Below are 45,066 nucleotides of genomic sequence, written 5' to 3'. Positions count from 1 at the left end.
CCGGTACGGGCGCCGCCGTGGGCGCCGGCGGGTCCCGGCGTCGGCAGGGACATCGGCGAGCGCGGGTGCGACGAGGGCATGGTGACCATCCTGCCGCCGGGGCCCCGCACGCCGCCTGCTGGCCGCCCGCTGGCCCCCCGCTGCCCGTCCGCCGCCCGACGGCCACCGCGGCCGCCCCTGCTCCCGCTCCCCAGCGTGAGCTACGGTCGCTCGCTGTGACCAGGGGGGCGGACGCGACCGGAGGAGCGCGGTGATCGAGGGCGCGGTGAGCGGGTCGGAGCTGACCATCACCGCCGCGGGTGACCTCGACCTCGCCGAGCGCGCGCAGTTCCCCCCGCTGGTGGCGCTGGCGGAGGCGGACGGCGTCGACCGCGTCGTCGTCGACCTGTGCGGCGTCGGCTTCGTCGACTCCTCGGGCGCCTCCTTCCTGGTGCAGCTGGCCGCCCGGGTGCGCCGCGCCGGCGGACGGGCGGTGCTGCGGGGCGCGGACGACGGGGTGCTGTACGTCCTGCGGGTGTGCGGCACCCTGGCCGCCTTCGACGTCGACGCGACCCACCGGTGCCCGCCCACCTCGGGCCGCGGGCCCTGGCGGGTGGACCGCGGATGACGGCTGTCTGCCCTCGGGGTGACGCTCCCGACACCCTCTGCCACGGGGGGCGGCTCACCCCGTATGGTCCGGGGGTCCGACGGCGTCCAGCAGCGGCGTCGGAGGAAGACCGCAGGCGGGGGCGGTGACTGCGCGTGGAGGGTGAGGTGCGGGTGGTAGGTGCAGGTCACGGGACCGACGGCGAGGAGCCCGGTTCCGTCCACGTCATCCTCGGGAGCCGCAAGACGCGCGTCGTCCTCACCGGTGAGGTCGACGCCGAGCTCGGGCAGGACCTGCTGGAGGCCTCGGCCGACGCGGAGTCCGCCGGTCGGCCCGTCGAGGTCGACGTGCGCAACGTGACGTTCATGGACTCCACCGGGGTCGCGTTCCTCGCGCGCCTCGCCTCGCGGAGCCCCTCGAAGCTGGTGCTGATCCGCCCGCCCGACCTCGTGCGCTTCCTGATCCAGGTCACGAGCATCAACCAGGTGCTGCGCGTGGTCGAGGAGGACCCGGGCATCGACCACACGCTGCCCGACGGCAGCGACGACGGCCCCCGCGGCGGGCCCGACCTCGTCGCCTGAGGCCAGCAGCACGACCGGTCCGACAGCAGGTCCGACAGCAGGTCCGACAGCAGGTCCGACAGCAGGTCCGACGCGAGAGGCCGGCACCCCCGCGGGGTGCCGGCCTCTCGTCCGTGCGGGGTCGCTCAGCCGTTGAGCGAGGTGCCCGCGGAGCGCAGGTGCTCGCAGGCCTCCTTGACGCGGGCGGCCATGCCGGCCTCCGCGATCTTGCCCAGGCGCGCGGGTCGTACTGCTTCTTGTTGCCGACCTCGCCGTCGATCTTCAGCACGCCGTCGTAGTTCTTCAGCATGTAGTCGACGACCGGACGCGTGTAGGCGTACTGGGTGTCGGTGTCGATGTTCATCTTGACGACGCCGAAGTCGACGGCCTGGCCGATCTCCTCGGCCGTGGAGCCGGAGCCGCCGTGGAAGACGAGCGCGAAGGGCTTGTCGCCGCCGCCGAACTCCTTCGAGACCGCGTCCTGGGCGGCCTTGAGGACCTCGGGCTTGAGCTTGACGTTGCCCGGCTTGTAGACGCCGTGCACGTTGCCGAAGGTCAGGGCGGTCAGGTAGTAGCCCTTCTCCCCGACGCCGAGGGCCTTCGCGGTGGCGATGGCGTCCTCGGGGGTGGAGTACAGCTGGTCGTTGATCTCGTTGGCGACGCCGTCCTCCTCGCCGCCGACCACGCCGACCTCGATCTCGAGGACCACCTTGGCGGCCGAGCAGCGCTCGAGCAGCTCGGTGGCGATGGAGAGGTTCTCGTCGAGCGGGACGGCCGAGCCGTCGAACATGTGCGACTGGAACAGCGGGTCGCGGCCGTTCTTGACGCGCTCCTCGCTGATGGCGAGCAGCGGGCGCACGTACTTGTCCAGCTTGTCGGCCGGGCAGTGGTCGGTGTGCAGGGCGATGTTGACGCCGTAGCCCTTGGCCACGTGGTGGGCGTACTCGGCCAGGGCCTCGGCGCCGCGCACCATGTCCTTGACGGTCGAGCCGGAGGCGTACTCGGCGCCACCGGTGGAGACCTGGATGATGCCGTCGCTGCCGGCCTCCGCGAAGCCCTGGATGGCCGCGGTGACGGTGGACGAGCTCGTGATGTTGATCGCCGGGTAGGCGAAGGAGCCGGCCTTGGCCTTCTCCAGCATCTCCGCGTAGACCTCGGGGGTCGCGATGGGCATGGGGGATCTCCTCGGTGTCGGATGCTTCAGCGCGATCCTCCCACCGCCGCGGGCCAGCGCTGACACCCCGGTCAGCCGGGCGGCGGCACCTGCCCGAACGCCCACCTCCGCAGCCAGGCGTGGACGGCGACGGCGCCGGCCGCCCCGGCGTTCAGCGACCGGGTCGAGCCGAACTGCCCGATCTCCACCAGCGCGTCGGCGGCGGCCAGCACCTGCGCCGACAGGCCCGGCCCCTCCGAGCCGACGACCAGCGCGCACCGGGCCGGCAGGTCCGCCGTCTCCAGCGGCACCGCGCCGGGGGCGTTGTCGAGGCCCACGAGGGCCAGGCCGCGCTCGCCCACCCAGGCCAGCAGCGCGGCGGCGTCGGCGTGGTGGTGCACCGGCAGGTACCGGTCGGTGGCCATGGCGCCGCGGCGGTTCCACCGGCGGTCGGCGACGACGTGGAAGCCGTCGGCGTTCGCGGCGTTGGCGGTGCGCGCCACCGAGCCGACGTTCATGTCGTGCTGGAAGCCCTCCACCACGACGTGCAGCTCGGTGCCGGGTCGCTCGCGGAGGCGGCGCTCGGCGAGGTCGGCGCGGATGGCCGCCTCGGTCCAGTACCGGTAGCGGTCGACCACGTTGCGGCGGTCGCCGGCGGCCAGCAGCTCGGGGTCGAGCCGGTCGTCGGCGGGCGCCGGCCCGCCCCGCTCGGCCTCCCACGGGCCGACGCCGACCACCCGCGCGCCGTCGTCGTCCACCGGGACACCCTGCCCGATGACGGGTCCGTGACGGCGGGGCGAGGGGTCGCTGGACGTCCACAGCAGGCGCACAGCGCGCTCCCCGGGACGGCGCCGGCGGGCCGCCGACAGTCGTCGCAAGTCGTCACCGCGGTGTGCGGGGCGCAGGACGGTGGGGAGTCGCGACATGGGCCGCAGGGGTCTGCGCACGTACGAGGGGCGCGTGCTGGCGAGGCAGGACGAGGACCTCGACGACCAGGGCGCCGGTTTCGACATCGGCACGCTGCTGGGCCGTCGGCGCCTGCTGCAGCTCGGCGGCGCCGGCGCGGCCGCGGGCCTGCTGGCGGCCTGCGGGAGCAGCGCCACCGCGACCACCTCCGCGGCGACCGCGACGGCGTCCGCGACGTCCTCGTCGGGCCTGGCCGAGATCCCCGACGAGACCGCCGGCCCCTACCCCGGTGACGGCTCCAACGGCCCGGACGCGCTGGAGGAGAGCGGCATCGTCAGGTCGGACATCCGGTCCAGCTTCGGCACCTCGACCACGACGGCCGAGGGCGTGCCCATGACCCTGCAGCTGAGCGTCTTCGACCTCGCGGACGGGGGCGCGGCCTACGAGGGCGCTGCCGTGTACGCGTGGCACTGCAACCGCGACGGCGAGTACTCGATGTACAGCGAGGGCATCACGCAGGAGAACTACCTGCGGGGCGTCCAGGTGGCCGACGCCGACGGCCTGGTCACCTTCACGAGCATCTGGCCGGCCTGCTACGACGGGCGCTGGCCGCACATCCACTTCGAGGTCTACCCCGACGTCGCCTCGATCACCGACTCCGCCAACGCGATCGCCACCTCCCAGGTGGCGATGCCGCAGGCGGCGTGCGAGGTCGTGTACGCCACCACGGGCTACGAGCAGTCGGTGACGAACCTGTCGAAGGTGTCGCTGGCCACCGACAACGTCTTCAGCGACGACCAGGGGGCCAGCCAGACCCCGACGGTCAGCGGTGACGCGACCAGCGGGTTCGTCGTCGCGCTCCCCGTGGGCGTCGACGCGACCACGCAGACGGCCACGGGCATGGGCGGGAGCGCACCCGCCGGCGGTGGCGGCACCCCTCCCGACGGCGGGACCCCTCCCAGCGGCGCGCCGGGAGCCGCCACGACGTCCTCGGCGACCTCCTGACGGCCGGAGGGGGCCGGGGCCGCCGGCCGGGTCGCCCGCTCGTCCACCCGGCCCCGGAGGGCCGCCGCCCGTAGTGTGGCCGTGTGATCGAGCGGGCGACCCCGACGGCGTGGCTGACCGACATGGACGGCGTCCTGGTGCACGAGGGGCACGCCATCCCCGGCGCCGCGGACTTCCTCGCGCGCCTGCAGCAGCTGGACCGCCCGTTCCTGGTGCTGACGAACAACTCGATCTACACCCCGCGCGACCTGCGCGCGCGGCTCCACGCCTCCGGTCTCGACGTCCCGGAGGAGGCCATCTGGACCTCGGCGCTGGCCACGGCGCAGTTCCTGGCCGAGCAGAACCCGGGCGGGTCGGCGTACGTCATCGGCGAGGCCGGCCTGACCACGGCGCTGCACGAGGCGGGCTACACGCTCACCGAGACCGCGCCCGACTACGTCGTCCTCGGCGAGACCCGCACCTACTCGTTCTCGGCCATCACCCGCGCGGTGCGCCTCATCGAGGCCGGGGCGCGCTTCATCGCCACGAACCCCGACGCCTCCGGCCCCTCCCTGGAGGGCAAGCTGCCGGCCACGGGCGCCGTCGCCGCGATGATCACCAAGATCACCGGGCGCGAGCCGTACTACGTGGGCAAGCCGAACCCGATGATGTTCCGCTCGGCTCTGAACACCATCGACGCGCACTCCGAGTCGACCGTGATGATCGGCGACCGGATGGACACCGACGTCGTGGCCGGCATCGAGGCGGGGCTCGAGACGATCCTCGTGCTCACCGGCTCGACGGCGCGGGCCGACGTCGAGAGGTACCCGTTCCGCCCCCACCGAATCCTGGACTCGATCGCCGACGTCGTCGACCTCGTCTGAGGCCGGGAGCGTGCCCGACCTCGCAGAGCTGTCGGCGGGGGCCCTCTACGCCCTGGTGTGGGGGCTGGTCTTCGTCGAGTCCGGGATCCTCATCGCGTTCTGGATGCCGGGCGACACCGTGCTGTTCACGGCGGGGCTCGTGGCGCAGGCCTCCCCCGGGGTCGACCTCGTGCTGCTGTCGGCGGGCACCGCGGTCGCGGCGACGGCGGGCAACGCCGTCGGGTACTGGACGGGGGCGCGCTACGGCCGGCCCTGGCTGGAGAAGCGGCCCCCCAAGGTGCTGCAGCACCTGGCGCGGGCCGAGCGGTTCTACGAGCGGTTCGGGCCGGTGGCCCTGGTGGTGGCGAGGTTCATCCCCTGGGCGCGCACCTTCGTGCCGGTGCTGGCCGGGGTCTCGCGGATGCGGTACTCGCAGTTCCTGCTCGCGACCGTGACGGGTGCGCTGGTGTGGGGCTCGGGGCTGATCGTGCTCGGCTACTACGCCGCCACCGTGCCGTGGCTCAAGACGGCGGCGTACGTCGTGGCCGGCACCGCCGTCGCGATGTCCGTGGTGGTGCCGGTGGTCGCCGCCGTGCGGCGCCGGCTCGCCGCCCGCGCGGGGGCGGACGGCGGTCCGGAGGCTTCGAGGAGCTCCCCTCAGAGCCCGAGCTCGGAGACCGAGTAGGCCGCCAGGTAGGGCAGGCCCTCGGCCTCGACGACCTCCTTGGCGCCGGTGGCGCGGTCGAGGATGACGGCGACCGCCACCACCTCGGCGCCGGCCTCGCGCAGCGCCTTCACCGCGGTGAGCACCGAGCCGCCGGTGGTGGAGGTGTCCTCCACCGCCACCACGCGGCGGCCCGCGACGTCGGGGCCCTCCACGCGGCGCTGCAGCCCGTGGGCCTTGGCCTCCTTGCGGACCACGAACGCGTCCAGCGGCTGGCCGCCGGACGCCGCGGACGCGTGCAGCAGGGAGCACGCGACCGGGTCGGCGCCCATCGTCAGGCCGCCGACGGCGTCCACGCCCTCGAGCCCGCCGGGCAGCCCGGCCTCGAGCAGGTCGAGCAGGACCTCGCCGACGAGCGGCGCGGCCTCGTGGTGCAGCGTCACCCGGCGCAGGTCGACGTAGTAGTCGGCCTCGGCGCCCGAGGACAGCGTCACGCGGCCGCGGACGACGGCGAGCTCGCCGACCAGCTCCAGCAGGCGGGCGCGGGCGTCGGGGGCCCCGGGGGTGCGGGGGCTGGTGGGCGAGGGGTCCGAGGCGGTGGTCACGGCCACCGAGGCTAGTGAGCAGCGGCGGGACGGGACCCACCAGCACCGCCCGGATGCCGTGACGAATCTCCTACAACGTGAGAAACTCCACAGGAGCACCTCGCTCCCCCCTCCTCCACGGCGCCTGCTGACCAGTGCCCGCTGCCTCCGCCTGCCCGCCCCCTCTCCGCCGCCTGCCTGACGCACGCACGAAGGACCATGACGACTGAGACCGTCGCGCCCGAGCGCGACTTCACCGCCCTGCCCCTCCGACGCCGCGCCTCCTGGGTCGTCCTCCTGGGCTCCCTCGCCGCCCTGGGCGCGTTCACGATCGACCTCTACCTCCCGGCCTTCCCCGAGCTGGAGACCGAGCTCGGCGCCTCGACCTCGGCGGTGCAGCTCACGCTGACCGGCACGATGGTCGGCGTCGCCCTCGGCATGCTGCTGGTGGGCCCGCTGTCCGACGCCGTCGGGCGCCGCAGGCCGCTGCTGGTGGGGCTCGGCGTGCACGTCGTCGCGTCCCTGCTCTGCGCGCTCGCCCCGACCATCGAGGTCCTCACCGCGCTGCGGGTCCTGCAGGGCCTGGGCACCTCCTCCGCCGCCGTCATCGCCCTGGCCGTGGTGCGCGACAAGTTCGACGGGCGCGGCGCCGCGCGCCTCCAGGCCCGCCTGATGGTGATCGTCGGCGTCTCGCCGCTGTTCGCGCCGTCGATCGGCGGGGTCCTGCTGGAGCTCTTCCACTGGCGCGGGCTGTTCGTGGCGCTGGCGCTGCTGTCCGGCGCCCTCGCCGTCGCCGTCGCCGTCCTGCTCCCCGAGACCGTCCCGGCCCACCACCGCCGCCGGTTCGCCCTGCGCCCGGCGCTGCGCGGGTACGCCGGGCTCCTGCGCGACCCGGCCCTGATCGGGCTGGTGCTCGTCGCCGGCCTGTCGATGTCGGCGATCTTCGGGTACGTCGCCCAGTCGTCGTTCGCGTTCCAGCAGCAGTACGGGCTGAGCGCCGCCGCGTTCGGCGTCGCCTTCGCCACCGGCGGCGCGATGCTCGTGGCGGGCACCCAGGTCAACGGCTCGCTGGTCCACCGGTTCTCCTCCCAGGGCCTCCTGGTCACCGGGCTGGTCTGCGGCGCCTCCAGCGGCGTGCTGCTGCTCCTGGCCGCGGTCACCGGGCTCGGCGGCATGCTGGGCCTGCTCGTCCCGCTGTGGATGACGATGTTCTGCGTCGGCCTCGTGATGCCCAACAACCCCGTGCTGGCCCTCGAGCGCCACGCCACGGCGGCGGGCGCCACCGCTGCGCTGCTCGGCGCCTCGCAGCACGGCGTGGCGGCGATGGCCGCGCCGCTGGGCGGGGCGATGCCGTTCCCGCCGGCCACCTCGATGGCCGTGATCATGAGCGGCGCGCTGCTCGCGGCGCTGCTGGTCTACGCGCTCTTCACGCGCCGCACCCTCGCCCGGCCGCCCGTGCTGCACGGCGAGGAGGCCCGCACCGCCGCGCTGCGCGAGGCCGAGCGGGCCCGGGCGGTGGAGGCCGAGGCCGAGCTGCTGGCCGCCGCCGGCACCGACGACCCGGAGGGCGCACCCCGCTCGACGGCGTCCGGGCCGGTGCCGAGCACCTGCTCCCACCCCTGAGCCCGCGAGCCCCTCGTCGTCGGCCCCCGGGCCGACGACGAGAGGCCGTCGGCGCCGTCCAGTAGCGTCGAGCACGTGCGGATCGCCACCTGGAACGTCAACTCCGTGCGCGCCCGGGTCGACCGGGCCGTGGCCTGGCTGCAGCGCAGCGACGTCGACGTGGTGGCGCTGCAGGAGACCAAGTGCAAGGACGCCCAGTTCCCCTACGAGGCGTTCCGCGAGGCGGGCTACGAGGTGGCCCACGCGGGCCTGAGCCAGTGGAACGGCGTCGCCGTCCTCTCGCGGGTGGGGCTGGAGGACGTCGAGGTCGGCTTCCCGGGGCAGCCGGGCTGGTCGTCGTCGGCGGAGGTCGAGCCGGCGCCCGAGGCCCGCGCGGTCGGCGCCACCTGCGGCGGCGTGTGGGTGTGGAGCCTCTACGTGCCCAACGGCCGCTCCCTGGAGGACCCGCACCTCACCTACAAGCTGGAGTGGCTCGCGGCGCTGCGCGAGCACGGCGCCGGCCTCCTCGCCGCCGACCCGGAGGCGCAGGTCGCCCTCTGCGGTGACTGGAACGTCGCCCCGACCGACGACGACGTGTGGGACGTCGCGGCGTTCGAGGGGTCCACCCACGTCTCGGCGCCCGAGCGGGCCGCGTTCGAGGCGGTGGTCGACGCGGGCTTCGCCGACGTCGTGCGGCCCCACGCCCCCGGCCCGGGCGTCTACACCTACTGGGACTACAAGCAGCTGCGCTTCCCGCGCCGCGAGGGCATGCGCATCGACTTCGCGCTGTGCTCACCGGCGCTGGCGCGCCGGGTCGAGGGCGCCTTCGTCGACCGCGAGGAGCGCAAGGGCAAGGGCGCCTCCGACCACGCGCCCGTCGTCGTCGACCTGCGCTGACGCGGCGCGGAGGCTCCCGTGGACGGTCGGTCGGTCCGTCGTCACCCCGCCGGGGGCCCTCGGCGCCCCGCTCGGGCCGTCGACCTCGCAGGGTCCCCGCGGCGCCTCGGCGGTGAACGCCCCGGGCGCCGCGGACAGCGCGGTCCGCTGGCGGGAGCGCTGGCGGCGGCCTCCGGGGAGGTCGCCGGGGAGGTCGCCGGGGAGGTCGCTGAGACCCCGGGACCCCGGCCCGGCGCGCGGGAGCCCGACGGCTGGGTGCTCGCCGACGACGGCGCCGCCCTGGCCGCCTGGGTGCACGAGCCGGCGCGACCGCCCCAGCCGCGGTGGCGCGACCGCGTCCGCGGCAGGACGCCCGCCCCGCCGACGGTCGTGCTCGTGCACGGGTGGACCCTCGCCGCCGTCGTCTGGGACCGGGTGCTGGGCGAGCTGGTCCAGCGCCGCCCGGACGTGCGGGTGGTCCGCTACGACCAGCGCGGCCACGGCTCCTCCGCCGCCCGCGGGCCGCTCTCGCCGCTCGGCCCCCGCGGCGGGTCGGTGGCCTCGATCCGGCGGCTCGGGGACGACCTCGCCTCCGTCGTCGACACCTGCGCCCCCGAGGGGCCGCTGGTGCTCGTCGGCCACTCGATGGGCGGGATGGCGCTGCTCTCCGCGAGCGCCCGGGCGCCGGGCCTGCTGGACGCCCGCACCCGCGGGCTCCTGCTGGTGAGCACGTCGGCCGGTGGGCTGTCGGCGGCGGGCCGCCCCCTCGCGCCGCTGATGTCCGCGCTGGCCCGGCTCCCCCAGGACCTGCTCGTGCCCCGCGCGCCGCGGCTGCTGGCGCAGCGGGCCAACTACGGCCCCGGGGTCGACCCGCGCCTGGTCGGCGACACGATGCGGGCGATGGGGCGGGTCTCGGGGCGGACGACGGGTGAGTGGTTCGCGGCGCTCATGGCGCACGACGAGAGCGCAGTGCTCCCGCACCTGGCGGCGTCGGGCGTGCCGGTGTCCGTGCTGGTGGGAGACCACGACCGCCTGACACCGCCCGCGCACGCCCGCGCCCTCGCCGAGGCGGTGCCGCAGGCGCGGCTGCGCGTGGTCGGGGGGACCGGCCACATGATGATCGTGGAGCGTCCTGACGCCGTGGCCGACGCCGTGTCGGCGCTGCTGGAGCAGCCGACCGGGGAGCGTCGCGCGCAGGTCGCCGCACCCTGAGCACCCGGGTGCTCCTGTCACCCGTCAGGGTGACAGGGACACCGCGCGGCCCGGTCGGAGGGTCATCGTGTCTCTCATGATCACTCCTCCGCCGCGCCCCCGGCCGGTCGCCCTCGCCGTCAGGCTCGTCGTCGCCGTGGCGTCGGTCGCCCTCCTCGAGGCCCTCCTCATCGTGCTCGACGCGGGTGGCGCTCGCTCCCGGGCGATCACGGCCACCGGCGCCGACCCGCAGCTCACCGAGACGCTCACCACGATCGCTGTCGTGGCCGGTGTCGTCGGCGCCCTCGTCGGGGCCGCCCTCTGGCTCGTCTTCGGCCTCCTGGCGGGGCGCGGCCACGGCTGGGCCCGCATCGTGGTCACCGCGTTCGCCGGCCTCGCCGCGTTCTCGAGCCTCACGTCCCTGACCGACGGCTCGCTCCTCGCCGTGACCGCCGCGCTGCGCCTGGTGCTGGCCGTCGCCGTCATCGTGCTGCTCTTCCGGCCCGAGTCCAACCGCTGGTACGCCCAGGTGAAGGCGGCCCGCCGGCCGGCAGCGGCCCCGGTGCCCACCGGGTGCCCGCCGGTCGCCTGACCCGCGCCGCGCGGCTCCCCGCCCGGGGGCCGCGCGTGCGACAGGCCCGGCCCGCGCCACCGACCAGACCCCGGAGGTCCCCCGTGTCCCAGCCGCCGACCGGCTGCGGCGACGACAGCTCGCTGCAGCACCCGCCCCCCACGGAGACCACGGCGGTGCTCGCCCTGGTCTTCGCCTTCGTCTTCGCGCCGCTCGGCATCGTCTTCGGCGTCATCGCGCGCCGGAGCGTCCGGCAGAACGGCACCCAGGGCCACGAGCTCGCCACGGCGGGCCTGTGGATCAGCGTCGTGATCACCGCGCTGGCGGTGGTGGCCTTCGTGGCACTGGTCGTGGTGCCGTTCGTGTCGCTGCTGCTCTTCGTGGCCGTGGCCGGGTCGACGGCGCCGTGACCCGCCGCGCGCACGCCCTCACCGCCGGGGCGGTCGCGGCGGCCGTCCTGGTCGGCGCGTCGCTGGCCGGCTGCGGCGGACCGCAGGCCGGGAGCGACCCCGCGCCCAGCACCACCGCCCCCGCGAGCTCGCCGTCCACCTCGACGTCCAGCCCTCCGGACGCCTCGCCGACCAGCGCGGGGACGACCGACGCGAGCGCCTGCGCCGGGTTCGGCGAGGCGGGCGTCGAGGAGCGCCTCACCGAGGTCCACGACGACGAGGCCGCCTCGCAGGCGCTCGTCGACGAGTACGCGGGCGCCCCCCGGTTCCAGGAGGGCCTGGAGCAGACCCTGGAGCTGCTGCGCTCCTCGGGCGGGGAGCTCGAGGGCGACTTCCTCGCGCAGGCCTGCGGCAGCTGACCGCGCACGCAGCCGGAGGGCCCGACCGCGGTGTGCGGTCGGGCCCTCCTCGTCGTGCGCCGGTCCGGCCTCAGGCCGGGGGCAGGGCCCTCGCGCCTCCGGCGCCGAGCTCCGGCGCCCCGACGCCGTCCGGGCGGTCCGGGCCGTCCGCGGCGCCCTCCGGCGTCCCCGAGGCGCGCCCGTCGACGTGCTCGCCGGGCTCGAGGCGGCGCACCACGAGGGCGCTGCGGCCCGCGGTCCCGCCGATGGGCTCCGCGGAGCGGTCGACGAGCACGGCGTCGCCGTCCTGCACGCGGCCGGCCAGCAGCTCCTTGGCCAGGGCGTCGCCGATCTCCCGCTGCACGAGGCGGCGCAGGGGCCGCGCGCCGTAGGCCGGGTCCCACCCCTCCAGGGAGAGGAAGTCGCGCGCGGCGGGCGTGACGTGCAGCACCAGGCGGCGGTCGGCCAGGCGCCGCGCGAGCGCGTCGACGTGGAGGTCGACGATCCGCGCCAGCTGCTCGGGGCTGAGCGCCTCGAAGAGCACCACCTCGTCGAGGCGGTTGAGGAACTCCGGCTTGAACGCGGCGCGCACCGCGGCCATGACGCCCTCGCGCTGGACGTCGCGCGACAGGCCCGGGTCGACGAGGAACTGGCTGCCCAGGTTCGAGGTCAGCACCAGGATCGTGCTGCGGAAGTCCACGGTGCGGCCCTGTCCGTCGGTCAGGCGGCCGTCGTCGAGGACCTGCAGGAGGACGTCGAAGACCTCCGGGTGGGCCTTCTCGACCTCGTCGAGCAGCACCACGCTGTAGGGGCGGCGCCGCACGGCCTCGGTGAGCTGGCCGCCCGACTCGTAGCCGACGTACCCGGGGGGCGCGCCGACCAGGCGGGCCACCGAGTGCTTCTCGCCGTACTCCGACATGTCGATGCGGACCATGGCCCGCTCGTCGTCGAAGAGGAAGTCGGCCAGGGCCTTGGCCAGCTCGGTCTTGCCGACGCCGGTCGGGCCGAGGAACAGGAACGAGCCGGTCGGCCGGTCGGGGTCGGAGATGCCGGCGCGGGCGCGGCGCACCGCGTCGGAGACGGCGCCCACGGCCTCGGACTGCCCGACGAGGCGCTCGCCGAGCACCTCCTCCATGCGCAGCAGCTTGGCGGTCTCGCCCTCCAGGAGGCGGCCCACCGGGATGCCCGTCCACGCGGCGACGACGGCGGCGATGTCGTCGGGGCCGACCCTCTCGCCCACCAGGGGCTCGCTGGCGCCGCCGCGGTCCTCGGCGGCCTGGGCCTCGGCGAGCTCGCGCTCCAGCGAGGGGATCTCCTCGTACTGGATGCGGGAGGCGGCGGCGTAGTCGACGTCGCGGTAGGCCCGCTCGAAGCGGGAGCGCGCGTCGTCGAGCTGCTGCTTCAGCTCGCCGACGCGGTTCAGGCCGGCCTTCTGCGCCTCCCAGCGGGCGGTGAGGGTGGCCAGCTGCTCGGTGCGGTCGGCCAGGTCGGCGCGCAGCCGCTCCAGCCTGTCGAGCGAGGCCGGGTCGGACTCGGCCGCCAGCGCCATCTCCTCCATGCGGAGGCGGTCGGTGGAGCGGCGCAGCGCGTCGATCTCCTCCGGGGAGGAGTCGATCTCCATGCGCAGGCGGGAGGCGGCCTCGTCGACGAGGTCGATGGCCTTGTCGGGCAGCTGGCGGCCGGTGATGTACCGGTCCGACAGCGTGGCGGCGGCCACCAGCGCGGCGTCGGTGATCTCGACGCCGTGGTGGGCCTCGTAGCGCTCGTTCAGGCCGCGCAGGATGGCCACGGTGTCGGGCACGCTCGGCTCGCCCACGAAGACCTGCTGGAAGCGCCGCTCGAGGGCGGCGTCCTTCTCGATCCGCTCGCGGTACTCCGACAGCGTGGTGGCGCCCACCAGCCGCAGCTCGCCGCGGGCGAGCATCGGCTTGAGCATGTTGCCGGCGTCGAGGCCGCCCTCGCCGCCGGAGGCACCGGCGCCGACGACGGTGTGGAGCTCGTCGATGAAGGTGATGACCTCGCCGTCGGAGCCGCGGATCTCGTCGAGGACGGACTTCAGCCGCTCCTCGAACTCACCGCGGTACTTGGCACCGGCGAGCATGGCGCCGAGGTCGAGGCTGATGAGGCGGCGCCCGCGCAGCGACTCCGGGACGTCGCCGTCGACGATGCGCTGGGCGAGGCCCTCGACCACGGCGGTCTTGCCGACGCCGGGCTCGCCGATGAGCACGGGGTTGTTCTTGGTGCGGCGGGCGAGCACCTGCACCACGCGGCGGATCTCGGCGTCGCGGCCGATGACCGGGTCGATCTTGCCGTCGCGGGCGCGGGCGGTGAGGTCGACGCCGTACTGCTCGAGGGCCTTGAACGTGCCCTCGGGGTCGGCGCTGGTGACCTGGGCGCCGCCGCGGACGCCGGGCAGCGCCTCGATGAGCGCGTCACGGGTGGCACCGGCGCGCGAGAGCAGCGGGGCGACCGACTCGGGGCCCTCGGTGCTGGCCAGGCCGACGAGCAGGTGGTCGGCGGAGACGAAGGAGTCTCCGTGGGCCTCGCTGGCGGTGCGCGCGGCGGTCAGCGCCTGCAGCGCGGGCCGGGAGAGCTGGGGCGTGGCGACGGTGGCGCCGGACGCCGAGGGCAGGGCGGTGAGCTGGGTGCGCAGCTGCTCCCGCACGCGGGTGACCGCGTCGGGCGAGGTGGCGGCGGCCAGCAGGGCGGCGGCGACGCCGTCCTGCTCCAGCAGGGCGAGGGCCAGGTGGGCCGGCAGCACGTGCGCGTGACCGGCCTCGACGGCGCGCGACGCGGCGCTCGCCAGGGCCTCCTGGCTCTTGGTGGTGAGCTTCAGCTCCAAGCGGGACCTCCGGGGGTGGTGCGGAACGGGTTGAGCCTATGAGACTCAACCTCGACCGCACCACCCCTGTTCCCGTCAGGAGGTGGGACCGAAGCTGCTCTCGACGTCGGCGACCTCGAGCTCGGCCGTGGCTGCGATCAGGTCGAGCAGCTCGGTGTCGACGCCGGGGGCGTACTCCTCGAAGCGCGGCGGCGCGACGGTGATCGGCTCGCCGTCGGTGGGCGCCTGGGCGGGCACCGACAGGTCGGTGCCGTCGTTGGACGGCGAGGGGCCGCGCAGGATCTTGCTGGCCTCGCTGAGCCCGGTGAGGTCGAAGGTGTAGTTGACGCTCTGCAGGCCCTTGTCGACCAGCGCCTTCACCTCGGGGAACCGCTCGGCGTTCGTCTTGGGGATCGGCAGGGTCTTCTTCCAGTCGACCCCGAGCGTCTCCAGCGCCTTCGCGTACGCGTTCTCGTGGGCCTGGTCGCGGACGATCAGGTAGGCGATGGTCGAGCGGGCCGTGGCGTTGTCCGTCATCTCGTAGATGCGGCTCTTCTGCAGGCGCCCCGTCGACTCGAGCATGAGGTTGTACAGCAGGTCGAGCACGAGGTTGCCCGAGTTGTAGACGTAGCTGCCGCTCCACGGGTTGCCCGCGGAGTCGACGGGCAGCGCCCCCTGGGCCCCCACGAGGTAGTGGTGGATGTTGCCCTCGGTCAGCGCGCTGGCCAGGGGCGTCGCCCCGCCGGCGCCGGGGACGTCGAGGTCGTCGGACTGCTTGCCCTGGTAGCGGGGCGAGCCGTCGGTGAGGCGGGCGATCGTCGTCCCGATCAGCTCGACGTGGCTGATCTCCTCGGTGCCGATGCCCTGCATCAGGTCCTTGTAGGGCTTCGCGCGCGGGTCGCCGCGGAAGTTCATCGACTGGAACAGGTACTGCATCATCGTGCGCATCTCGCCGAACTGGCCGCCGAGGCCCTCCTGGAGGGCGTTCGCGGCCGCGGGGTCCGGCTCGTCCTGGGCGATCTCGTGGATGAGCTGCTGGACGTGGAGGTACACGGGTTCTCCCCTGCGGTGGAGCGCTGCCGGCACGTGGTCTCGACCGGCGGTGGTCACCTCCTACCCGCGACCACCGCCGGTACGCGCTCACGAGCCGGTCCGTGCGACCGGCCCTCAGGCCGCCCCGGACGGCGGGAGCGCCCGGACCGAGGTGACCGCCTGGCCCACGTCGAGGCTGGCGAGCTCGGCCGCCGCCCACCCGGAGGCCCAGCCCGCCCGGTCGAGGGTGCGGGGACCCCGCCGGCTCACCAGCTGCGGGAAGGCCTGCGCCACGGCGTCGTCGACGGCCGCCGAGCGCGCCGCGAGCACCGGCAGCAGCCGACCGCCGTCGTCGAGGTCTCCCGCGGCGGCCGCGGCGGTGGCGGCCTCGTCGAGGCGCTGCCCGATGCGCCGCGCGAACGACTCCAGGTAGGCGCGGCGGAACTCGGGGCGCCGGGTCGAGGCCCCCGGGCGCGCGTCGGCGCCCGCCGCGGTCATGCCGCGCACGGCCTGCGTGAGCAGGGACGCGAAGAGCACCTCGACGGCGGCGAGGTCCGCGCTGAAGCCCACGACCGTGGAGCAGCCCAGGTGGCGGGTCCAGACGGCGCTGCACCGGTTGGCGCGCGCCACCGCCGCCAGCAGGGCCGCCTTCTGCCCCTCGTAGGGCGCGTCGACGCCGATGCGGACCCCGCCCGGCGCCGCCTCCCCGCCCGACGTCCCGGCGGCGAGCGCGGCCTCCAGGCTGTGGCGGCTGATGAGGCTCTGCGCCGCGGCGGTGAAGGTCTCGGCCTCAGCGGGGAACGCCGTCGACTCCGCCTTCGCCAGCAGCAGGCGCACCTTCTCCAGCACCCTTCGGTCAGCCGCTCCGGCCGCCGCGGACGCCACCCCGCCACCGCTGCCGACGACGGGCATCGCCTCCTGGCGGTCCAGCGCCAGGACCAGGGCCAGCGCCTCGGCGGACACCTCCGCCCACGCCGGCACCCGGCCGTAGCGGCCCCATCCCGACGAGCGCTGGCCCGCACCCGCCTCGGACAGGAACCCGCTCGTCCCCTCGCGGACCTCGACGTCGTGAGCGGCCGCCTGCTGCTGCCACCGCGGGGACAGGTCGACCTGGGGACGGCGGGCGAGGGAGGCGCCCACCGCCAGCCGCAGCAGCGGCGCGGTGGCACCACCGGGGCGGCGGCGCGCCCACCGGAGGACGTCGGCGGGCTCCCACCCGTCGCCCCACAGGCGCTCGAGCGACTCCAGGACCCGCGCGGCCACGAGCGGCACCAGCTCGGTCTCCGGAGCAGCGGCGAGCACCGCCGTCGCGCCCGCCACCGAGCCCCGCCGGAGCTCGTCGAGCGCGACGGCCAGGGCAGCCTCCGCGGTGAGCTCGCCCACCTCGTCGTCGGCCCCGTCGTCGAGGTCGTCGTCGGCCCCGTCGTCGAGGTGCTCGTCCGGGTCGTCGTCCCAGTACCCGCTGCCCGACGGGTCGCCGTACCAGGCACCCTCGCGCTCGTCGCGCTCGACGTCGCCGTCCCTCCGCTCGTCACCGGCCCAGCCGTCGAGCCCCACCGACCGGCCGCCGTACGTGCAGCCGGGCCGCCCGCACGGGCACCCCCGACCCCACGGCCCCTGCCTCACGGTCCCCATCGCGCCACCTCTCCCGCGGGCCGCGCGGCCCGCACACCACCGAGGGTGGACGCGTCCGAGGACGCCGCAGGCGGGTGCCGCGGGCCCTGTGGACGGGGCCGGCGCGACACCCGCCTGTGGGCGAGCCGGTGCTGCTGGCTGCTGCTGGCTGGTGCGGGAGCGGGTCAGTGGGGGTTGTGGCTCCCCTGGCCCTCGGTGTCCTGGCGCTCCTCGGAGCCGTCACCGGACCACAGCGTGTGGTAGGTGCCCGGCTTGTCGACGCGGCCGTAGGTGTGCGCGCCGAACAGGTCGCGCTGGCCCTGCACCAGCGCCGCCCCCAGCCGCTCGCGGCGCAGGCCGTCGTAGTACGCCAGCGCGCTGGAGAAGCCCGGCACCGGCACCCCGATCCGCACCGCGGTGGCCACCACGCGGCGCCAGGAGTCCTGCGCGTTCGCGACCGCGGAGGCGAAGTAGTCGTCCAGCAGCAGCGAGGCCAGGGAGGCGTCCTTGTCGTACGCGTCCTTGATGCGGTTCAGGAACTGCGCCCGGATGATGCAGCCGCCGCGCCAGATGGTGGCCATGGCGCCCTTGTCCACGTCCCAGCCGTACTGGTCCGACCCGGCCTGGATCATGTCGAAGCCCTGGGCGTAGGCGACCACCTTGGAGGCGTACAGCGCGTCGCGGACCGCGTCGACGAAGCCCTCGGCCTCGGCGCCCTCCAGCGAGCCCGAGGGGCCGGTGAGGGTGCCGGCGGCCTGCACCGCGCGGCGCTGGTCGACCGAGCCGGACAGGGAGCGGGCGAAGACCGCCTCGGCGATGCCGGTGGTGGGCACGCCCAGCTCCAGGGCGGTCTGGACCGTCCAGCGGCCGGTGCCCTTCTGCTCGGCGGCGTCCACGACCAGGTCGACCAGCGGGGTCTCGGTGCCGTCGGCGGAGGGGTGGGTCTTGGCCAGCACCGTGGCGGTGATCTCGATGAGGAACGACTCCAGGTCGCCCTCGTTCCACTGGGAGAAGACCTCCGACAGCTCCGCGGGGGTCTTGCCCAGGCCCTGGCGCAGCAGGTCGTAGGCCTCGGCGATGAGCTGCATGTCGGCGTACTCGATGCCGTTGTGCACCATCTTGACGAAGTGGCCGGCGCCGTCGGGCCCGACGTACGTGCAGCACGGGGTGCCGTCGACGTCGACGGCGATGGACTCCAGGATCGGCCCGAGCGCCTCGTAGGACTCCTTCGAGCCGCCGGGCATGATGCTCGGCCCGTTGAGGGCTCCCTCCTCACCGCCGGAGACGCCGGTGCCCACGAAGTGCAGGCCCTTCGCGCGCAGCGCCTGCTCGCGGCGGCGGGTGTCGTCGAAGTGGGCGTTGCCGCCGTCGATGACGATGTCGCCCTCCTGCAGGAGGGGGACGAGCTCGTCGATGACGGCGTCGGTGGCCTTCCCGGCCTTGACCATGATCATGACGCGGCGCGGACGCTTCAGGGAGGCCACGAAGGACTCCAGGTCGGTGGAGGCGACGAAGTCGCCCTCGTGGCCGAACTGCTCGACGAGCTCGTCGACGCGCGACTGGGTGCGGTTGTGCAGCGCGGTCGTGTGGCCGTGGCGGGCGAAGTTGCGGGCCAGGTTGCGGCCCATCACCGCCAGCCCGGTGACGCCGATGTCCGCGCGCGCCGCGGACGGTGAGGTGCTCTGCTGGTCCTGGTCTGCCATGGCGCGATCCTGCCGGGCGTCGGCGCGCCCCCGCCAGCCCGCCCCCCGGAACCCGTCGGCGGACCGGCGCGGAGGAGCCCGTCTCGCCCGCGCACCGGAGGTGGACGAAGATCTCTGCGGCGCACCGGGGGGCGGTGTCGGAAGGGGGACCGTGGTCGCGGTGCTGCAGGTGGTGGTGGCTGCCGCCTCCCTGCTCGCCGTCGTCGCGGCCCTCGCGCGCCCGGCCCACCGCCGTCCGCCGGCGCTGCCCGCGCTGGTGGTCGTCGCTGCGCTGCTCGTCGTGGTGCTGCTGCCCCCGCCGTCAGCGGACGGGAGCGGGGTGCAGCCCTCGAGCGCCGCGGCGGGAGCGGCCGTGGCGGCGCTGGCGGTCCTGCAGATGCAGCTGCTCCGCCGCCGGCTGACGACGTCGGCCACCCGCTCGTGGCTCGACCTCGCCACGGGCGTCCCTGCGGGGCTGGCGCTCGTCTGGGCCTTCGCCACCACCCCGGTGGCCCTGGGCGCGGGCGTCTCGGAGGGGCGGGCGGCCGTGCTGCTCGTCCCCCTGGGCCTGGCGTGGCTGGTCCTGACCTTCTGCCTGACGACCACCGCGCTGCTGCGCCCCCCGGACCGGCGGATGCTGGTGCACGCGGTCGCGGCAGCGGTGCTGGTGGTCGCCGAGGTGTCGAGCGCCTCGGCCCTCGCCGGGCAGTCCGCAGGGGCCCTCGCCGACGCGGCCCACCCCACCGCCGCGGCCCTGGTGGCCCTGGCGGCGTGGCTGCGCGACCCCCACGCCGACGAGCGGGCCCTCGAGAGCGGCGGGGACATCGTCATCGGCCCGGTGTCCCTGACGCTCCAGAGCACCGCCCTGCTCGGGTGGCACCTGGTCTCGCCCATCCCCGAGCCCGCCGCCTGGGCCTCGCTGGCGATCATCGTGCTCGTGACGGCGAAGACCGCCGTCGTCTTCCAGCAGCTCGACGTGCTGAACGCCCTGCGCTCCCAGGCCACCACCGACGCCCTTACGGGGCTGGGCAACCGGCGCGCCCTCGACCACGCCCTGGCGGTGGTCGACGCCGGGGTGCCCGTGGCGCTCGTGGTCCTGGACCTCGACAGGTTCAAGGCGGTCAACGACACCCTCGGGCACCGCGCCGGCGATGACCTGCTGGTGGCCCTCGCGGGGCGCCTCCGGGAGGACTCCGGCTCGGGCGAGCACGTGGTCCGCCTCGGCGGCGACGAGTTCGCGCTCGTGCTGACCCACAGCGACCTGCCCGCTGCCGAGCGACGCGCCCGCTCCGCCGTGGCGGCGCTGGCCCGTCCGGTGGACCTCGACGGCGGGCCCGTCCAGGTGGGGGCCAGCGCGGGGGTGGCCGCCGCTCCGCTGCACGCCACGAGCTCGAGGGCGCTGTGGGAGTGCGCCGACGCGGCGATGTACGCCGCCAAGCGCCGCGACGGCGCCGTCGTCGTCGCCCCCCTGCCCGAGCCCGCGGCCGGCGCCGCGGCCGACGCGGTCGATGCGGGCCCGGACGACGACCGCCGCCGCACCGACCGCCGGGTGGCGGAGCGGCGCGGCGGCGGCTGAGCCTCAGTTCAGGGCGCGGGTGCCCGGGGGAAGGACGCCGCCGGCCAGCAGCTCGGCCGTCGCGTCCTGCAGGGCGGTCAGCGCGACGCGCTGGGTGAACGGGCCGGTGGAGAGGCGGGCGACGCCGAGCGCCTCCAGCTCGCGGGCCGGCAGGCTCACGCCCGGGATGGAGATGAGCGTGACGACGCCGCGGCCCAGCTCGCCGACGACGGCCTCGACGTGCTCGCGCTGCGCGAGGCGGGGGATGAAGACGACGGGCGCGCCGACCTCCAGGTAGGCCTTCGAGCGGCGGACGGCCTCGGCGAGGGTGTCCTCGGCGCTCTGGCCCTCGGGGGCGCGGGTGAAGGCGTCGGTGCGGGCGTTCAGCACGAAGTCGGGGACGCCGGCGTCGCGGGCGGCGCGCAGGCTCGCCTCGACGGCGGCGACGGACTCCTCCAGCGGCCTCATCTGGTCCTCGAGGTTGCCGCCCACCGCGCCGGCGGCGATGGCCCGGCGGGTGGTCTCCCCCGCGTCGCCGTAGCCGGCCTCCATGTCCATGGTCAGCGGCAGGTCGACGGCGGAGGCGATCCTGGCGACCATGTCGAGGTGCAGGTCGAGGGGGATCTGCTCGCCGTCGGCGTAGCCGAAGGTCGCGGCGATGCCGTGGCTCGGGGTGGCGATGGCCCTCGTGCCCTCGGTCGCGGCCACGACCTGGGCGGAGACGACGTCCCAGGCGTTGGCGAGCACGAGCAGCTCGGGGGCGCGGTGCAGGTCGAGGAGGGTGGTGGCCTTCGCGGCGAGATCAGTCACGGGCTCGGACGCTAGCCGCGCCCCCGGCCGGCTCGCACCCCGGCCCTCGCCCGCGGTGACCCGCCCCGCCGGAACGGGTAGAACAGCGCCCGTGGCAGCGGAGCGGCTCGGCCTGGGACTGGCGGCGCTGGGGCGCCCGGCGTACATCACCGCCGGACGCGAGGGTGACCTCGGCGCCGACAGGTCGGTGGAGGCGATGCGCGACCGCGCCGCCACCGTCCTCGACGCCGCCTGGGACGCAGGCGTCCGGTACGTCGACACCGCGCGCTCCTACGGCCGCGCGGAGGAGTTCCTGGCGCACTGGCTCGAACGGCGCCCCGACGTCGCCGCCGACCCGTCGCTGGTGGTGGCGTCGAAGTGGGGCTACCGCTACGTCGGGGACTGGCGGACGGACGCCGCGGTCCACGAGACCAAGGACCACTCGCTGGCCGCGTTCCGCCGCCAGCTGGGCGAGTCGCAGGACGTGCTCGGCGACCACCTCGCCGTCTACCAGGTGCACTCCGTGACGCCCGACAGCCCCGTGCTGGACGACACCGAGCTGCTGAGGGCCCTCGCCGCCCAGCGCGACCGGGGGCTGCGCATCGGGTTGTCCACCTCAGGGCCGCGCCAGGCGGACGTCGTCCGCACTGCGCTCGACATCGCCGTCGACGGCGAGCCGCTCTTCACCGTGGTCCAGGCGACGTGGAACCCCGTGGAGCCGTCCGCCGGTCCAGCGCTCGCCGAGGCGGCCGACGCCGGGTGGTCCGTGGTGGTCAAGGAGGCCCTCGCCAACGGGCGCCTGGCCCCGGGCGGCGACGCCCGTGCCGAGTCCGTCGCGGCAGAGGTCGGCGTGCCGCTCGACCAGCTGGCCCTGGCCACGGCACTCGCTCAGCCGTGGGCCACGCGCGTGCTGTCGGGAGCCGTGACGGCGGAGCAGGTGCTCCGCGGCGTCGGAGCCGTCGCGCTCGAGCTCGACGAGGGAGTGCTCGCGGCGCTCTCCGACCTCCGGCAGGACCCGACCACCTACTGGCACGAGCGCTCGACCCGTGCGTGGCACTGAGGCAGGACGCAGCCGTGAGGCATCGCTGCTGACCCTCACCATCTTCACGGCCGCCAGCGTCATCACCCCCCTGCCCTGGTTCTCCAGGCTCGGGTGGTCGGTGATGACGGTCTACGGCGTGACCCAGGCGATCCGCTCAGGCGCGCAGGGCGCGACGTCCGGGCGAGAGAGCGCCTGACCCGCGCCGCGAAGGCGGATGGGCTCAGTCATCCGATCGGTGCGGGCCCAGGAGTCCGCGTGCAGGACCGTCAGTAGTGGTAGCGGACCTGGACGACCACCAGGTCACCGGCGATGACCGTGTAGACGAGCCGGTGCTCCTGGTCGATCCGGCGCGACCAGTAGCCGGCGAGGTCTCCCGAGAGCCTCTCCGGCTTGCCGATGCCCGTGCCCGGGTCACGCTTCGACTCCCCGAGCATGCGGTTGATCCGGAGGAGGACCTCGCGCTGGTCGACCCAGCTCTCGTAGTCCTCCCAGCCCTCGTCGGTGAAGACCAGCCTCACGAGCCGGCTGTGACCGAGGGATCGACGAGGGCGTGCTCGCTGGCACGGCCGCCGTGGGCGGCAGCCACGCTCGCTCGCAGTCGCTCAGCGTTCACCGGTGAACGCAGGAGGTGCATGGTCTCGAGGAGGGACTCGTACTCCGCTGCAGGCACCAGGTAGGCCGTGCCCTTCTTGGAGACGATCTCCACCGCCACCTGGTCGTCGTTGACCTGCTCGATGAGCGGGAAGAGCCTGGCACGCGCCTCACTAGCCGTGACGGACACCTGCACCACCTCCGAGAGGGTCATCGACACCGGTACGAGAAACTGTACCGGCCGATCGACGGTCAGGTGAAGGTGCGCGGAGCAGCGATCTTCGGGGCGCGGCCGAACAGCTGCTGCTCCCTGGTGCTGGTCGCCCAGGCCGGGTCCCACGGCCAGCGGTCGGCGTCGTCGGCCCAGACCACCTGGAGCGCGGGTACGGGCTCGTCACTGCCGAGCATCGCCTGCGCCGCCACGAGCGCCTCGGGGGCGGTGACGCGCAGCAGGAGCAGCGGGGGCCAGGGCGCCGAGCGGAGCACGTCACCGACGTGGAAGCGCCGGCCGGCCAGGACGGCGTCGGCCAGGGAGCCCAGCAGCACCTCGGCCTCGGCCCCGCCGCGGCCGCTCACGAGGAGCTCCGGGTGGCCGGCCCGGTCGAGCCCGACCGTGTGGGCGAAGGGCAGGGCGCGGCGCCCGCCGCCGCTCACCTCGATGACCGACCAGCCGTGCTCGTCGACCTCCTGGCGGTGCTGGTCAAGGACCTCGGAGACCCTGCGATCGGCGCGCATCACCGGAGCGACCTCCTCGAACAGACCCAGACACCACTGGGCAAGGTGTGACAGATGTGACTGATGTTAGCGATGTGGACCCGCGAGGGCTTCCCCTCCCTCGCGGGACACCACGACTCTAGAACACCTGTTCGACATCCGCCAGCACTCCGGAGATCTCGTGCTGACGAGGCGGACGCTAGCGACGGGGTCCGACAGCCGACCTCAGCGCGGCGGCGGCCGCCACACCACGAGCGCGCCCGACGCGCCGAACACCCCCGGGCGCGAGGGCCGCTTGCCGCGCTCGACCGCGACGACGTCTCCTCGCGGCCCCGCCGCGAACACGCGGGCGGAGCGCTGCAGCGCGTCGTGCGCGCGGGCCAGCTCCGAGGTCAGCTCCTCCACCTGCTCGCGCAGGGCGAGCACCTGGTGCTCGAGCTCGAGGATCCGCTTGATGCCGGCGAGGTTGACGCCGTCCTCCTGGGAGAGGCGCTGCACCTCGCGCAGCACGACGACGTCGCGGGGCGAGTACCGCCGCCCGCGCCCGCTCGCCCGTGACGGCGAGACCAGGCCCAGGCGGTCGTACTGCCGGAGCGTCTGGGGGTGCATGCCGGCCAGCTCGGCGGCCACGGAGATGACGAAGACGGGCGCGTCGGGGTGGAGGCCCCCGGGCGCACCGCCGACACCGCTGACACCGCCGACCCGGTCGGTCCCGTCCGGCATCACCGAGGGGCCCCCTCCGCGCGGGAGGCGGCGCGGGCCCGCGCGACGAGGTCGGCGCGCGGGTCGCCACCGCCCTGGGCTGCGACCGCGGCCCGGAAGGCCTCGACCGCGGACAGCGCGTCGCCGTCGAGCCGCTGCGGGACCACCACCTGGGTCGTCACGAGGAGGTCTCCGCTGGCGTCACCGCGCTTCACGCCGCGCCCGCGCACCCGCAGGGTGCGCCCCGACGGGGTGCCGGCGGGCACGCGCAGGCGCACCGTCCCGCCGTCGAGCACGGGCGCCTCGACCTCGGCCCCGAGAGCCGCCTCGTCGAAGGTGACCGGGAGGGTGACGCGGAGGTCGTCGCCGTCGCGGGTGAACACCGGGTGGGGCGTGACCCGCACCGTGATGAGGAGGTCACCGGGCTCGCCACCGCGGGGGCCGGGCCGGCCCTTGCCCCGCAGGCGGATCTTCTGGCCGTCACGCACGCCGGACGGGATGCGGGCGGTGACGGGGCTCCCGTCGACCGACAGGGTCACCGTCGAGCCGCCCACGGCGTCGGTGAAGGACAGCGTGGTCTCGGCCTCGAGGTCGACCCCGCTGCGACGGCCGCCCTGGCCACCGGCGCCGCCGGGGGCGGGTGCCTGGAAGCCGGCGGGCCCGCTGCGGCCCGCTGCGCCGCCGAACATCCCCGCGAGGAGGTCGTCGAGGTCGGGCTGGCCACCGCCGCTGCGCCCCGGAGCGCTGAACCCGGTGCGCTGGCCCCCGCCGCCCGCGCCGCCGAACAGGCCCCCGAAGAGGTCCTCGAAGCCGGCGCCACCCGGACCACCAGCACCCCCGGCACCGGCACCGCCGGAGGCGAAGCGGGCGCGCCCGCCCGCCATCGCGCGCACCGCGTCGTACTGCTTGCGCTGGTCGGGGTCGTTGAGGACGGAGTACGCCTCACCGACCTCCTTGAAGCGCTCCTCGGCCGCCGCGTCACCGGGGTTCGCGTCGGGGTGCAGGGTGCGCGCGAGCTTGCGGTACGCCTTGCGCACGTCGTCCTGGGACGCGTCGCTGGAGACGCCCAGCGCTCGGTAGAAGTCCTTCTCGAGCCAGTCCTGGCCAGCCATGCAGATCCTTCCGGAACGCCCCGACCCGCGCCCCGGTGGACGGGGCGCGGGTCGGGGCGGGTGACGTGGGTCGGTGCGGGTGTCAGGCCGGGGAGGTGACGGCGACCCGTGCGGGCCGGAGCACCTTCTCCCCGACCAGGTAGCCGGGCTGCAGCACCGTCGTGACCACCGTCTCGGTGACGTCGGGGCTCTCCGCGTGCATCAGCGCCTCGTGCACCGACGGGTCGAAGGCGTCTCCGACGGCGCCGTACCGGGTGAGCCCGAGCCGGCCCAGGGCCGCCTCCAGCTTGTCGCTGATGGCGGCGAAGGGGCCGCCCTCGAGGTCGCCGTGCTGGCGGGCCAGCGCGACGTCGTCGAGCACGGGGAGCAGCGCCTCGAGCACGCTCGTGGTCGCCGAGGTGCGCGCCACGTCGCGGTCGCGGTCGACCCGCCGCCGGTAGTTGACGTACTCGGCCTGGAGGCGCTGGAGGTCACCCAGGCGCTCCTCGGCGAGGGCGTTCGCCGCCGTCAGCGCCTCGTCGGCCTCGGGAGCAGCAGCCCCCTCGGCCGCCGGGGCCTCGGCCGGCTCGGTGGAGCCGGCATCGGGGGCGCCCGCCGCGCCGGGGAGCGGGGACTCCCCGGGCGGCGTGCGGACCTCACCGGTCTCCGGGTCGAGGCGGCGCTTGTCGCGGTACACGACGGGCTCCTCGTTCGGGTCGGTCATCGTCGAGGGGCTCACTTCTTGGGCTGGTCGTCGTCGACGACCTCGGCGTCCACGACGTCGTCGTCCTGCGACGACGCGGAGGACGACGCGCCCGCGGAGGCCCCGGCACCCGAGGCGGCGTTGGCCTCGGCGTCGTTCTGGGCGTACAGCGCGGAGCCGAGCTCCTGGCTGATGCGCGCCAGCTCCTCCTGCTTGGACTTCACCGCGTCGACGTCGTCGCCCTCGAGCGCCGTGCGCAGCTCGGCGATGGCGGTGCGGACCTGGGTCACGCCGGCCTCGGGGAGCTTGTCGGTGTTCTCGGAGACGAACTTCTCGGTGGAGTAGGCCAGCTGCTCCGCGGAGTTGCGGACCTCGGCCTCCTCGCGGCGCTTGGCGTCCTCCTCGGCGTGGGCCTCGGCGTCCTTGACCATGCGCTCGATGTCCTCCTTGGACAGCGCGCTGCCCCCGGAGATCGTCATGCGCTGCTCCTTGCCGGTGCCGCGGTCCTTCGCCGAGACGTGGACGATGCCGTTCGCGTCGATGTCGAAGGTGACCTCGACCTGCGGCACGCCGCGCGGGGCGGGGGCGATGCCGGTCAGGTCGAAGGTGCCGAGCGCCTTGTTGTCGCGCACCAGCTGGCGCTCGCCCTGGTAGACCTGGATGAGCACGGACGGCTGGTTGTCGTCAGCCGTGGTGAAGACCTCGGAGCGCTTGGTCGGGATGGCCGTGTTGCGCTCGATCAGCTTGGTCATCACCCCGCCCTTGGTCTCGATGCCGAGGCTCAGCGGCGTGACGTCGATGAGCAGGACGTCCTTGCGCTCGCCCTTCAGCACGCCGGCCTGGAGGGCGGCGCCCACGGCGACGACCTCGTCGGGGTTCACGCCGCGGTTGGGCTCGCGGCCGCCGGTCAGCTCGCGCACGACCTCGCCGACGGCGGGCATGCGGGTGGAGCCGCCGACCATGACGACGTGGTCGATCTCGCTGAGCTTGACGTCGGCGTCCTTGATGACGCTGTTGAAGGGCGCCTTGGTGCGCTCGAGCAGCGAGCGGGTCATGTCCTCGAAGGCGGCGCGCGTGAGCTTCTCGTCGAGGTGCACGGGGCCGTTCTCGGTCATCGAGAGGTACTGCAGGCTGATGTTGGTGCTCGTCGCGGAGGAGAGCTCCTTCTTGGCCTGCTCGGCGGCCTCGCGGAGGCGCTGCATCGCGATCTTGTCCTTGGAGAGGTCGACCCCCTCCTTGTTCTTGACCTGCTTGACCAGCCAGTCGCGGATGGCGGCGTCCCAGTCGTCACCACCGAGGTGGTTGTCACCGGAGGTGGCGCGCACCTGGATGGTGGAGAAGCCGTCCTCGGGGTCCTTGCCGACCTCGAGAAGGGAGACGTCGAACGTGCCGCCGCCGAGGTCGAAGACGAGGATGAGCTCGTCCTCCTTGCCCTTGTCGAGGCCGTAGGCCAGGGCCGCCGCGGTGGGCTCGTTGATGATGCGCAGGACGTTCATGCCGGCGATCTCGCCGGCCTCCTTGGTGGCCTGGCGCTGCGCGTCGTTGAAGTACGCGGGGACCGTGATGACCGCGTCGGTCACCGGCTCGCCGAGGTACTCCTCCGCGTCGCGCTTCAGCTTCTGCAGCACGCGGGCCGAGATCTCCTGCGCGGTGTACTTCTTGTCGTCGATCGCCTGCGTCCAGTCGGTGCCGACGTGGCGCTTCACGGACGAGATGGTCCGGTCGACGTTGGTGACCGCCTGGCGCTTGGCGATCTCGCCGACCAGCGGCTCGCCCGACTTGGCGAACGCGACGACGGACGGCGTGGTGCGGGCGCCCTCGGCGTTGGCGATGACGGTGGGCTCCCCGCCCTCCAGCACCGCGACGACGGAGTTGGTGGTGCCCAGATCGATGCCGACCGCACGGGCCATGGTGGTTCCTCCTGGAGAGCTGACTGCTGAGTGTCTCGCGCTCAAGTCTTGCAAGCCGGGTCGGCTCTGTCGAGCCGGGCCCCAGGACTTGAGTCTGATCGTGTCAACCCTCTCGGAGCGCCGGGTGTTCCCGCCCCCGGCGGCGGTCTCGTCAGCGGCCGGCGAGCTCCCGCAGCGGGCCGACGCCGTCGAGCGCCGACCGCGAGACGTGCACCCGGGGGCACCGGCCGTGGGCGTGGCGCTGGCCCCGGACCCGGGCCCCCAGGCCGGTGAGCAGCGCCTGGGCGGCGACCGGGTCGGCGTCGGGGTGCACCTGCAGCTCGGTGCGGCCCATCAGCAGCAGGGCGCCGGCGAAGTGCTCCACGAGCGTCGAGCCGATGCCGCGCCGCTGCCAGGCGTCGTGCACGAGCAGCTCGACGGCGCCGGCGATCGGGTCGTCCTCGCCCGTGCAGGTGGCGGGGCGCAGGGCGCCCACCGCGACCAGACGGCCCGGGGCCCGCTCGACGACGACGCCGCCCGGCTGGCGGAGCCACGCCTCCTGCTGGGCCAGCGGCAGCACCGTGCCGCCGCGTCCGGACCACCCCAGGCGCGTGGTGGGCGAGCACCGGACGAGCAGCTGAGCCAGCGCCGGGAGGTCCTGCACGCGGGCGGGGCGCACGGCCAGGGGCTGGCCGCCGGCCACGAAGCTCCAGGGCTGGGCCAGCAGCGCGGTGCCCGTGGCGGGGGCCGGCGACGGGGCAGCGGTGTGGAGGACGAGGGTCTCTGCGCTCACGGGTCCGAGGTTGGACGCGGCGGCGCCTCCGGGTGTTCCGCGCGTGTGACAGGAGTGTGACGCGCCACCCGGAGCCTGCTCAGCAGAAGAGGTACCCGCAGGTCAGCCCACCCAACCCGCCCTGGGTCACGATCGGGTCACGATGCCTCGGGGGCCCTCGGAGGGCTCCGGGATCAGGTCAGCAGCAGCTGCCAGGTCCCTGCGAGCACGCCCGCCGCCGTCGCGGTCGCGGCCAGCAGCACCCCGCCCGCGACGACCACCGCGTCGCTCGCCCGCAGGCGGCTCGGCCGCGCCCAGGTGCGGTCCGCGCCCTGCCCCTCCCCCGCGCCGAAGCCCCGCGCCTCCATCGCCGTGGCCAGCACGGCGGCCCGCCGCACCGCGATGACCAGGAGCACGAAGACCCGGCCCGCGAGGTCGCGGACGCCGGCCAGCAGCCCGTCGCCCCCCAGGCCGCGGGCGCGGCGGGCCAGGCCCAGCTGCTGCCACTCCTCGGCGAGGACGTCGACGACGCGGAACGCCGCCAGGGCCGCGAGCACGAAGCGCGGGGAGAGGCGCAGGACCTGCGCCAGCGCGTCACCCAGGTCCGTCGGGTCGGTGGTGGCGAGGAGGACGACGCCGGGGAGCGCGATCGCCACGACGCGCAGGCCGACGGCGGCACCGGACTCGAGGGAGCCCGTGCTGATGCTCAGCGGCCCGGCGTCGAGCAGCACGGCGCCGGAGTCGACGCCCACCAGGACGGTCAGCACCGCCACCGGCACGGCGGCGACCAGCAGCACCGCGCTCCGGCGGAGCAGGCCGCCCATCCCCAGCCCGACGAGGGGGAGTGCCAGCACCTCGAGCAGGACGGCCGTGCCGGCCGTCACCACGTCGACGCTGAGCAGCAGGACGACGGCCAGCAGCGTGGCCACCGCCAGCTTCGTGACGGGGTTGGAGCGCGCCAGCACCGTCGGACGGATCGCACCGGGGTCGAGCAGGCCCGTGCTCACGGCGCGCCCACCAGCGCCTCGACGCGCAGGCGCCCGTCTCCGATCCACCAGGTGGTGTCGGCGAGGGCGTCGCAGAGCTCGACGTCGTGCGTCGCCGCCACCACGGCGGTGCCGGCGTCGCGCAGGCCGGCGAGGAGGTCGACCAGCTCGGCCCAGGTCCGGGCGTCCTGGCCGAAGGTCGGCTCGTCGAGCACCAGGAGCCGGGGCCGGGTGGCCAGGGCGGTGGCCACCGACAGCCGGCGCTGCTCGCCGCCCGAGAGCGTGAAGGGGTTGGCGCGGGCCAGGCGGTCGAGGCGCAGCCTCTCCAGGAGCTCGGTCGTGCGGACGTCCACCTCCTCCTCCGACAGCCCGAGGCGGCGCGGGCCGACGGCGAGCTCGTCCGCCACGGTCTGGGCGACGAACTGGTGGCGGGGGTCCTGGAAGACCGACCCGATCCGCGACACCAGGTCACGGGGTGCCCACCCCGCCGGGTCGTCGGCTGCTGCCGAAGAGCCCCACGGACGCCGTCGTCGTCGTGCGGCGAGGCCGCCGGCCAGGGCCGGGTGGGCGCGGACGCGCCCGGACACCGGGGGGACCAGGCCAGCGACGGCGAGGGCGAGCGTCGACTTGCCGGCGCCGTTCACCCCGCGCAGCGCCGTGAACGAGCCCTCCCGGACCTGGGCGTCGACGCCCGTGAGCACCCGTGCACCCGACCCCCGGCGCCCGACCGCGACCCCCTCCAGGGACAGCAGCCCGTCCCCTGCGGTGCCAGACCGCCGGGGCTGCGCCCGGCCTCCCCGGCCCGGCGCTGCGGAGCGGCCCGGGAGCCACACACCAGCCGCAGCGAGCTCGTCACCGCGCTCGTCGAGGACCCGCCACACCGGGCCGTCGGCGAGGACCCCGCCGCCCGGGGCCAGCACGACGACCCGGTCGACCAGGTCGACCCACAGGTCCACGCGGTGCTCCACCAGCAGCAGGCCGGCACCGGTGGCGGCGAGGCGCTCGGCGACGACGCCGCGCAGCGCCGCAGCACCCTCCGGGTCGAGCATCGCGGTCGGCTCGTCGAGGAGCAGCAGCTGCGGCTGCAGCGCGAGCACGCCGGCGAGGGCGAGCCGCTGCCGCTGGCCGCCGGACAGGCGCGAGGTGGGGTGGTCGCGGGGCAGGCGCAGGCCGACGTCGTCCAGGGCCGCGTCGACGCGCGGCCAGATCCGCTCCGGCGGCACGGCGTGGTTCTCCAGCCCGAAGGCGACGTCGTCACCGACCCGGGCCAGCACCGTCTGCGCCTGCGGGTCCTGCAGCAGCAGGCCGGTGCGCGCCCTGCCCTCACCGGCCTCCACCGCCCGCTGGCGCGCCTGCTGCGCGGGGACGCCGTCGACCAGCAGCTCGCCCTCCTCCTCGCCGGTGCCGTCCGGGCCGCCGTCGAGCAGCCCGGCGACGCCGGCGAGGAGGGTCGACTTGCCGGCGCCGCTGGCGCCGAGGAGCAGCACCCGCTCCCCCGCCTCGACCTCGAGGTCGAGGCCCTGCACGGCGTGGGCACGGCGCGCGTTCCAGCGCCACCCCCAGCCGCGGGCGCTCAGCAGCGGGCTCACCGGGGGGTGCTCAGACGCGCTGGGCGTTGCGCCCGGACGCCAGGGGCGCCAGCGCGCCGGTGCGCGCCAGGGCCCGGGTGAGCGCCCACCCGCCCAGGCCGGCGATGACGATGCCCGAGACGACGGCGCTCGCGCCGTAGACGAGCTTCAGCCCCGCGGAGAACTCGGGGTAGTAGAGCGTGGTGTCCAGGACGCCGACCACCACGCCCGCGCCGATCCCGGCCCCCACCGCGGCGACCGCGCCCCACTGGCGGTAGAGGAGGACGGCGAGGACGACCTCGGCACCGAGGCCCTGCAGCAGGCCGTACCAGACGGTCGCGAACCCCCACTGGTTGCCGATCAGAGCGGAGACGACGGCGGCCACGACCTCGACGAAGACAGCGGCACCGGGCTTGCGGACGACGAGGCCGCCGACCACGCCGCCCAGCAGCCAGACCCCGACGAACAGGCCCTTGACCGGCGGGAAGAACTCCAGGGCGTTGGACAGCGGGCTCCAGCCGAGGTTCCAGACGGTGAAGACGAGACCGAGGGCGACGCCGAGGACCGCCGCGACGACGATGTCGACGACCCGCCAGGACCGGCGCGGCGCGGTGCGCCAGCCCACGAGGGCCAGGGCGCCGAGCACGAGGGTCATGACGCCGACGAGGGGGCCGGCGACGGAGCCGTTGTCCGGGTCGGCCGCGACGCCCCTCCAGAGCAGGATGGCGACGACGACGACGGCGAGCGCCGCGACGGCCGTGGCGATGACGCCCGCGCGGCGGGCGGGGGGCTCGGCGGTGGTGCTCGCCGAGGACTTCGAGGTGGTGCTCATCAGGTGCCTCCCAGCAGGTTCGCGAGGAGGGGTGCCGCCCGGACGCCCGCGGACGGACGGCCGGTGCAGCAGAAAGCTCGACTCCCTACGCCGGTGCGAGCCGGATCAGGTTCGAGGGTCTGCGGTCTCCCGCACTCTCAGCGCTGCCCGCGGGCAGCGCTCCCCTGTCGATCGGGTCGACACTACCGCCTGGACTGGACGGCCCCCGCCGCGCTTGGGAGGCTGGTCGCGTGGGAAACCTCGTGTGGACCGTGCTGGGCACGGGCAGCGGTCTGGCCGCGCAGTCGGCGGCGCGCTCCGTCATCAAGAAGCTGTGGGTGCTCGCCACCGGCAAGCAGCCCCCGGCCAACCCGCTGAGCCCCCACGTGGCCCTCGCGGAGGCCGTCGGGTGGGCCGTGGTCTCGGGAGCCCTCGTGGGCGTGGTCCGCATGCTGGCCACCCGCCAGGCCGCCAAGTTCTACGAGAAGAGCGCCGGGCACCTGCCCAAGAAGATGCAGGACGTCAGCGCCTGAGGCGACCGTCCCGGTGGACGGCCTGCTGAGGTCGCTGCGCGAGCCCGGCGCCGGGCGCCCGTCGCCCCTGGCGCGCGTCGTCGCCGTCCTGCTGGTGGTGGGGCTGCTCGGCGTCACCGCGCCGGTGGTCGCCCTCGTCCTCAGGCCGGTGCTGCGCTGGCTCGGGGACGTCGTGCTCTGACGGGTCAGTCGACGGGGAAGCCGTCGGCGTCGACGACGACGCCCCCCACCGCCGCCGCCACGGCGTCCGTGAGCGCCACCACGACGGCGGCCGCCTCGTCGCGCGCGGCGCGGACGTCGGGTGCGGGCACCTCGTGCTCGGCGCTGGCCGGGTCCTCGGGCCACCACGCGGCGGTGTACGTGACGGCCTCCTCGGCCCACGGCACGCCCCGCAGCACCGCCGGCGGCTCGGGGACCCCCGCCACCTCCAGCTGCACCACCCCGCCCGAGGGCAGGTCGACGACGACGGCGTAGGCGTCGAGCACGTCCTCGCCGGCGAGGGCCGCGGCGTCACGGGCGTCGGCGGCCCGGTGGAGGGCCTCGCGCAGGTCGGGTGCGGGGGCGTCGCGGGCGTCCGTCGCCTCGAGCGCCTCCACGGCCTCGGCGCGCAGCCCGGTCCACGCCTCGGCGTCGGTGGCGAGCTCGGCGCCGGGGGCGGCCAGGCCCGCGACGTCGAGGAGGTCCTGCGGGGTGGCCCAGTGCGGGCTGTACACGGTGCGGTCGACCCACGAGACCGGGTCCGGACGCAGGAGGGTGCCGCCGACGACGCGCACGGCGCCCTCGAGGCGCCGGGCGAGGGCGAGCCCGAGGTCCACAGTGCGGCGCTCGGCCATCACGGGCAGGCCGTCGGGGAAGGCCCGGTGCAGCCCCTCGCGGTCGGTGGTGCCGGGCAGGGGCGGGTCGCCGCGCTCGACGGGGCACTGCAGGACCCACGCGCAGCGCCACGGGTCGGGGACGCCGGCGCCCGCGGCCGCGGCCGTGTCGAGCAGCAGCGGCCCGCGCAGCACCGTCCAGCGGCCCGTGCGCCAGCCGCCGTCACCGGTGGAGGCGACCTCGGGGTGCCGGGCCCGCACCAGGCCGAGGACGACGGTCTCCGGCAGCTCGTCGGGCAGCAGGAGCAGGTGCGAGCCGGCGAGGGCCCGCCCCGCCTCGCGGCCCAGCACCAGGGAGGCCACCGGCGTCGTCCTGCCCGTCAGGCCCGCTCAGGCGCCGTCGGGCGTCGAGACGGGGCTGGAGGCGGGGCTGGACACCGGGGTGCGGTGGAAGTTCAGGTAGGACCGGGACGCCGTCGGGCCGCGCTGCCCCTGGTAGCGGGAGCCGTACCGGCTGCTGCCGTAGGGGTGCTCCGCCGGGCTGGTGAGCCGGAAGAAGCACAGCTGGCCGATCTTCATGCCCGGCCACAGCTTGATGGGGAGCGTGGCGACGTTGCTGAGCTCGAGGGTGATGTGGCCCGAGAACCCCGGGTCGACGAAGCCCGCGGTCGAGTGGGTGACCAGGCCCAGGCGGCCGTACGAGCTCTTGCCCTCGACGCGGCAGGCGAGGTCGTGGGGGACGGTGACGGCCTCGTACGTGGAGGCCAGCACGAACTCCCCGGGGTGCAGCACGAAGGGCTCGTCGTCGTCGACCTCCACCAGCCGGGTCAGCTCGGGCTGCTCCTGGGAGGGGTCGATGACCGCGTACTTGTGGTTGTCGAAGAGCCGGAAGTAGCGGTCGAGGCGCACGTCGATGCTGGAGGGCTGCACCATCGCGGCGTCCCAGGGCTCGAGCACGACCCGACCGGCGTCGACCTCGGCGTGGAGGTCGCGGTCGGAGAGCAGCACGGAGCAAAGGTAGTGGGCTCCGACCGGGCTCCAGGTCAGCCCCTGACCTGCCGATGTCACCCGCGGGCAGCCAGGCCGTCACCCCCGGATCTCGCGGGGGAGGTGGTCGGATCGCCGAGCACGGGCCATCATCGGCGGCGGAAGGTGCTTCGTCGACGGGGACGGCTCGCTGCGACAGACCGCGCCCCTCCCGGGCTCGGAGGACGGACGGGACGGAATGGGCGGCATGGACGTCGGCGAGGACACGCTCCAGAAGGCGCTGAAGATCAACCTCGACCCGCGCTGGTACGGCACCATCGCCGAGATCGGCGCCGGCCAGGAGGTCGCGCGGTGGTTCTTCCGCGCGGGCGGTGCCGCCGGCACCATCGCCAAGTCGATGTCCGCCTACGACATGGCCGTCTCCGACGCCGTCTACGGCCGCTCCGACCGCTACGTCTCCCTCGGCCGCCTCCAGGCGATGCTCGACCACGAGTACACGCTCAACGTGGAGCGCCTGTCCGAGGCCCGCGGCGACGACACCTGCTTCTTCGCCTTCGCCGACACCGTGGTGGCCCGCAGCTACCGCGGCGGCAACGAGTGCCACGGCTGGATGGGCGTGCGCTTCCAGGCCCACCCCGAGGACGAGCCCAACGAGATCGTCATCCACGTCCGGATGCTCGACGACGACGCCGCGCAGCAGCAGGAGGCGCTGGGCATCGTCGGCGTGAACCTCCTCCACGCCGCCTTCTTCGAGCGCTCCGAGCCTGACGAGGTGGTGGCGAGCCTGCTCGACCGCCTCAACACGGGGCGCATCGAGGTCGACATGATCAAGTTCTCGGGCATCGAGTTCCGCAGCGTCGACAACCGCCTCATGGCCCTGCAGCTGGTCAACCTGGGGCTCTCCGGCGTGGCGATGTTCGGCGCCGACCGCGAGGTGCTCCAGCCCTCCGAGGCGCTGCGCAAGCGCCCGGTGCTGGTCGAGCGCGGCTCCTTCAAGCCCCCGACCCACGTCAACGTCGACATGCTGGAGTGCGCCAGGCGCGAGTTCGCCAAGGACCCGGCCGTCGCCGGGAAGCAGGTCCTGGCCCTCACCGAGCTGACCATGAGCAACCTCCTGGCCGGCGGCTCCAAGGTCGACCGCCGCGACTTCCTCGCCCGCGCCGACCTGCTCGCCGCCACCGGCAACGCGGTGCTCATCTCCAACTTCGCCGACTACCACCGCCTGGCCGCCTACCTGCAGGCGCGCACCTCGGAGCGCATCGGCATGGTCATGGGCCTGCCCAGCCTGGAGGTCCTCTTCGACGAGGCCACCCACGCCCACCTGCAGGGCGGCCTCCTGGAGAGCTGGGGGCGCCTGCTCAAGAACGACCTCAGGCTGTTCGTCTACCCCAAGCGCGACCTGGAGACCGGCGCCGTGGTGACGGTCGAGGACGTGCAAGTCGGTGACCAGCTGCAGCCGCTGTTCGACTACCTCTCGGGCCGCGGCAGCTTCGTGCACCTGGCCGACTTCAACCCCGACTACCTGTCGATCCTGTCGCGCGACGTCCTCAAGCGGATCGCCGCGCACGACGAGACCTGGCAGGACATGGTGCCGCCGGAGGTGGCCGAGCTGATCTGCAAGCGCTCGTTCTTCGGGTACCGGCGGGACGCCGTCTGACGGCTGCCGCGCCGCTTGCTACCCTGGGGGCGGTCGTCTCGACGAGGCGCCCTGCGGATGTAGTTCAATGGTAGAACTTCAGCTTCCCAAGCTGATAGCGCGGGTTCGATTCCCGTCATCCGCTCAGCACGCAGAAGGCCCCCGCTCCTCGGAGCGGGGGCCTTCTGCGCGTCAGGGTCAGCCCCGGCTCGGGCGCGTCTCAGACGTCGAAGCCCCCGAAGTCACCGCCGCCGAGGTCTCCCCCGCCGTCGAACCCGCCGCCGTCGTAGCCCCCGCCGTCGTCGTAGCCCGCGTCCGCGCCCTGGTCGCCGACGTCGGACTCCGCGCCGTCCTCGAAGCCCTGGGCGTACTCGTCGCCGTCGAAGCCGTCGAACATCGCGTCGGCGATGGCCGTGCCCACGAAGGCGCCGGCCACACCGGCCAGCAGGCTGCCGCCGATGACGGCGCCCATGCCCATGCCGCGGCCGCCCCCGGCCCCCGCGCCGGAGAAGCTGCGCTCCAGGGTCCCGGGCTGCCTCATCTCCGCGCGCGTGGCCATGCGGGCGAGGTCACGCGGGCTGTCGGTCTGGGCGCGCTCCGCCGCGGGCACCTGGCCGCTGAGCTCGCTGAGCACCTGCTGGCGCTGCTGGGGCGTCAGCTTCTCGAACGCCTCCGCGTGCGCCTGCTCGACCTGCTCCGGCGGTGCGGTCCTGAGCAGGTAGCGGTAGCGCTCGACGGCGCGCTCGTCGTCGGTCTTCGGCTGCTGCGCGCCCCCGGAGCGCTGGGTCTGGCTGACGGGCTGGCCGGAGGACGGGTAGTCGGTCCGGTAGCCCCCCTGCTGCCCGGTCGCGTACCCGGTCTGCGCCGGACGGCGCTCCTCGCGGCCCAGCAGGCGGTCGAGGAAACCCATCGTGATCACTCCCAGGTCATCGGGGCCGAGCGGTCATCGACCGTCACGACCACGCTACGGCCGCGGCCTGCGAGCCGCCCGCCCGCGGCCGGAGGTCAGACGGTCGGCGGCAGCTGGTCCTGGCGCTCGACGTACGTGGTCCGGGCGACGGCGGACCGCCGCCCCAGCGCCATCGTCAGCACGATGGCGAGCACGCCGGCGCCCATGCAGATCCAGCCGACGGCGGTGAGGTCGACGGCGTCGAGGCCGTCCCTCACCGCGAAGGCCAGCACCGCGCCGACGACGAGCAGGAAGATGCCGGTTCCGAGTCCCATGTCGACGATGGTGGGAGCGCTCGGGCCGGGCACCAGCCGAGGTCGTGGGGGGTCACCCGGACGGACCCCGCCACCCCGGGCGGGGGCCTCAGAGCGGCGGAGCGACATCGACCAGCGCGGCGGAGGCACGGGGCCGGCGGGTGCGCAGGCGGCGCACCACGGCGTGCACCGGGAACGCCAGGGCGCCGGCGGCGAGGCAGACGCGGCCCACCGCGGCGAGGTCGGCGGCGGGGGTGCTGAGCACGACGGCGGCGCGGTCGGACGCTGCCAGGAGGGCGACCCCCACGGCGAGCAGCACGACACCGGATCGCAGTCCCACGCGACGATCCTCGCGGCCCGGGCAGGGGCTGCCAGCCCAGCCGTGGCGCCTCACCCGGTCAGCCGCCGCCGGCCCCGGTCAGCCGCGGGCGGGGTCCTCCGGGCCGCCGGGGCGGGCGCGGTCGCGGCTGGGCTGCACGCGCTTGGGCTCGCCGTCCTGCTTGGGGTGGTTCGGCGGGAACGGCATCTCGCCCTCGCCGGCGGCGGCGTCGCGCTCGGCCATCTCCAGCAGCGGGGCGAGGTCGTGGGCGACGTCGTCCAGGGCGCGCATCGGGTCACCGCGGCGCGCCAGGAGCACGGGGACGGTCGCCATCGTGAGGTCGTCGGGCTCGACGTCGGCCAGCTCCGCCCAGGTCACGGGGGCGGAGACGGTCGCGCGGGGCGTGCGGCGCACCGAGTACGCCGAGGCGATGGTGTGGTCGCGGGCGTTCTGGTTGTAGTCGACGAAGATCGCGCTGGTCCGCTGCTCCTTCCACCACGCGGTGGTGACGCGGCCGTCGGCGCGCCGCTCCACCTCGCGGGCGAGGGCGATGGCCGCCGTCCTGACCTGCCTGATCTCCCAGCGCGGCTCGATGCGCACGTAGACGTGCACGCCGCGGCCGCCGGAGGTCTTGGGGAACCCCGCGTACCCGAGCTCGTCGAGGAGGGGCTGCACGACGTCGAGCGCCACCGCGCGGGCCTCGGCGAAGCCGGTGCCGGGCTGCGGGTCGAGGTCGATGCGGAGCTCGTCGGGGTGCTCGACGGCGTCCGGATCCTCGTCGGAGGCGCGGGTGGGCCACGGGTGGAACGTCACGGTGGACATCTGCGCCGCCCAGACGAGGGGTGCGGCGGCGTCGACGCGCATGGCGTCGGCGTGGCGGCCGGAGGGGAAGGTGACCCGCGTGGTGCGCACGTACGGCGGTGCGTGGGGCGGCACCCGCTTCTGGTAGACCTCCTCGCCGTCCACTCCGTCGGGGAAGCGCTGCACGTAGGTGGGCCTGTCGAGCAGGGCGCGCACCAGCGGGCCGAGCTCGCCGTCGTCACCGCGCTGGGCGACGGAGCGGTAGTACTCCACGAGGTGCCGCTTGGTGCCGCCCTCGGCGCCGAGCGCCGGGAAGACGACCTTGTCGGGACTGGTGAAGCGGACGGCGACGCCGTCGACGTCGAGCTCCTCCGCCGGTGCCTTCGGTGCCACACGAGCACTGTGGCCCCTCCGCGGCGCGACGGCAGCCCGCCGGGCCGGCGTCCACCCGTCCTGCCCCGCCGGGAGCGGGGTCAGGGGAGGCCGAGCAGGCGCAGCAGCGCCGTGGTGGCCGCCGCGGCGAGGACCACCGCGAGGAACGGCGCGCGCCGCCACACCAGGACCCCGGCGACGACGACGCCGAGAGGACGGGCCCACCCCGCGGCCTCGCGGCCGTCGAAGAGCGCCTGCGTCACCACGAGCCCGGCGAGGACGGCGACGGCGAGGCCCGCCAGCAGCGCGTCGGTGCTCTCGGCGCGCGCCCCTCCCCCGACCCGCGCAGCGAGCCAGGGACCCAGCAGTCGCAGCGCGAAGGTGGCGACGGCGAGGACGCCCAGCCCCACCCAGTGCTCCGCCCCCCAGGTCACGAGCCCTCCCCCCGTCGGCCGGTGCGCGCTCCCGAGCGCCCGGCGAGCACCCCGAGCACGGCAGCGACCGCGGGGAGCCCGACCGGGAGCACCGGGACCGCAGCCACGGCGACGGCGGCCCCGGCGACCGCGGTGCGGCGGTCGGCGCGCGTCCGCAGCGCGGGGACCAGCAGCGCGAGCAGCACCGCGGGGAACGCGGCGTCGAGCCCGAGGTCGGCGGGGTCGACCGAGGCCAGCACCGTGCCACCGAGGCCGGCTCCGACCATGACGCCGAGGTTCCACAGCACGAACAGCAGGACCCCCGTCAGCCAGAACGCCGAGCGCCGCTCCCCCGGGTCGCGGCGGGGCAGGGTGAACGCCGCGGACTCGTCCGTGAGCAGGTGAGCCGCCAGCAGCCTGCGCCAGCCGCTGCGCGGGACGACGTCGGCGACGCCCATCCCCAGCGGCACCATGCGGGCGTTGAGCACGGTGCCGGTCAGGGCAGCGACCAGGGGCGAGCTGCCCCCGGTGACGAGGGCGACGAAGACGAACTGGCTGGCCCCGGCGAAGACGACGACGGACAGCAGCACGGGCAGCCACAGCGGGGCACCGGAGGCGACGGCCACGGCGCCGAAGGACAGGCCCACCACGCCGTCGGCGGCGCAGACCAGGAGGACGTCGCGCAGGAGCTCCCTGTCGACGCTCCGGATCCGGTTGGCGAGCCCGGGTGTTCGGTTCAACGAACGCACTCTGCGAGGATGGGGGCATGGGACGACGTTCGTCAAGGCGAACCGCATGACCGACGAACCGAACAAGGCGTCGGTGCAGGGTGGAGCGCCGATCGCTGCCATCGCGGCGGCGCTGCGCCAGCACCGCCAGCGCTCCGGCCTGACGATGGGCGACCTCGCCACCCGGGCCGGCGTCGCCAAGTCGACGCTGTCGCAGCTGGAGTCGGGCTCGGCCAACCCGAGCGTGGAGACGCTGTGGTCGCTGGCCACGGCGCTCGGGGTGCCGTTCTCCGCCCTGGTCGACCCGCCCGCCCCCGCAGTGCGCGTGCTGCGCGCCGGGGAGGGGCCGACGCTCGCCGCCGAGAGCGCCGCGTTCCGCGCGACCCTGCTCGCCGCGAGCACGCCGGGCGTCAGCTTCGACCTCTACCGCATCGCTGCGGAGCCCGGTGCACCTCGCGACTCCGAGCCCCACGCCACCGGCACGGTCGAGCACCTCGTCATCGCCACCGGCCGGGCGCTCGCGGGCATCGCCGACGACCCGGTGGAGCTGGGCCCGGGCGACTACGTCGCCTACCCCGCGGACCTGCCCCACACCTTCCACCCGCTGGAGCCGGGCACCACCGCGGTGATGGTCAGCCAGTACCGCTGACCACCACCGCTCCGGCGGTGACGCCCCCGGGCGGGTCAGGCGCCGCGCAGGTCCAGGGCCAGCGCGGAGGGACCGGCCTCGTCGAGCACGACCGGGATGCCCCAGTCCTGCTGGTAGAGGTGGCACGCGGCGAACTCGGGCACCTCCCCGGTGACCGGGTCCCCGTCGCACGCGGCGGCCTGCACCGAGACGTGCAGCACGCCCGTCGCGCCCGGCGCGAGGGCGGAGGGGTCGATGACGAGGTCGCGGGTGAGCCCCTCGGCGTCTCCGGCTCCCCCGCTCAGCAGGCCCTCCGGCGAGGAGGAGACGACCAGGCGCGTCGGGTCGCCCCAGCGGTGGTCGAGCTTCTGCCCGGTCGGCGGGGTGAACGCCACGCGCAGGGCCACGGGGCCGGGCGCCAGGGGTGTCGGCGGGCGCTTCACGCGCTGGGCCTCGCCGGCGAGCTTCGAGGCCGCGGCGGGCACCTGCAGCCGGGTGAGCCGCGACGCCGCGGACTCCACGACGGCGAAGGTGGCCGCGCGTCCGTCGTCGTCCAGCTCGACGGCCACCGCGGTGGGCTCGGCGAGGTCGCTGGCGAGGGTGGTCACCTCGTGCTCGAGGGGGTCGTAGCGGCGCAGCGCGCCGTTGTAGGTGTCGGCCACCACCACGGAGCCGTCGGGCAGCAGCGCGACGCCGAGGGGGTGCTGCAGGAGCGCCTGGCCGGCGTCGCCGTCGCGCAGGCCGAACTCGAAGAGCCCGGTGCCGACGACGGAGCCGACCTCGTACCCGGCCCCCGCGACCGGCAGGACGTTGGCCATGCGGTCGTCGTCGACGTCCTTCACCGCGCGGTCGACCTCCCCACCAGCAGCGTCACCGGAGCGCTCCAGCCAGCGCAGCGCCGACGTCTCGGAGTCCAGCACCCACAACCGCCGGCCGTCGGCGGAGGTCTCCAGCGCGCCGGTCTGGGCGAACCACGCCTGCTCGGCGGCGCCGTCGCGCAGCCCCTCGGCGGTGGTGCCGGCGAGCACGCGCACCACCCCGCCCGTGGCGTCGACGGCGCCGGCCGGGCCCGCCGGGGCCGGGTCGAGCGCCCACAGCTGGTGCACGCCGGCCATGGCGATGACGAGCTGGTCGTCGAACCAGGCGGTGTCGAGCGGGGTGGACAGGTCCTGCTCGAGCGCCGGTCCCCCGCCCTCGCGGCGGCGCAGCTGCCGGCCGGTGCCCGCCAGCGTCACGAGCGACAGGTCGGCCAGGCGCAGCCCGCGGACGGCGTGGTTGGTGGAGTCGGCGACGGCGACGTCCCACCCCACCCGCGCGGCGACGTCGGGCGGCAGCAGCGCGAGGCCCACCGGCTCGGACAGCCGCGACTGGTCGGGGCCGCCGTCCACGAGGCCGCGCTCGCCGGTGCCGATGCGGGCGCGCTCGGTCTCGAGGTCGTCGTCCAGGACCACGAGCTGGTGGTGGGCCGTGTCGGAGAGGAGGTAGCCGCCCGGCTGACCGTCGGCGCCGGCCGGGAGGCGCAGCAGCGCCGTGGGCAGCGCGAAGGCGGAGTCGGGGGCGGGCGGCGGGACGTAGGGGGCGTCGCCGCGGCGCAGCGTGCCCTTCGCCTCGTGCTCGGCGACGAGCTCGCGCAGCAGCACCCCGAGCCCGTGCGCGTGGCCCTCACCGCTCATCGAGGCGACGACGTAGCCCTCCGGGTCGATCACCGTGAGCGTCGGCCAGGCGCGCGCCGCGTAAGCCTGCCAGGTGGTGAGCTGCGGGTCGTCGAGGACGGGGTGGCGCACGTCCCAGCGCAGGACGGCGGCGTCGACGGCCTCGACGGTGCCCTCGTGGGCGAACTTCGGGGAGTGCACCCCGACGACGACGAGGACGTCGGCGAACTCGTGCTCCAGCTCGCGGAGCTCGTCGAGCACGTGCTGGCAGTTGACGCAGCAGCTGGTCCAGAAGTCGAGCAGCACGATGCGCCCGCGCAGGTCGGCCAGGGAGAGGTCGGCCCCGCCCGTGCCCACCCAGCGGCGGCCCACGAGCTCGGGGGCGCGGACCCGGGTGCGCTTCGGCGGGGTGGCCGAGGAGGCCGGCTGTCCGTGGTCACGGACGGATGAGGTCATGCGAGGGCTCCAGCGGGGGTGTTCGAGGTCAGACGAGGGCGGTGTCGTCGTCGCGGTGGACGGCGCCGAGGGCGTCGAGGGCGGTGTCGAGCACCTCGGCGACGGCGACCGAGTCGGTCATCGGCATGACGGGGCTCTCCACCAGCCCGGCGGCCAGGCACTCGTGGACGTGCTCGACCATGTGGACGTAGCCCCGGCCCGTCACGGGCAGCTCGACGACCTCGCTGGGCTCGTCGTCGCGGCCGACGCCCTCGGCCCACACCTGCAGGCGGGACGGCTTGTGCAGCGGCCCGGCCACCTCGATGCGGCCCTTCGTGCCGGTGATGGTGCCGGCACCACCGGCGTGCGCCAGCAGCGTGGAGCCCAGGCGCGCGGTGCGGCCTCCGCCCCAGTCGAGCAGCAGCGACGCCTCGGCGTCGACCCCGTTCTCGGAGAGCACGCCGACGGTGTGCACGGCCTGCGGGGAGCCGCCGAAGACGCCCTGCGCGAACGACACCGGGTAGACGCCGGTGTCGAGCAGGGTGCCCCCGCCCTGCTCGGGGTCCCACAGGCGGTGGGCGGGGTCGTGGGGGAGCGCGAAGCCGAGGTCTCCGGCCACCGACCGCACCTCGCCGATGACGCCGCTGGCGAGGACCTCGCGGAGCCGGACGTGGTTGGGCTGGAAGCGCGCCCAGAGGGCCTCCATGACGAAGACGCCGCGCTCGCGCGCCAGCTCCGCCAGGCCGCGGGTGGCCGCGGCGGTGCAGCCGACGGGCTTCTCCACGAGCACCGGCAGCCCCGCCTCGACGCACGCCCGGGCCAGCACGACGTGCTGCGCGTGCGGGGTGGCGATGTAGACGGCGTCGAGCCCCGTCTCGCCCGACCGGTCGGCACCGGCCTCGATCAGCTCGCGGTACGAGCCGTAGGACCGGGCGAAGCCGTGCTCGTGCGCGAACGCGGCCGCCCGCCCGGCGTCGCGGGAGGCGACGGCGGCGAGCTCCGCGCCCGGCACGAGCGCGATGTCACCGCTCACGGTGGCGGCGATGCTGCCGGTGGCGAGCACGCCCCAGCGGACGGTCGCGGTGCCCGTCCGGTCGGTCGGCTGGTCGGTCGTCGGCGTGCTCATCTGCTCGGTCAACCCAGCTCCTCGGGTGCGGTCCAGGGCCGGCCCAGCACGTGCTGGTCCAGGAAGGCGAAGACGGTGGCGTACCAGAGCCGGGCGTTGCCAGCCCCCAGCACCCAGTGCCCCTCGTCGGGGAAGAGCAGGAAGCGGTGCGGCGACCGCCCGTCGGGTGCGGTCGACCTGCTCAGCAGGTCGTACCAGAGGCGCAGCGCCTCGCCGACGGGCACGCGGTCGTCGTCGTCCCCGTGGATGACGAGGACGGGCGTGGTGATCGCGTCGGCGTGGTCGTGCGGGGAGTTGTCGCGCACCATCTCGGCGCTCATCTCCCGCGCCCACTCGGCGGGGAAGTCGGTGGTGCCCGAGAACTGGTCGAGCGCCCACAGCGAGGCGTGCGTGACGACGGCGCGGAACCTGTCGGTGTGCCCGGCCACCCAGTTGGCCATGTACCCGCCGAAGGAGCCGCCCATCGCGGCGGTGCGCTCGGCGTCGACGTCCTCGCGGGCGACCGCGGCGTCGGTGATGGTCATGAGGTCGGTGTAGGGCTCGGCGCCCCATCGCCCCAGCCCGCGCCGGACGAAGTCGAGGCCGTACCCCGTGGACAGGGCCGGGTCGGGCAGGAGGACGGCGTACCCGCGGGCCGCGGCCAGCCACGGGTTCCAGCGCCAGCTCCAGGCGTTCCAGCTGCTCAGCGGGCCGCCGTAGATCCACAGCAGCAGCGGGGCGGGGCTGTCCGGGCCGGCGCCCCCGGGCAGGGCGAGCCAGGCGCGCAGCGGGCTGCCGTCCTCCGCGGTGGCGGTGACCTCGGTGAGGGTGCCCGGCAGCTCGGGGCCGGCCTGCTCCCACGCGCCCAGGGCGTGCGCGGGCGCCCGCAGCGGCTCGGGCGCGCCGCCGGCGGCGGGGATGCGCACCGGGGCCGGCGGGGAGCCCACGGTCGAGCGCAGGGCGTAGACCCAGGCGCCGTCGGGCGAGGGGACGACGTCGGAGTACGCGCCGTCGTCGGGCGTGAGCCGCTTGACCGCGTCGGCACCAGCGCCGTCGGCACCCAGGCGGAAGACGGGGCAGCGCCCGCCGTCGTCGGCGGTGAGGAGCAGCGAGGCGCCGTCGGGGGCCCACGCCAGCGACGCCGGCCAGCGGTCCCACCCGGCGGCGAGCACGGTGCTCTCCCCGGTGGTGGGGTCGACGACGACCACGTCGACGTCCATCGACTGCGATGGCGTCGCGCGCCTCCACCGCACGCACGCCACCCGGGTGCCCGTGGGCGCCGCGACCGGCGAGGTGTGGTCGAAGTCGGGGTCGTCGAGGAGCGTGCGCCGCTCGCCGGTGGCCACGTCGACGGCCACGAGGGCCACCCGGTGGTCGGCGCGGGGCTCGGCGACGTTCCACTGGGTGACGGCGGTGGAGCCGTCGGCGGTGAGGGTCCACGACGGGTCGTCGGGCAGGGCGCCGCCGACGTGCCCGGTGAGGTCGCGCAGGACCACCCGGTCGGCGCCGGAGCCGGCGGCGCCCCCGGTGCCCGCAAGCACGTCCTCGAGACCACCACCCGTGCTCACCAGCAGGCGCGGGCGGTCGGGGCCGAGGTCGTGGTCCCAGTCGCGCACCGGGCTCGCCTCGTGCAGCACGCCGGTGGTGCGGGTGTCCTTGCGCAGGGCCCGCAGGCGCGCGTCGTCGACGGCGTCGGTGGCGGAGGGCAGCGTCGGGCTGCCGAGCAGCACGGTGCCGGCCTCGCGGGCGACCA

47 protein-coding genes, 1 tRNA gene, 1 pseudogene and 1 riboswitch (1 of these 50 cut by a window edge) are annotated in these 45,066 nt (G+C 75.3%); of the genes and pseudogenes, 19 read left to right on the top strand and 30 right to left on the bottom strand.

What is annotated here, in order from left to right:
• The first annotated feature begins 250 nt into the window (after positions 1-250).
• Both F1641_RS17320 and F1641_RS17315 read left to right on the top strand, forming a co-directional pair.
• Entirely contained in the window at positions 251-607 is a 357-nt protein-coding gene (locus F1641_RS17320; protein ID WP_194907547.1) for an STAS domain-containing protein, read from the top strand.
• A 152-nt stretch (positions 608-759) separates the two neighbouring features.
• Positions 760-1,167 (top strand): STAS domain-containing protein, encoded by a 408-nt coding sequence (locus tag F1641_RS17315; RefSeq protein WP_206691351.1) that lies wholly within the window; start codon positions 760-762, stop codon positions 1,165-1,167.
• A gap of 125 nt (positions 1,168-1,292) precedes the next feature.
• Here the strand turns inward: F1641_RS17315 and fbaA are convergent.
• Together fbaA and F1641_RS17305 are read right to left on the bottom strand one after the other, a co-directional pair.
• Positions 1,293-2,320, bottom strand: a pseudogene (gene fbaA, locus F1641_RS17310) (class II fructose-bisphosphate aldolase).
• Between the two features lie 71 nt (positions 2,321-2,391).
• Positions 2,392-3,057, bottom strand: coding sequence for a TrmH family RNA methyltransferase (locus F1641_RS17305; RefSeq protein ID WP_309225684.1), 666 nt, complete (start codon positions 3,055-3,057; stop codon positions 2,392-2,394).
• A gap of 166 nt (positions 3,058-3,223) precedes the next feature.
• Here F1641_RS17305 and F1641_RS17300 point away from each other — a divergent pair, with 166 nt between their 5' ends.
• The 3 genes from F1641_RS17300 to F1641_RS17290 all read left to right on the top strand — a co-directional run bounded on the left by F1641_RS17300 (position 3,224) and on the right by F1641_RS17290 (position 5,737).
• The gene (locus F1641_RS17300) at positions 3,224-4,210 is read left to right on the top strand and encodes an intradiol ring-cleavage dioxygenase (RefSeq protein ID WP_194907543.1); all 987 of its coding nucleotides are present in this window, start codon (positions 3,224-3,226) and stop codon (positions 4,208-4,210) included.
• Between the two features lie 122 nt (positions 4,211-4,332).
• Entirely contained in the window at positions 4,333-5,073 is a 741-nt protein-coding gene (locus tag F1641_RS17295; RefSeq protein ID WP_194907650.1) for an HAD-IIA family hydrolase, read from the top strand.
• Between the two features lie 10 nt (positions 5,074-5,083).
• Positions 5,084-5,737 carry a DedA family protein gene (locus tag F1641_RS17290; protein WP_206691350.1) on the top strand — a complete coding sequence of 218 codons (654 nt, stop codon included), beginning with the start codon at positions 5,084-5,086 and terminating at the stop codon, positions 5,735-5,737.
• Here F1641_RS17290 and pyrE read toward each other — a convergent pair.
• Positions 5,710-6,252 (bottom strand): orotate phosphoribosyltransferase, encoded by a 543-nt coding sequence (pyrE, locus tag F1641_RS17285; protein ID WP_206691420.1) that lies wholly within the window; start codon positions 6,250-6,252, stop codon positions 5,710-5,712. The genes F1641_RS17290 and pyrE overlap by 28 nt on opposite strands.
• 267 nt (positions 6,253-6,519) lie before the next feature.
• Between pyrE and F1641_RS17280 the strand changes: the two genes are divergently transcribed.
• From F1641_RS17280 to F1641_RS17255, 6 genes are all read left to right on the top strand, one after another.
• Positions 6,520-7,923, top strand: a complete 1,404-nt coding sequence (locus tag F1641_RS17280) for a multidrug effflux MFS transporter (protein ID WP_194907538.1) — start codon at positions 6,520-6,522, stop codon at positions 7,921-7,923.
• Positions 7,924-7,998: 75 nt separating this feature from the next.
• Positions 7,999-8,799 (top strand): exodeoxyribonuclease III, encoded by an 801-nt coding sequence (locus F1641_RS17275; protein ID WP_194907536.1) that lies wholly within the window; start codon positions 7,999-8,001, stop codon positions 8,797-8,799.
• A gap of 18 nt (positions 8,800-8,817) precedes the next feature.
• A complete protein-coding gene (locus F1641_RS17270) occupies positions 8,818-9,990 on the top strand; it encodes an alpha/beta fold hydrolase (protein ID WP_194907534.1) in 1,173 nt (390 codons plus the stop codon).
• A 76-nt stretch (positions 9,991-10,066) separates the two neighbouring features.
• Complete coding sequence (locus F1641_RS17265) at positions 10,067-10,561, top strand: hypothetical protein (RefSeq protein WP_194907532.1); 495 nt, start codon at positions 10,067-10,069, stop codon at positions 10,559-10,561.
• 83 nt (positions 10,562-10,644) lie between these two features.
• A complete protein-coding gene (locus F1641_RS17260) occupies positions 10,645-10,950 on the top strand; it encodes a DUF4190 domain-containing protein (RefSeq protein WP_194907530.1) in 306 nt (101 codons plus the stop codon).
• A complete protein-coding gene (locus F1641_RS17255) occupies positions 10,947-11,348 on the top strand; it encodes a hypothetical protein (RefSeq protein ID WP_194907528.1) in 402 nt (133 codons plus the stop codon). Before F1641_RS17260 ends, F1641_RS17255 begins: the two co-directional genes overlap by 4 nt.
• A gap of 70 nt (positions 11,349-11,418) precedes the next feature.
• On the opposite strand, the gene clpB is transcribed toward F1641_RS17255, so the two are convergent.
• The 4 genes from clpB to gndA form a co-directional block, all read right to left on the bottom strand.
• On the bottom strand, positions 11,419-14,169 hold the full coding sequence (gene clpB, locus F1641_RS17250) for an ATP-dependent chaperone ClpB (RefSeq protein ID WP_206691349.1): 2,751 nt from the start codon (positions 14,167-14,169) through the stop codon (positions 11,419-11,421).
• Positions 14,170-14,244: 75 nt separating this feature from the next.
• Positions 14,245-15,201, bottom strand: a complete 957-nt coding sequence (locus tag F1641_RS17245) for a manganese catalase family protein (RefSeq protein WP_194907526.1) — start codon at positions 15,199-15,201, stop codon at positions 14,245-14,247.
• Between the two features lie 114 nt (positions 15,202-15,315).
• Positions 15,316-16,737: a DUF2786 domain-containing protein gene (locus F1641_RS23485; protein WP_194907524.1), complete on the bottom strand. Its 1,422-nt coding sequence runs from the start codon at positions 16,735-16,737 to the stop codon at positions 15,316-15,318.
• A 242-nt stretch (positions 16,738-16,979) separates the two neighbouring features.
• Positions 16,980-18,497, bottom strand: coding sequence for an NADP-dependent phosphogluconate dehydrogenase (gene gndA / locus F1641_RS17235; protein WP_194907522.1), 1,518 nt, complete (start codon positions 18,495-18,497; stop codon positions 16,980-16,982).
• A 160-nt stretch (positions 18,498-18,657) separates the two neighbouring features.
• Between gndA and F1641_RS17230 the strand changes: the two genes are divergently transcribed.
• A complete protein-coding gene (locus F1641_RS17230; protein ID WP_194907520.1) occupies positions 18,658-20,052 on the top strand; it encodes a GGDEF domain-containing protein in 1,395 nt (464 codons plus the stop codon).
• A gap of 3 nt (positions 20,053-20,055) precedes the next feature.
• On the opposite strand, the gene F1641_RS17225 is transcribed toward F1641_RS17230, so the two are convergent.
• Entirely contained in the window at positions 20,056-20,841 is a 786-nt protein-coding gene (locus F1641_RS17225) for an isocitrate lyase/phosphoenolpyruvate mutase family protein (protein WP_309225681.1), read from the bottom strand.
• A 91-nt stretch (positions 20,842-20,932) separates the two neighbouring features.
• Between F1641_RS17225 and F1641_RS17220 the strand changes: the two genes are divergently transcribed.
• The gene (locus F1641_RS17220; RefSeq protein WP_219729584.1) at positions 20,933-21,880 is read left to right on the top strand and encodes an aldo/keto reductase; all 948 of its coding nucleotides are present in this window, start codon (positions 20,933-20,935) and stop codon (positions 21,878-21,880) included.
• Complete coding sequence (locus F1641_RS17215; RefSeq protein ID WP_194907518.1) at positions 21,867-22,058, top strand: hypothetical protein; 192 nt, start codon at positions 21,867-21,869, stop codon at positions 22,056-22,058. The genes F1641_RS17220 and F1641_RS17215 overlap by 14 nt, the downstream gene beginning before the upstream one ends.
• A 70-nt stretch (positions 22,059-22,128) precedes the next feature.
• On the opposite strand, the gene F1641_RS17210 is transcribed toward F1641_RS17215, so the two are convergent.
• The 11 genes from F1641_RS17210 to F1641_RS17160 all read right to left on the bottom strand — a co-directional run bounded on the left by F1641_RS17210 (position 22,129) and on the right by F1641_RS17160 (position 31,533).
• Positions 22,129-22,380: a Txe/YoeB family addiction module toxin gene (locus F1641_RS17210; RefSeq protein ID WP_194907516.1), complete on the bottom strand. Its 252-nt coding sequence runs from the start codon at positions 22,378-22,380 to the stop codon at positions 22,129-22,131.
• Entirely contained in the window at positions 22,377-22,643 is a 267-nt protein-coding gene (locus tag F1641_RS17205; RefSeq protein ID WP_194907641.1) for a type II toxin-antitoxin system Phd/YefM family antitoxin, read from the bottom strand. Before F1641_RS17205 ends, F1641_RS17210 begins: the two co-directional genes overlap by 4 nt.
• 62 nt (positions 22,644-22,705) lie before the next feature.
• Entirely contained in the window at positions 22,706-23,188 is a 483-nt protein-coding gene (locus F1641_RS17200) for a DUF4262 domain-containing protein (RefSeq protein ID WP_255515034.1), read from the bottom strand.
• A gap of 204 nt (positions 23,189-23,392) precedes the next feature.
• A complete protein-coding gene (locus tag F1641_RS22585; RefSeq protein WP_194907639.1) occupies positions 23,393-23,890 on the bottom strand; it encodes a heat shock protein transcriptional repressor HspR in 498 nt (165 codons plus the stop codon).
• Positions 23,890-24,981, bottom strand: coding sequence for a DnaJ C-terminal domain-containing protein (locus F1641_RS17190; protein ID WP_194907512.1), 1,092 nt, complete (start codon positions 24,979-24,981; stop codon positions 23,890-23,892). Before F1641_RS17190 ends, F1641_RS22585 begins: the two co-directional genes overlap by 1 nt.
• A gap of 82 nt (positions 24,982-25,063) precedes the next feature.
• On the bottom strand, positions 25,064-25,699 hold the full coding sequence (gene grpE / locus F1641_RS17185; RefSeq protein ID WP_309225680.1) for a nucleotide exchange factor GrpE: 636 nt from the start codon (positions 25,697-25,699) through the stop codon (positions 25,064-25,066).
• Positions 25,696-27,573: a molecular chaperone DnaK gene (gene dnaK / locus F1641_RS17180; RefSeq protein ID WP_194907510.1), complete on the bottom strand. Its 1,878-nt coding sequence runs from the start codon at positions 27,571-27,573 to the stop codon at positions 25,696-25,698. Before dnaK ends, grpE begins: the two co-directional genes overlap by 4 nt.
• Positions 27,574-27,724: 151 nt before the next feature.
• Positions 27,725-28,345, bottom strand: a complete 621-nt coding sequence (locus F1641_RS23480) for a GNAT family N-acetyltransferase (protein WP_194907508.1) — start codon at positions 28,343-28,345, stop codon at positions 27,725-27,727.
• 173 nt (positions 28,346-28,518) lie between these two features.
• Positions 28,519-29,331: an energy-coupling factor transporter transmembrane protein EcfT gene (locus F1641_RS17170; protein ID WP_206691347.1), complete on the bottom strand. Its 813-nt coding sequence runs from the start codon at positions 29,329-29,331 to the stop codon at positions 28,519-28,521.
• Entirely contained in the window at positions 29,328-30,899 is a 1,572-nt protein-coding gene (locus F1641_RS17165; protein WP_194907507.1) for an ABC transporter ATP-binding protein, read from the bottom strand. The genes F1641_RS17170 and F1641_RS17165 overlap by 4 nt, the downstream gene beginning before the upstream one ends.
• A gap of 10 nt (positions 30,900-30,909) precedes the next feature.
• Positions 30,910-31,533, bottom strand: coding sequence for an ECF transporter S component (locus tag F1641_RS17160; protein WP_194907636.1), 624 nt, complete (start codon positions 31,531-31,533; stop codon positions 30,910-30,912).
• Between the two features lie 242 nt (positions 31,534-31,775).
• A riboswitch (TPP riboswitch) is annotated at positions 31,776-31,886 on the bottom strand.
• A gap of 54 nt (positions 31,887-31,940) precedes the next feature.
• Between F1641_RS17160 and F1641_RS17155 the strand changes: the two genes are divergently transcribed.
• Both F1641_RS17155 and F1641_RS17150 read left to right on the top strand, forming a co-directional pair.
• On the top strand, positions 31,941-32,222 hold the full coding sequence (locus tag F1641_RS17155; RefSeq protein WP_147926465.1) for a DUF4235 domain-containing protein: 282 nt from the start codon (positions 31,941-31,943) through the stop codon (positions 32,220-32,222).
• A 13-nt stretch (positions 32,223-32,235) separates the two neighbouring features.
• Positions 32,236-32,403, top strand: a complete 168-nt coding sequence (locus F1641_RS17150; RefSeq protein WP_194907506.1) for a hypothetical protein — start codon at positions 32,236-32,238, stop codon at positions 32,401-32,403.
• A 4-nt stretch (positions 32,404-32,407) separates the two neighbouring features.
• Here the strand turns inward: F1641_RS17150 and F1641_RS17145 are convergent, their stop codons facing one another.
• Together F1641_RS17145 and dcd are read right to left on the bottom strand one after the other, a co-directional pair.
• On the bottom strand, positions 32,408-33,397 hold the full coding sequence (locus tag F1641_RS17145; protein ID WP_194907505.1) for a hypothetical protein: 990 nt from the start codon (positions 33,395-33,397) through the stop codon (positions 32,408-32,410).
• 27 nt (positions 33,398-33,424) lie between these two features.
• Positions 33,425-34,042, bottom strand: coding sequence for a dCTP deaminase (gene dcd, locus F1641_RS17140; RefSeq protein WP_194907504.1), 618 nt, complete (start codon positions 34,040-34,042; stop codon positions 33,425-33,427).
• Between the two features lie 226 nt (positions 34,043-34,268).
• Between dcd and F1641_RS17135 the strand changes: the two genes are divergently transcribed.
• Together F1641_RS17135 and F1641_RS17130 are read left to right on the top strand one after the other, a co-directional pair.
• A complete protein-coding gene (locus tag F1641_RS17135; RefSeq protein WP_194907503.1) occupies positions 34,269-35,678 on the top strand; it encodes a TonB-dependent receptor in 1,410 nt (469 codons plus the stop codon).
• A gap of 53 nt (positions 35,679-35,731) precedes the next feature.
• Positions 35,732-35,802: transfer RNA gene (locus F1641_RS17130), tRNA-Gly, on the top strand.
• 75 nt (positions 35,803-35,877) lie between these two features.
• Here F1641_RS17130 and F1641_RS17125 read toward each other — a convergent pair.
• The 6 genes from F1641_RS17125 to F1641_RS17100 form a co-directional block, all read right to left on the bottom strand.
• Complete coding sequence (locus F1641_RS17125; protein ID WP_375541508.1) at positions 35,878-36,567, bottom strand: hypothetical protein; 690 nt, start codon at positions 36,565-36,567, stop codon at positions 35,878-35,880.
• Positions 36,568-36,662: 95 nt separating this feature from the next.
• Positions 36,663-36,881, bottom strand: coding sequence for a DUF6458 family protein (locus tag F1641_RS17120; RefSeq protein WP_194907501.1), 219 nt, complete (start codon positions 36,879-36,881; stop codon positions 36,663-36,665).
• A gap of 88 nt (positions 36,882-36,969) precedes the next feature.
• On the bottom strand, positions 36,970-37,200 hold the full coding sequence (locus F1641_RS17115; protein WP_194907500.1) for a hypothetical protein: 231 nt from the start codon (positions 37,198-37,200) through the stop codon (positions 36,970-36,972).
• 78 nt (positions 37,201-37,278) lie between these two features.
• Entirely contained in the window at positions 37,279-38,373 is a 1,095-nt protein-coding gene (locus F1641_RS17110; RefSeq protein WP_194907498.1) for a DNA polymerase domain-containing protein, read from the bottom strand.
• Between the two features lie 80 nt (positions 38,374-38,453).
• Positions 38,454-38,786: an AzlD domain-containing protein gene (locus F1641_RS17105; protein WP_194907496.1), complete on the bottom strand. Its 333-nt coding sequence runs from the start codon at positions 38,784-38,786 to the stop codon at positions 38,454-38,456.
• Positions 38,783-39,514 carry an AzlC family ABC transporter permease gene (locus F1641_RS17100; protein WP_375541502.1) on the bottom strand — a complete coding sequence of 244 codons (732 nt, stop codon included), beginning with the start codon at positions 39,512-39,514 and terminating at the stop codon, positions 38,783-38,785. The genes F1641_RS17105 and F1641_RS17100 overlap by 4 nt, the downstream gene beginning before the upstream one ends.
• 46 nt (positions 39,515-39,560) lie before the next feature.
• On the opposite strand from F1641_RS17100, the gene F1641_RS17095 reads away from it, so the two are divergent.
• Positions 39,561-40,142: a helix-turn-helix domain-containing protein gene (locus F1641_RS17095; protein WP_194907491.1), complete on the top strand. Its 582-nt coding sequence runs from the start codon at positions 39,561-39,563 to the stop codon at positions 40,140-40,142.
• 35 nt (positions 40,143-40,177) lie between these two features.
• Here the strand turns inward: F1641_RS17095 and F1641_RS17090 are convergent, their stop codons facing one another.
• The 3 genes in view from F1641_RS17090 to F1641_RS23475 are tightly spaced (at most 28 nt apart) and all read right to left on the bottom strand, a layout consistent with a single transcriptional unit that may run on beyond the window.
• Positions 40,178-42,229 (bottom strand): NHL domain-containing thioredoxin family protein, encoded by a 2,052-nt coding sequence (locus F1641_RS17090; RefSeq protein ID WP_194907489.1) that lies wholly within the window; start codon positions 42,227-42,229, stop codon positions 40,178-40,180.
• A gap of 28 nt (positions 42,230-42,257) precedes the next feature.
• Positions 42,258-43,346: a Gfo/Idh/MocA family protein gene (locus F1641_RS17085; RefSeq protein ID WP_206691345.1), complete on the bottom strand. Its 1,089-nt coding sequence runs from the start codon at positions 43,344-43,346 to the stop codon at positions 42,258-42,260.
• Positions 43,343-45,066, bottom strand: partial view of an alpha/beta fold hydrolase gene (locus F1641_RS23475; RefSeq protein ID WP_194907487.1) — the 3' portion only. The gene runs 379 nt beyond the window's last position; 1,724 of the gene's 2,103 nt are visible here — the last part of the coding sequence; its start codon lies beyond the right edge, outside the window — the gene reads right to left on this strand; the stop codon is at positions 43,343-43,345. Before F1641_RS23475 ends, F1641_RS17085 begins: the two co-directional genes overlap by 4 nt.

Origin of the sequence: Quadrisphaera sp. INWT6 (genome assembly GCF_015390235.1) — a bacterium.
GTDB lineage: Bacteria > Actinomycetota > Actinomycetes > Actinomycetales > Quadrisphaeraceae > Quadrisphaera.
This window is presented reverse-complemented; position numbering and strand designations above follow the sequence as displayed.

Bases quoted from the DNA above. Each gene is read 5' to 3' on its own strand.
- F1641_RS17120 (WP_194907501.1), bottom strand. From the start codon at position 36,881: ATGGGACTCGGAACCGGCATCTTCCTGCTCGTCGTCGGCGCGGTGCTG.
- F1641_RS17200 (WP_255515034.1), bottom strand. From the start codon at position 23,188: ATGCGCGCCGATCGCAGGGTCTCCGAGGTCCTTGACCAGCACCGCCAG.
- F1641_RS17135 (WP_194907503.1), top strand. From the start codon at position 34,269: ATGGACGTCGGCGAGGACACGCTCCAGAAGGCGCTGAAGATCAACCTC.
- F1641_RS17160 (WP_194907636.1), bottom strand. From the start codon at position 31,533: ATGACCCTCGTGCTCGGCGCCCTGGCCCTCGTGGGCTGGCGCACCGCG.
- F1641_RS17095 (WP_194907491.1), top strand. From the start codon at position 39,561: ATGACCGACGAACCGAACAAGGCGTCGGTGCAGGGTGGAGCGCCGATC.
- dnaK (WP_194907510.1), bottom strand. From the start codon at position 27,573: ATGGCCCGTGCGGTCGGCATCGATCTGGGCACCACCAACTCCGTCGTC.
- gndA (WP_194907522.1), bottom strand. From the start codon at position 18,497: ATGGCAGACCAGGACCAGCAGAGCACCTCACCGTCCGCGGCGCGCGCG.
- F1641_RS22585 (WP_194907639.1), bottom strand. From the start codon at position 23,890: ATGCCGGACGGGACCGACCGGGTCGGCGGTGTCAGCGGTGTCGGCGGT.
- F1641_RS17265 (WP_194907532.1), top strand. From the start codon at position 10,067: ATGATCACTCCTCCGCCGCGCCCCCGGCCGGTCGCCCTCGCCGTCAGG.
- F1641_RS17295 (WP_194907650.1), top strand. From the start codon at position 4,333: ATGGACGGCGTCCTGGTGCACGAGGGGCACGCCATCCCCGGCGCCGCG.
- F1641_RS17300 (WP_194907543.1), top strand. From the start codon at position 3,224: ATGGGCCGCAGGGGTCTGCGCACGTACGAGGGGCGCGTGCTGGCGAGG.
- F1641_RS17280 (WP_194907538.1), top strand. From the start codon at position 6,520: ATGACGACTGAGACCGTCGCGCCCGAGCGCGACTTCACCGCCCTGCCC.
- F1641_RS17125 (WP_375541508.1), bottom strand. From the start codon at position 36,567: ATGGGTTTCCTCGACCGCCTGCTGGGCCGCGAGGAGCGCCGTCCGGCG.
- F1641_RS17090 (WP_194907489.1), bottom strand. From the start codon at position 42,229: ATGACCTCATCCGTCCGTGACCACGGACAGCCGGCCTCCTCGGCCACC.
- F1641_RS17190 (WP_194907512.1), bottom strand. From the start codon at position 24,981: ATGGCTGGCCAGGACTGGCTCGAGAAGGACTTCTACCGAGCGCTGGGC.